Genomic DNA, 56,827 nt, shown 5'->3' with positions numbered 1-56,827 from the left:
GGCCTCTCTCGCTGGAAATCTTCAATGACCAGTTCCGCGGCGGGTCTCCGAAGTCGATCGCGATCGACGGACACCGCTCACTGCTGGCCTTAATGGATCAGGTGCGGCGCAGCGAACCGGACGTGGCGATCGACGTTCCGCCGATGCCGGACCGTATCCGCGTCGAAGGCGTCGAGTTCGTCGAATTCGCTGCATCGGAACGCGAGGCGCAGCAGTTGACGTCGCTGCTGAAGACAATGGGTTTCGACGAGACAGCCCGTCACCGCACCAAGGACGTCACGCTCCACCGGCAGGGCGCGATCAATGTTGTCGTCAACACTGAAAAGGAGGGTCTGGCGCATTCAGCCTATGTGATGCATGGCGCGACCGCCTATGCGATGGGGCTAAGGGTCGAGGACGCCGCCGCCACGGTCGAGCGTGCGCGCGCACTGCGCGCCCAGACCTTCGAGCAGCCTGCCGGTCCCGGCGAGCTCGTCATCCCCGCCATCCGCGGCGTCGGCGGCGGCGTCATTTACTTCCTGGATGAAAAAAGCGACCTCGGGCGTGTCTGGGAAATCGAGTTCGAGTTCGCCGAAGCCGGTACATCATCGGACGCAGGTCTCGTCTCGGTCGACCATGTCGCGCAGACGATGAACTACGAGGAGATGCTGACCTGGCTACTCTTCTACACGTCAATCTTTCGGACCAGGAAGCTACCGATGGTCGACGTGGTCGATCCGGCCGGCCTGGTGCGCAGCCAGGTGATCGAGAGCGACGACGGCACCTTGCGATTGACCCTTAACGGAGCGGAGAACCGTAGAACGCTAGCGGGCCGCTTCATCGCCGAGAGCTTCGGCTCGAGCGTCCAGCACCTGGCGTTCGCGACGCGCGATATCTTCAAGACTGCCGCCGCCCTGAAGGACAGGGGATTCCAGGCCCTGGCGATCTCGCCAAACTACTACGACGATCTCCAGGCCCGCTTCGGGCTTGCGCCGGACCTTACAGAGCGCCTGCGCGCGGCCAATATCCTCTACGACCGCGACGACCGCGGCGAGTATTTCCAGCTCTATAGCCCGAACTACGGCGAAGGCTTCTTCTTCGAAATCGTAGAGCGACGCGACGGCTATAAGGGATACGGGGCCGCAAACGCGCCGTTTAGGATCGCCGCGCAGAAACGGATGCTAGGTACGCCGGGTTTGGTGGCTTAGCACCATTTGAAGAGAACCCATGTTTCAGAGTCCAACGGCCCGCCTAATCTGATATCTGCTCTCGGGGCCCTGTTGCCGTTTCTTCGAACCGCTGCGAATGGCCACTCACCACCCACTCCGGACGTCGATGCTCCACCCGACCGGCGGCTCTAGCCCAGACGCACGCATCGTCGCCGAGGGACGCTGCACCGGCCTGTCAGACTGGCAGAGGATTTGATCGAGGATGAGACCGCCCACCGGCTTATAGTCCGGCGCCCCCCTTCGACCGGAAGCGACGCCTGCTCCTGTCCGTGTTCAGCGCCAACGAGACAATTTCGGCTTAACGGAAATCCGGGCCACAGAAGAATCCATTTCGCTGTTTCAACAGCTCGGTCGAGGACATCCGCCTCGCCGCGATGATGTCTATCAGCTGTCCGCGGGCACTTAGGCGGGTCAAAGACCTCCTGGTCGAGCGCGGGAACGATATCCGGCATGAGACAATGCGGTTCCGGCGGAACCGTTTCCGTCCGATAGCTGCAGCAGAACCGCCCTTGCGCTTTGGCCGAGTGGCGGTAATTCGCTGCCTTACAGCCCCGACGATATGCGCCAATCAGGGCAAATGAGGCTGGCTTGACAATGCCCTCCAACTCACGCGGCTCTCGCATGACGGTGCCACATCCGGCCAAGTGTGCATCCGTTCACACCTGAGAACGCTTCTGAAGCTCCGCAGCGATAGCAGGCCTGCTCATCTATAGAACGTGTCGACAAGAAACATCGGGATGGCAGGAACATAGGTGCAGATCAGCAGAACGACGAGTAGCACCCCAATGAAGGGCAAGTTCACCTTCGAAACGTCCCAGATATTCGCCTTGGCGATCGAACAAGCCGTAATCAGCACGCTCGCAACCGGCGGCGTCTGCTGACCGATTGCAAGATTGAGGGTGACGACGAGGCCGAAGTGAACCGGATCGATACCGGCCTGGGCAATTAGCGGCACGATGATCGGCACCACCAGGATGATCGCGGCGGCCGAATGCAGGAAGAATCCGATGATCAAGAAGAACACGTTCAGGATCAGCAGGATCAGATACTTGTTGCTCGTCAGCCCCAGGATGCCGCTGGCGATCTCCTGGGGGATCTGAGCGCGCGTCAGGTAGCCGCCCATCAGCACCGATGCCGCGACCAGCAGCATGACGACGGCGGTCTGAATGCCGCCCTCGAGCATCGCCTCCTTGAGCTGCCGCCAGTCGACTTCCCGATACCAGATCCCGACCACGACTGCGGCGACCACCGCGAGCCCGGCGCCTTCGGTCGCCGTGACGAGGCCGCCGAAGATGCCGCCTAGAATGATCACCGGCAGCGCGAAGGCAGGAAGCGCCTCGACGAAGGTCTTGCCGAGCTGCGGCAACTGGAACGCCGCTTCGACCGGGAAGTTATAGCGACGCGCGAAATAGTAGGCGACGCCCATCAGGCCGGCCGCGCCGAGCAGCCCGGGCACGATGCCCGCCACGAACATCTGCTCGACACTGGTGCCGGCCGATACCGCATAGAGGATCATCGGGATCGACGGCGGGATGATGATGGCAAGCGACGCCGACGACGACGTGACAGCGGCGGCGAACGGACTGCCGTAGCCGCGCTTCTTCATCTCCGGGATCAGGATCGAGCCGATCGCGGCGACGTCGGCAACCGCCGAGCCGGAAATCTCCGCGAAGAACAGCGACACCCCGATCGTCACCATGGAGAGACCGCCGCGCACGAAGCCGATCAGCGCGGAGACAAACGCGATCAGCCGGCGGGTGATGCCGGTGGCGTTCATGATCGCTCCGGCCAGAACGAACATCGGAATGGCGATTAGGGAGAACTTGTTGGCGCCGTCATACATGTCGAGCGCGACGGTGACGAGGCTCGACGGCCCCTCGGACAGGACCAGGCCGAGGACGGCGGCCAACGCCAGCGCTACCGCGATCGGTATGTTCAGACACACCATCACGACGAGCGCCAAGAAGATGACGAGAAGGATCATGGCCGGTTGCCCTCCCCGCCGCTTTGTGAAGCCCCGTTTTGTGAAGCCCCGTTTCGTGCATCCCCGTTTGGCGTCGCCCCGTGGGCCATGGCCGCATGCTCGGTCGATCGGCCGGCCATCACGTCGCGCCAGTAGTCGGGAAGGCTCAGGAGTTCGGCGAAGATGAACAGCACCGCACCGATCGGAATGACCGACTGGGTCACTCGTACCGGCATCCACGTCAGGCTGATCAGCGACATCCCTCCGAGCACCTGGAGCACCTTCCAGCCGGCCCAGGCGAGCAGGCAGAAAAAGAATATGACCAGTATCTCGGCGATGACGACGGCGACCTTGCGCGCACCGACCGGCAGCAGCCGCAATACGTCGTCAAAGCCGATGTGGCTGCGCTTCAGCGCCGCCAGCGCAGCACCGTAGTAGGTGATCCATGCGAGAAGGATCGAGGCGATCTCGTCGTACCAGGAGAGCGACGCGCCCAGTTTTCGATAGATGACGGCGACGACGACAACAATGGTAAGCCCCACCATCAAGCCGATCACCACCCAGGACAGTATTTCGCCGAGATTCCGTCCTATTGCGCGCACGCTTCGCTCCCCCCGGGTTACCCCCCGGGCGCCCGTTTTGCCTTACCCGATCCACATGAAATGCGAAGGGGCTGCGGCCGTCAGGTCGCAGCCCTTGACGTCACGAGCCCTTGGCGAGCGACTGGATCTTGTCGATCAGGTCCTGGCCGCCTTCGACGCTCGTGGCGAACTCTTCGTAGATCGGCTTGGAAGCATCGATGAAGGCCTGCTTGTCGGCCTCGTTCACCTCCGTGCCCATCTCCTGGATCTTTCCGACGAGATCCTTATCGAGCTGGGCCGCCGTCTCGTAGACGAAGGCCTGAGTTCCGACGGCGCATTCGTCGACCACCGCCTTAACCTCGTCCGACCAGCCATCGTACTGCTGCTGGGACGTGGTGATGTAGCCCGGCGTGTAGACGTGCCCGGTCATCGACAGATATTTCTGTACCTCCGGGAACTTCGCCGACCAGATCTGCGCCAGCGGGTTCTCCTGACCGTCGATGACGCCGGTCTGCAGCGCCGTGAACACTTCGGAGAAGGCCATTGGCGTCGGATTGGCACCATACGCCTGGAACATCTTCAACCGCCATTCGCCCTTCGGCGTACGTAGCTTGATGCCGTCCAGGTCTTCGGGCTTGTTGATCGGGCGGGTATTGTTGGTGATGTTGCGGAACCCGTTTTCCCAGAACCCGAGGATCCGGTAGCCCTCCGCTCCGGCGGCATCCTTGAAGGTATCGCCCATCTCGTCCGTCACCCGCTTCATGTGGGTCCGGTCCTGGATGATGTAGGGCATCTCGAAGACGCCGAAGGTATCGGAGACCGAGCTCATCACCGAGGACGGCAGGGCGAACTGCACCTGGCCGAGCTTCAGTTTCTGGAGCAGTTCAGAGTCCTTGCCCAACTGTGAGGAGCCGAACACCTGCACCTGCGCGACCCCACCGGGGGCCTCGTTCACGCACCGGGCGAATTCGTTCGCCGACATCTCGAAGAGAGATCCCGGCGCGCCAACATGGCCGAATTTCAGGACGGTCTGGGCCTCGGCAGGGACGCCGGACAGGGCCACCACCGCGATTCCGGTCAGAAGTGCTGTAGCCTTCATTGTGTTAGTCCTCCCTGATTGATTTTTATGCGCGTCACTCCGCGGCGCGTGGCTTCTAATCGTCCCCGCTTCGCCTCGAAAGATAGTTCATCGCTTCCTGGACCCCGCCAGGCCGGTAAGGCACGCCGGCGACCTCGAGCCCCATCTCCACGCCTGCCAGCGTGCCGAGGAGCATGAGATCGTTGAAGTCGCCGAGATGACCGATGCGGAACACCCGGCCGGCCAGTTTCGACAGGCCGTTGCCGAGCGACATGTTGAAGTTGTCGAGCACCGTCTTGCGGAACTGGTCGGCGTCATGACCGTCCGGCATCATCACCGCGGTCAGCGACCCGGAACAATGAGCGGGCTCCGCGCAGAGCACTTCCAGCCCCCAGGCCCGCACGGCCCGGCGGGTGGCCTCACCGTGCCGGGCATGCCGGGCAAAGACGTGATCGATGCCTTCCTCGTGCAGCATGCGGATCGCCTCGTCGAGGCCGTACAGCAGGTTGGTGGCCGGCGTGAACGGGAAGAAGCCCTTGCCGTTCATCGCGATCATCTCGTTCCAGTCCCAGTAGGACCGCGACATGTCCGCGTCACGGGACGCGCTCAGCGCCTTGTCGGAGACGGCGTTGAAGGCCAGCCCCGGCGGCAGCATCAGCCCCTTTTGCGACCCGCCGATCGTGACATCGACGCCCCACTCGTCGTGGCGGTAGTCGATGGAGGCAAGCGAGGAAATGGTGTCGACCATCAGCAACGCCGGATGGCCCGCCGCATCGATCGCCTTGCGCACATCGCCGATCGGCGACACCGCGCCGGTCGAGGTCTCGTTGTGGACGACGCAGACCGCCTTGATCCGCCCTTCGCGGTCCTCGCGCAGCCGCGCTTCAATGGCGTCGGGATCGGCGCCGTGCCGCCAGTCGCCCTCGATGAATTCAGGCTTCAGGCCGAGCTTCGTCGCCAGCGACTTCCACAGGGTTGCGAAGTGGCCGGTCTCGTACATCAACACTGTGTCGCCCGGCGACAGCGTGTTGACGAGCGCGGCCTCCCAGGCGCCGGTACCCGAAGCCGGATAGATCACCACGGGATTGTCGGTCTTGAAGATCGTGCGGATGCCGGCCAGCACGCGTTCGGCCATGGCCTGAAACTCGGGGCCACGGTGGTCGATGGTCGGCATGTCCATCGCCCTAAGCACCCGGTCGGGCACATTCGTCGGCCCCGGAATCTGCAGGAAATGACGCCCCGGCATGGTGTTCATCGACCGGCCTCCCAACCGCCGCCGCGGACGGACGTTGCCGTCCCGGCGCATCGGTCCCTGCGGTGGGGACCGCTTTTCATTGAGCTGATATTGAATTATGAATTCATTATTACTGTCAAGGGAACGATCGCTTCCAATTCGCGGTCAAGGCAAAACAAAATCCCGACCGGGACTCGGCTGCTCACAATGCCTGTTGAAAAGCCGTTCGGGCGGCGGGCCCGGCGGTGTGGGAGGAAAACCGATGGCTGAACTGATGCGGCCCGGGCTGACGCGGCGCCTGGCGCGGGGCATCCAGGGCGATGTGCTCACCGACGCGTTTTCACGCGGCCGCTATGCGACAGATGCCTCCATCTATCAGATCATGCCGTCCGCGGTCGTCGTGCCGCGCGGTATCGACGACATTGTCGTTGCGATGGACGCGGCGCGCGACGAAGGCGTTCCGATCACCATGCGCGGCGGCGGCACATCGCAATGCGGCCAGACCGTCAATTCCGGTATCGTCGTCGACACATCCAGGCACCTGAACCAGATCCGCGAACTCGATGTCACGGGCCGGCGCGCCCTGGTCGATCCGGGCATCGTACTCGACGATCTCAACCGGTTGTTGAAGCCGCACGGGCTTTGGTTTCCAGTCGACGTCTCGACCGCTTCACGCGCCACCATCGGCGGGATGGCGGGAAACAATTCCTGCGGCGCCCGGTCGCTGCGGTACGGCACCATGCGCGACAATGTCGTCGCCATAGACGCCGTGCTGGCCGACGGAACCAGGGCGCGCTTCGGCGAGATCGAGCAACGCGGCGCCAACGAACCACCGCGTGATCTGGTTGCCGATCTCCTCTCGCTCGGTCGACGCGAGGCCGACGAAATCGCCGCCGTCTTCCCGAAGGTGCAGCGGCGCGTCGGCGGCTACAACATCGACGCGCTGACCCCGGACGCCGCGCCGCAAAACCTCGCCCACCTGCTGGTAGGATCTGAGGGAACGCTGGCGGTCTCGACGGCGATCGAGATCAAGTTGTCGCCGCTGCCGCCGGCGGAGAAGGCGCTCGGGGTCTGCCACTTCCCGACCTTCCGGCAGGCGATGGAGGCCTCGCAGCATCTGGTCCGCCTCAATCCGACCTCGGTCGAGCTGGTCGATTCGACGATGATCGGGCTGGCCCGCGACATCGCCATGTTCCGGCCGACGCTGGAGGCGTTCGTGCGTGGTGATCCGGCGGCACTGCTGCTCATCGAATTCGCCGACAGTCCCGATGAGAACGAGCAGAGCATGCGGGCGCTTCAGGACACGATGGCCGACCTGGGTTACGGCTTCGGCCGTGGCGGCCGTCAGGAGGGCGGCGTCGTCGAGGTCACTGATCGGAAGCTGCAAGGCGCGATCGCCGCCCTGCGGGCCGCCGGCCTCAACATCATGATGTCGATGCGCGAGGAAGGTAAGCCGGTCTCCTTCGTCGAGGACTGTGCGGTGCCGCTTGAGCATCTCGCCGATTACACCGACCGGCTGACCGCGATCTTCGAGCAGCACGGCACGCGCGGCACCTGGTATGCGCACGCCTCCGTCGGCTGCCTGCACGTTCGCCCGGTGCTGAACGTCAAGTTGGAAAAGGATGCCGTGGCGATGCGGGAAATCGCCGAGCAAGCCTTCAGTCTGGTGCGCGAGTACAAGGGCTCCCATTCCGGCGAACATGGCGACGGTATCTCGCGATCCGAGTTCCACACCGCGATGTTCGGCGAGCGACTGGTCGACGCCTTCGGGGTCGTCAAGACTCGCTTCGATCCGGGTGGACTCCTCAACCCCGGCAAGATCGTCAACGCGCCGCGCATGAACGACCGCACCCTGTTCCGCTATCCCCCCGGATACGCGGTCGAGGACTTCAGCCCCGCGCTGGACTGGTCGGCCTGGCCAGGCGCCGCGGGCGGATTCCAGGGCGCGGTCGAGATCTGCAACAACAACGGCGCCTGCCGGTCTCACGCGGGCAATGTGATGTGCCCGAGCTACCGCGTCACCCGCAACGAACGCGACGTTACGCGCGGCCGCGCCAACACGCTGCGGCTCGCGCTCAGCGGCCAGCTCGGCCCTGGCGCCCTCACCTCCGACGACATGATGGAAACGCTCAAGCTCTGTGTTTCATGCAAGGCGTGCCGCCGCGAATGCCCGACCGGCGTCGACATGGCGCGGATGAAGATCGAGGTACTCGACCGGCGGCGCAAGACGCACGGACTGTCGCTACGGGACCGGCTGATCGCCGACCTGCCGCGATACGCGCCGATGGCCGCGCGGGTCAGCGGTCTGTTGGGGCTACGCGACACGGTGCCGGGAGCCGCCGCGCTTTCCGAGCGCCTGACAGGCTTCTCGCGCCATCGCTCGCTACCGAGATTTCGGCCTGATCATTTCCGCGATGCGGAAGGCGACCGCACCGGAGGGGCGTGCGATGCGCCGCATGTCGTCCTGTTCGCCGATACGTTCGGCCGCTGGTTCGATCCCGAGACGCTGCGGGCGGGCGTGGCGGTGCTGTCTGCCGGCGGCTGCCGGGTCGAGACCGCGCGGCCGGACGGCGGCGGACGTCCGCTGTGCTGCGGGCGCACCTATCTCGCCGCCGGGATGGTCGACGAAGCGCGCAACGAGGCGCGCCGCACCGTCGACGCGCTGTTGCCGCATGTCGAGGCAGGGCGCCCCATCGTCGGGCTCGAACCATCCTGCCTGCTGACCATGCGCGACGAATTTCCCGCGTTGCTGCCGGGCCCGGAAACCGCGACTCTCGCCGAGGCCGCCGTCCTGTTCGAGGAGTTCGTGGCGACAGCGGCGAAGGCCGGCGACATCTCCCTGCCGCTGGCGCCCCGTCCCGGCAAGGCGCTCTTGCATGGACACTGCCACCAGAAGTCGTTCGGCGCGATGGGCGCGGTCGAGAGTGCCCTGCGTCTCGTGCCAGAGCTTGAGGTCGAGACCGTCGACTCGAGCTGCTGCGGCATGGCGGGCGCATTCGGCTACGACGTCGAGACGATTGACGTTTCGCTTGCCATGGGGGAACTCTCGCTGCTTCCCGCCGTCCGCGATGCGGATCCCGATACGCTGATCGTGGCGGACGGAACGTCTTGCCGGCACCAGATCGCCGATGGCGCGCACCGGCGCGCCCGCCACGTCGCCGAGGTGCTGGCCGGGGCCCTGATGGAGACCGCCTAGTGTTTGCCAACGACCAGACCGATCCCCTGATCCGTCCCGCGCTCGCCGTCGAGCTCGTCGACCGGATACGCGCGCTGATCATGGAGGGCGAACTCCGCCCCGGCGACAAGGTGCCCGAAAAGGCACTGACGGTTCGGTTCGGCGTCTCGCGCACGCCGGTTCGCGAAGCCCTCAAGGTCCTGGCGGCGGAGGGATACGTCCGGCTGGTCCCCAACCGCGGCGCGGTCGTCGCTGAAGTTACGCTTGCCGAGATCGAGGAGGTTTTCCCCGTGATCGCGGCGCTCGAGGGCGCCGCAGGCGAACTCGCCGCACGGCATGCGACCGACAAGGAGATCGCTGCGATCCGCCGGCTGAACGACAAGATGCATGCGGCCTTCGAATCCGGCGACCGACCGGCCTATTTCGACCTCAACCAGGAAATCCATAGCGCCATTCTGGCGGCCGCCCGCAACCCGACGCTCAGGCAGCAGCACCAGATGGTCGCCCACCGGGTGCGCCGCGCCCGCTACCAGGCCAACCTGACGCCCGAACGATGGACGGAAGCCGTGCTGGAGCACGACAGCATCGTCGAGGCATTGGAGGCACGCAGCGCCGAACGCCTCGGCCGTCTGATGAAAACCCATCTTGAACACAAACTGAATTCACTTCGCCGGGCAATAACGGCAGACGAGACCTTCTCTGGTGGCAATTGCCGAAGCCAAGGCTCCGCCCAGTGAATGGCCGGTCAACGAAATCTGTTCTGTCGGATGAGCAGCACGCACTTGATCGAAAAAAATTTGCGCGTTGTACATCTGCTCAAAGGGGACACCTAAAAAGGATCGAGTTGTGTCGTTTAGATCCGAAGAGCTATTGTAACCACGGTACGCAATGACGATTTCATTGCCGTTTTTGTAAGCGACGGCATAAAATCCATCTTCCTCAAAAGATTTATTTACTAATGACCACTCTCCTAAATCATTCGGCTCTATTTTAGTCGGATCCGTTGGATCACCATAATCCGCCATTGATATTAGCAAATACTCTTCTGTCGTAACCATTTCGATCTCTCACTATCTGTCGTGCCAGTAAGTTCCAATTGATTCACTCTTTGATAAACTTGGAAACTGAAAGCACAATTGAGCTGGAATTTCGATAGATTTATAATAATATAAAGTTTTTTCACTGGGTATATAAAATAATGATCTCAATATTTTCTTAGAAATACTAATTTTTACTCGATCCATGTCGATTGAAAGCATATCGCTTTTGTTGAAGTGATAGGGATATCTCTCAAACCGTATAAATCCAGGCGTCCGCGATGCCTCTGAATAGACGGCTCCGAACGGATCGAGCGACGGAATCAGACCATATGTGTGCCTAATCCATGATGAGCGGGTTTCAGGAGTTGGATCGTTGAGTACCGCACAGCTTGACCGCTGATTTATGTATCTGTTCCATACACGGCCGCTGTCATTGAGTTCACGAAATTGATCGAAAGTCAGTTCGGTCGGCTCGGAAAATTCAGATAAGGCCTCTTGTAGCGACGGATACGCCGCGAGTATCTCGGGGCCCAATACGGTCGCACGAAAACCGACGAGGACTTTTTCCTGGCTGGCGAAGGGAACGCGAAGCCAGGGGACCGTGTCGAGCACGGTTTCACCGTCGACGACCGACCCCGTGCCGAGAAGAACGCTTATGAACGGCAGCGCAACAGGACTGCGCATATACCAGTCGATGCCGATGAAGTTGACATGGACGCGGGCATTCTTTGCGTCCTGGTAGCTTGGAAGCTCGTAGTACTCGGCAACCTGCGGGTCGTTGAAATCGTCAAGCCACAAGACGAGAGGCGGGTTGTCGATCGTGCGATTCAGGCTACCGGTCCGTATAAAGCGGCCGCAGAAGTAAAGATCGGCGATGAGAATCGCGCCGCCGTCGTCAAGCCGTTTGGCCAATATCCGGGAACTTGCCGGATAAAGGGAATTCCGCAAAACGTTGTCGAATGTCCGCGAACACTTTATCGTTCCCTTGACCGTGACCGGCTTGCCGTCGACCTCCAGTTCCGCGCGCACCTGATACCAGACATAACGGGGCATGCCGTATACCCAGCCTGTGGCTACGTAGAGCGCGAGGAAAACGCCGGCGATAACAGTCCACCAGCGTGCGCGGTTCGACATGCGCGACCACATCAAGCGCGCGTCCCTTTGGCTGCAAACAGGACAGCGCGAACCGCGCGCCGCCGACGTTCGCACCAACCACCGGCATTATCTTCACTAAGAAGACGATCCTGGCCCACCATGCCTCCCCCCGATGAAAGCCGCCACGCCAAACGCCGCTAGGGAAGCCTGCACCACGCGCACTACGTGTGCAACCTATAAGTGCTGTATCAGTGTACTGTTGCAGCGCGATGGCGGACATGGCCGATACGCCTCGGATTTTATCGGCCTAGGCGGTGTCGCCGCCGTCACCGCTGACCTTGCGCGACGAATTTCCCGCGTTGCTGCCGGGCCCGGAAACCGCGACTCTCGCCGAGGCCGCCGTCCTGTTCGAGGAGTTCGTGGCGACAGCGGCGAAGGCCGGCGACATCTCCCTGCCGCTGGCGCCCCGTCCCCATCATCTATAATTTTTATACTATTTCTTTCAGAATAAGAACTGTCTATGCGAATCTCTATTCCATTCCCAGCGCCTGCGTAGTCCGCCGTGTCAATTCCGTCGTCCTTAATCGCAAGGACTTGGCGGTCCCCGTCCGCATAGGGCAGATTCCGCTCCTGCGCCTCGGTGTTTCCACCGTCTATAACATCGACGCCGCCACCGCCGCCGATCAGGAGATCGTCGCCTTCGTCGCCGTAGATCCTGTCGTCGTTTTTGCCACCGTCGATCTGATCGTCACCGGCGCCGCCGTGCTGCACATCGCGCCCACCGTCAGTCTCATCCGAAAGATCATCTCCCAGGATAAGGTCGTTTCCGCCACCGCCTTCTATGTCGTCGTCACCGATGCCCCCGTAGAGGTTCTCCGTCGCGTCCGTCCCGACGATCCGGTCGTCACCTCCGCCGCCGAAGACAGCGCCAAACGCTTGTTCCGGAATTATATTAAGGTCGATATCGTCGTCTCTGTAGAAGCCCCGGTACACGTCACCGACAATCGGTTGGAGTGTAACTTGGCTCGGTACCGGGTCGGGCTGCGGCACAGGTGGAAGAGAGTCGTTCGCGCCTTCGTGGTAAACATCGATCAAAGTAGAGATTATGGTTTGTACGTTGTCGCCCAGATCAGAAATCGGATCACCGGGCACCCCATCGATTACCTGCCCAATCAGGTCGGCCACCGATACTACGGATAGGCCAATTCCCGCGGCCACCGCTAACTCAGGCAAAAGGGCTACTCCCACCACCGCGATGACAAAGCCCGCCCCCCAATATATCGCCTGTGTCTCAAGTTCTTCGAGGAATCCCTCTGTACCCCCTTGCTCCGCGGCTTCCGCTAAATCGTCAAGCGCCTGTACAAACTCCGCAGTCGCGAAAACTAATCCCGCGCTAGTTGCTATTGATTTCGCATCCAAATTACCAAATATTTCGTATGTTTTCAAAGATCCAGATTCGTCGAGTAAAAATTCTTTTATTGTTTTCCCGAGCGATTTTGCGACTGAAATCTCATGTACAGATTGCTGAAGCGCGTCAATACCTTCAGGCGTATTTATCGCGCTTACACTCCCCACGACCGAAACCGTTGATTTAACTTGCGCGTATATTAAGTCATGTATTAGTTTTGAATCCCCTCCATCTGATAGATCTACCCACACCTTCATTTGTATTTTATTTAGGACAAAATCTGAATACTGTTTAAGCGCTGGGATTTCCTTTCTAGTTGCCGCTGATTCGCCCGGACATCCATTGTCTAGGTCGCCAAATACACTATACCCTTCAGAAGCATACGCCCCTGCGGCATGGGCATATCTCTCCGAAGCCACATCCCAAAGATTCGTACTTAAATCTGGATCACTTATTAGATGATTAATTGCCCCTATTAAATCACTCTTTTGCTGACTAGTAAGTACTGTTGATTCGTATATTTCTGTTTCTATAACACTAAGCTCTTGTAAATCTTTTACTAAATTATCCCCCGCTATAGTATCCTCTATCCAGTATCCGCCGACTTCCGTTCTTAGAGCTATTGCACGATCTTTTGTCGAATATCCATCCAAATAGCCATCGTAAAATACCGCTGGACCAGTTCCCGCGTAATCACTCAATGAAAGACCACTTAAGTAACTTACATCCAGCCTTGTTATTAAGCCTTGGACAGCCTGATCAAAGTCTGCATAGGTTGTGTATGTCGACATCACATATCCCGCCAATGCTTCTTCCAGTCGGTGTATTCAAACAACGCGTAAAGAGATATGTCGTGCCCAGTTTGGAAACCGGCTCCAAACGACCAGCAGCCATTTACGTACCCTTGAGAAACGTGGACTTTTGCCGGCGGGAGAAATCCCGTTTCCTCCAATCCAGGCCAGTGTAAAATCGCATCTACGCCGACCGATTCAATCAACTTCACCGTCTCGACATTCATATTTCTTTCGAAGAAAGGCTTATGATATCTTATGTGAGTAAAAGCAGTTTCGGATGGGCTCTTCTCGGCACAAAGATACGCAGAATTTGCAAGAGATAAATTCCAAATAATATCGCTATCTTTAATATAATCCTTTGGTAAGCTTTGGAATTCTGTCCATATAGGGACCGTTTCTTTTTGCGTTTTAAGTAAAAATTTATAAAAGCTCTTTTTTATAGACCCGTCTTTAAGCGGCCTCTCATAGTGATGTTTTCCGTCAAAACAGAGTGTATAATCAGCGCTTTCATGGATAAGTTCTAGTTTTGGGTCACGTTGAATCTTCCAAGCGCTTGATTCTGACTGATACTTACGCACTTTTTTAGTGCGATATCCCTGCCTGAAGAAAAATCCGGAGCGTCCGCCGGACCACCTAAAAAATAACTTTGTCCATTGATCCCCTAGCCAACCGCCCGTTACGATCACGTCGTGCTGCGGCAACGAACAATCGGTTCTAAACTTATCTTCCGGCACCTTTCCAATTTCATCAGGGTGATCCGGCCAAATTCGTAAAATATCCAACAAGTCATCACGAATTATATTAAACTTTACTTGTTCCAACTGATTTATATGAATTTCTCTCCCGTCCGGCATCGATAAAAAGACGGAATCTAGATCCAATTTCCACAAGAGAAGGCGCTCTAATGTATCTTTTCTTTCAAAATAACTGAGAGCAATTTGGCGAAACACATTGAAGTCAAATGAAAACTCTGGCCCGGTATAGCTAAACATCAATGGCTTGAGATCGTCGCCAGGCTCGGAGTGGATGTACTTGTAGTTGGTGAGAAAGACAGGTCCGTTCTCGTCTACTCCGTGGAAGCTCAATTCAGCTCCGGTAGCTAAATTGCGCGCCGATTTTGCGTCCGGCGCTATCTTCCAACGTGCGCAACTATCCGGGAATAACTCATAATAGCTAGCTGTAGGTTCATACGCGGGGGCCATAGCGACTGTCATCCTCAATTCTGTCCCGGTCGAGGTATCAAAGTATCCCCGTCAATACGAGCCTGTACAACCGGACTCCGCTCAAGCGCATGGTCGCTTCTCTGGACCATCGCCCCGCTCATCCTATGAGCCCCTCATTTCCTCGGGCCGGAGCTCCAATCATCCCCTTCAACACCTCCTGATCCACCTGCCTCTCCACGATCGGATGCACTCGCACTTTAGTGCCTCCCCCAATGCGAGCCTCCACACGAAAACGCCGTGACAGAAGCCTGCACCACCCTTTAAACGTGTCCAACCGATAATTGATACTGCTGTGCATTGTTACAGCGCGATGGCGGTAATAGCCGATCCGCCTCGGATCCATCGGGCTAGGCCGCGTCTCCGCCCTCGCCACCGACCTTGCGCAGGACGTCCTTGTCCACCAGCCCGGCGACGATCGGGTGCACCAGCACTTTCTTGTCGGCGAATCGGGCGCGCGAAACCTCGGAAAGGATGCGCGTGGCGATCGGTTTCGTCGGCGCGATCACGTCGAGGAGCCATACGATTTCGCCGCTCGTCCAGTCGCCCGGCTTGAGCCGGACCGGAAACACGCCGGCCTTGATCTGCTCGCGGATAGAGGCGTCGACGGCCTCGGAGACCCTGGCGGTCAGGACCGCGCCGGCTAGCTGTTTCGCCCCGGATTCCCTGGCATTCGCGGTGGCCACGGCGAGCTGGTCGCGCATCAGGGGGCTAAGCACCAACCAGTCGAGATCGTGGATCGCCATGTGCCGGTAGCGCGGGACGGTCATCAGCAGAGCAACGACCTCGCCGAGGCGGGCGGTGAAGGCCGCCAGCGCCTCGCTGCGTTTCTGTGACGCTGCGGCCGCATCATCAGCGGAGCCCTCCGCAACGGTTTCGACGTTGGCCTCGGCCTCGAGGCCGGCGTCGATCGGCGCCTGCTCGCCGGCGCCGTTCGAACCCTTGGCGGACTCATTCGTCCTGTTCGTCGACTCCGACATTCAGCCTCCCGCACCCGCCGGTTCGAGGTTCATCCGCCGTGTGATCGCGATCTGTCTAAACCAAAGATTGCATCCGCTTTTCTGCCTGTCGACACGCTTTAGTTGTATTGCGGCCCGGTCAACCAGAGCTGCTGAATTCTGATCGCAGGACGCTTCCCGCCGGCTCGCAGCCGGTGCCTGCCCGGAAGCCTCCGATGCTCCCCGACCGACGATGTAGATTTAGATCAGACCGGCTGGCTGGGGCGCCAGGATTCGAACCTGGGATCGCGAGACCAAAACCCGCTGCCTTACCACTTGGCCACGCCCCAATACCGGGAGGATTGCGAACCATCGGGACACATGTGACCCTCACATGCGTCGCTTCGACGGCGCGAAGCACCTATATCGCCCCTTGCACCGCGCCCGCAAGCCACCGCAACCGGTGAATCACGCCTTTCAACCTTGTCCCCGCCGCAATGATTGCCTAGGTGGCAGCACTGGATGCCGAAATCACGCCCGAACCGGAGCCTTCATGAGCGACGACCTGCCCTTTGAACGCCATTTCGAGCCGCCGATCGGCGTGCCGGAGGAGGTCGCGCCGGGGGTGAGGCGGATCGTGGCGCCGAATTCGTCTCCGTTCACCTTCCGCGGCACCAATACCTACATCGTCGGCACGGGCAACGTCGCGATCATCGACCCGGGACCGGACGACGCGGCCCACCGCGCCGCCATCGAACAGGCGATCGAAGGCGAGACGGTCGCCGCGGTCGTCGTCACGCATACCCATCGCGACCACTCGCCGCTCGCCCCGATCATGGCCACCGCGCACGGCGCGGGGACCTATGCCTTCGGCCCGCATCGATCGGCGCGGCCGCCGCATCCGGGAGAGGACCAGCGGCTCGACGCGTCGAACGACACCGACTTCACGCCCGACGTCTTGCTGCCGGACGGCGGCCGGGTGGCGACGGACGACTGGTCCCTGGTCGCGGTGCACACGCCCGGCCATACCGCCAATCACATCTGTCTTGAGCTGGAAGGCACCGGCACGCTGTTCTCGGGCGACCACGTCATGGCCTGGTCGACCTCGGTGGTCGCCCCCCCCGACGGCAACATGGCCGCCTTCATGACCTCGCTCGACACACTGGCGAACCGCCAGGACCGGCTCTATCTGCCCGGCCACGGCGGCGCGCTGAGGGAACCGCAACGGTTCGTCCGGCTGCTGTCGCTGCACCGGCGCCAGCGGGAGACCGCCATTCTCAAGCGGCTGCGCGATGGCGTCGACACGATCCCGGAGATCGTGGAGCAACTGTACAAGGGGCTCGACCCGCGGCTGATCACCGCCGCAGGCCTTTCGGTGCTCGCCCATATCGAGGATCTGATCGACCGCGACCTTGTTGCCTGCGACGGGGACCCGACCCTGTCCGCCTCCTTCCGGGCGCGGTGACCGGTTTCAGGACGTCGGCTCCGGTTCGACGGGAATCTCCATCCGGGCGGTCAGCCCGGTGAGGAAATCGTAGATGCGTGCCGCGTTCGCGCCGAAATCGTGGCGGCCGAACCGCGACACCGACCGCATGTCGACGCGCGTCTCCTGCGGCCCGAGACGGGTCACCACGATCACCACGTCATCGCGGAAGCCGAATAGGAGCGTCGGCGCCACCGCCTCGATGCGGCCGGCCTCCTGAAGCCCGGGCGGGATGTCGTAGAGGATATCCCAGCCCCGGTCTTCCGCGAGGGTCCGGGCGGCCATATAGACCTCGTTGGCCGAGTAGCCGAGGAACAGCGGCACGATCTCGGGATAGGCCTGCCGCTGGCGAACGGCGACCTCCTTGCCCGGATACTCGGTCGACAAGGCATCGGGCGGGCGCACCCGCGCCGCCTGCCTGAGCTCGGGTGGGTCGAACCAGTCGGTGGTCACGTCGTTGATGGCCGGCAGGTAGACCAGGTGCGCCGTCAGCCACGCCGGCCAGGCAAGCACCAGCACCGCGCAGGCGACCCCGGAAATCGCCTGTCGCGTGCCATGAAATCCGCGCGTCCAGATGACGGTGAAGGCCCCGATCCCGAGTATCAGCGCGCACAGCGCCAGCGCCAGGGCGACGCCGAGCAGCACCATGCCGGCCTGCGTGTCGAGGTCGGCGAAACGGTGCAGCAGCGTCGTCAGGACGGCGACGGGGACGGCGAAGATGCCCAGCCGGCGGCTCCAGCGCGCCTGCCGCGACCAGCGCTCGGGATATCGTGCCGGCAATCGTCCCGCCTATTCCGCCGCGTCGGCCGTGGGCAGGCGATAGTCCTTGAACTGATCGCGCAGCGTGATCTTCTGGATCTTCCCGGTCGCCGTGTGCGGGATCTCGTCGACGAAGGTCACGTCGTCGGGCATCCACCACTTGGCGACCTTGTCCTGCATGAAGGCGAGGATGTCCTCCTTGCTCGGGTTGGTGCCCGGCTTGCGCACGATGATCAGGAGCGGCCGCTCGTCCCACTTGGGGTGCTGGATGCCGATCACCGCGGCCTCGGCGACATCGGGATGGCCAACCGCCAGGTTTTCGAGGTCGATCGAGGAGATCCACTCGCCGCCGGACTTGATGACGTCCTTCGATCGGTCGGTGATGTTCATGTAGCCGTGCCGATCGATCGCGGCGACGTCGCCGGTGTCGAAAAAGCCGTCCTTGTCCAGGATCTCACCGCCCTCGCCCTTGAAGTACGACCGCGAGACGGCGGGACCGCGGACCTTCAGCCGGCCGAAGGTCTTGCCGTCCCAGGGTAGGTCGTTTTCGTTGTCGTCCGTGATCTTCATCTCGACGGTGAACGGCGCGTATCCCTGCGTCACCTGGATATCCAGTTTGGCGTCGCCCTCCAGATCCCTGTATTCCGGTTTCATGGCACAGGTCGAGCCGATCGGGCTCATTTCCGTCATGCCCCACGCGTGCATCACCTCAACACCGTAATTGTTCTGGAACTTCTCGATCATCGAGCGCGGGCAGGCCGATCCACCGATCGCCACGCGGTTGAGGTGGGGGAGCTTCTTGCCGGATTCCTCCAGATACTGCAGCAGCATCAGCCACACCGTCGGCACCGCGGCGGTGAACGTCACCTTCTCGGTGTCGAGCAGCTCGTAGATCGACTGCCCGTCCATCTTCGGTCCCGGCATGACCATGGTGGCGCCGGCCATCGGGACGGAGAAGGCCAGCGACCAGCTGTTGGCATGGAACAGCGGAACGACCGGCATCACGACATCGCCGGTGCCCAGGGACAGAACGTTGGGCACCGTCACCGCCATCGCATGCAGCACGTTGGAGCGATGGGAATAGACCACGCCCTTCGGATGGCCGGTGGTGCCGGAGGTGTAGCACATGCCGCAGGCGGTGTTCTCGTCGAACGTACGCCAGTCGAAATCGCCGTCCTCCGCCCCGATCCACTCCTCATAGGACACCGCGCCCTGGAGGCGCGTCTCGGGCATGTGCGCCGTGTCGGTGAGGATGACGAAGCGCTCGACCGTCTTCAGATGATCCTGCAGTTCCTCGAGCAGCGGCACGAAGGTCAGATCGGTCAGCATGATCCGATCTTCGGCGTGATTCATGATGTAGGCGATCTGCTCGGGAAAAAGGCGCGGATTGACCGTGTGATAGATCGCACCGAGCCCGGTGATGCCATACCAGGCTTCCAGGTGCCGCCATGTGTTCCAGGCGAGCGTGCCGACCCGGTCACCGAGCTTGATCCCGTCGCGCTCGAGGGCCTGTGCGACCTTCCTGGCGCGCACCCTGAGCTCGGCGTAGGTGATCCGGTGGATCGGCCCCTCGACCGACCGCGAGACGACCTCGCGTCCGCCATGCTGTTCGGCGGCATAATCGATGATCTTGTGGCACAGGAGCGGCCAATCCTGCATCAAACCAAGCATCGAAATCCTCCCCTATTCGTTGTTCCCGTTTGTTGACGCTGTTGTAACCCTACGTAGGCCCCGCGCCAATGGCCGTGTGCGCTCCGGTTCGCGAATGACGGGTCGAAATGGTATCGTAAAATGACATTTTCATCACTGACGCTTGATTCGTAAGGACGCATGATGAGCGAAGATCCCGTTGACGGTATCACCGGCGCCCTGACCGGGCGCGACCCGGCAAAGAGCGCCGTCCTGATCTACATCCTGTATCTGGTCGGCATCGTCATACCCATCGTGCCGATCGTCGCGATCGTGCTCGCCTACATGAACCGCAAAGAGATGACCGGCTGGCTGGAAAGCCACAGCACCTATCAGATCCGGACGTTCTGGATCGGAATCCTCTACTTTCTCATCTCGTCCATTCTCGTTTTCATTTTCATCGGCTTCCTGCTCTACATCGCCATCTTAATCTGGCTGGTGGTGCGCTGCGTCAAAGGCCTGCAGGCGGCGCAGCGGCGCGAGCCGATCCCCGATCCGCAGACCTGGATGGTCTGACGGCCAGGAAAACCAGATCAATCACGATTGCCGGGGCCCTCCCCCGGCAATTCGCTTTCCGGCCTACCTTGCCGAAAAATCGCCGTTTTCGGGCTTCTAAACTCGCGGCATGCAAACGAACCACACGCCAGGGGCCCGGGGGGCGGTGGATCGGATATCGGACAGTATTCGGCAGGCGCTATCCGCCGCCGACAGCTCGTCCGACATTCATGACATCATCGAGAGCGCCCGCGCGGCGCTGCTGGACGCGGAGGCCGTCAGCCTCTTCGGCCTCGAGACCCCGCATCCCGATTTCGGATCGGTACACTGGATCGTCGGACAGACGGATCAGTCCGGCAGCGATTTCCTGGTTCTGGCTATCCCGGAGCGCGCGCCCGGATACGACACGCCCGAAGACGGCGGCTGGCCGTTCTTCTCCGCCGGCGCCGCCGACCTCGACGAGGTCTTCCGGCTGCTGCCCCGCGGCTTCGTCGAGGCGCCGCCGACGATGGACGACCGGCAAGCGGAGCTGGTTCCGGCCTGAAGCGGCGGACGGACGTCCCGCCCTCGGCGCCGGGCCCTCGTCCCGGCGCTTTCCGTCAAGAAATCCGAGCTACACCGCAGGCCGCGGATCGATCGGCACGATCGGCGTCGGCCAGAGGATCGATTCGAGTTGCCTGGCCGCGGCCAGAAGACGGTGCTCGCCGCGCGGCGGCGCGATCATCTGCAGGCCGACCGGCAGATCCTCGCGCGTGAAGCCGGCGGGGATCGAGATCGCGGGGCTCATCCACAACGTCGCCGGATAGGCGACCGCCAGCCACTCGATGTAGTTCGAGAACCTATGGCCGTTGCATTCGGCAACATAGGTCTGCTCGATGGGATAGGGCGCGACGATGGTGGCCGGCGACAGCAACAGATCATAGTCGCCGAAGAAGGCCTGGGCCCGGTTGAACAGGGTCAGGCGCTGATCCTGCGCATGCGCGATCTCGCTGGCGGTGAGCTTCAGGCCAGACTCGATATTCCAGATCACGTCCGGCTTCAGCTTGTCGCGATGGGTGGCATAGAGCGCCTTCATCGCCGCGACGTATCCGGCGGCACGCAGGGTGGCGAAGCACGCATTCGCCTCCGAGAGATCCGGGCACGCCTCCTCGACGATCACGCCGGCTTCGGAAAACCGCCTGGCGGCCGCCTCGCAGATCTCGGCCACCTCCGGATCGACCGGCGTAATTCCGAAATCCTTCGTCCAGGCGACCTTCGTGGGCTTCCAGCCGGAGCGCGCCGACCCCAGGAACGAGCGCCCGTCCCAGGGCAGCGAGATCGGATCGCGGGGATCCTCGCCGACCATCGCGTCGAACAACAGCGCCAGATCCTCGACGTTGCGCGCCATCGGCCCCTCGACGCCCATGGTCTGGTCCAGCGGCAGGCCCGGCGTCGCGGCGCAACGGCCGGGCGAAGGGCGCATGCCGACGATGCCGCAGAAGCTCGCCGGATTGCGCAGCGAGCCGCCAAGATCGGAACCGTGCGCCAGCCAGGCGGTGCCGGTGGCGAGCGCCACCGCCGCCCCGCCGGAGGACCCGGCGGCGGAGCGCGACGTGTTCCAGGGATTGAGCGTGCGGCCGAAGACCTCGTTGAAGGTGTTGGCGCCGGCGCCGAATTCGGGCGTGTTCGACTTGGCGTAGATGATGCCGCCTTGGTCCTCCAGGGTCTCCACCAGCACGTCCGACGCCTCGGGCACGGTATCGGCGAAGATCGGCGAGCCGCGCGTCGAACGCACGCCTTCGACGTCGACAAGATCCTTGATCGGCACCGGCATGCCGCCCAGCAGCCCGCGCTCGGCGATCGGCTTGTCCATCAGCGCACGCGCCCGCGCCCGGGCACGATCGAAACAGAGCGTCGGCAAGGCATTGACCGCCGGGTCGACCTCGGCAATCCGCGCCTCGATCGTATCGAGAAGATCGAGCGGGCTCACCTCGCCCGTCCGCAGCAGATCGCGGACCTGAATGGCGGTCTTGGAAATCAGGGAGGCGTCGGCGGTCATATTCGGTTCCGTTTGTCTAAGGCGTTTCCGTATTGTCTGGCATCGCAGTCTCGCCAGCTCGTCTTGCCCAACCCGTTACCATTACGAGACGGGCATCGCCAGCGATCGGGCAAACCACGCGCAACACCGTAGCGCGAACCAGCCCCACGCGCGGCGGCTGCTTTACATTCGCCCCCGGATCGGCTTGTGATGCCGGTGCTGTACCTTTCCGTCTTCCGGCTATTCGGAGTCAGATCAAATGCCGCCGCTTTCCAACCTCGCCGTCCGCGATATCGAGACGGTGCTTCACCCCTATACCAACCTGGACACGCACCGGACGACCGGTCCGATCGTGTTCGAACGCGGCAAGGGCGTTTTTCTCTACGATTCCAACGGCAAGGAATACATCGAAGGCCTCGCCGGCCTGTGGTGCACGTCGCTGGGCTACGGCAACGAGGAACTGGTCGAGGCCGCCGCCGACCAGATGCGCAGGCTCCCGTTCAGCCACATGTTCGCGGGCAAGAGCCATGACCCGGGCATCGCGCTCGCGGAGAAGCTGAAGGAGATCGCGCCCTGCGAGATCTCCAAGGTGTTCTTCGTCTCCTCGGGCTCCGAAGCCAACGACACCCAGGTCAAGCTCGCCTGGTACTTCAACAACGCGCTCGGCCGTCCGAACAAGAAGAAGATCATCTCGCGCCTGCGTGGCTATCACGGCGTCACCGTGGCCTCGGCGAGCCTCACCGGCCTGCCCTACAACCACATCGATTTCGACCTGCCGATCTCCAACATCCTGCACGCCGACTGCCCGCACCCCTATCGCGGCATGGAAGCGGGCGAGACGGAAGAGGACTTCGCCACGCGGATGGCGGACAGCCTCGACGCGCTGATCCAGAGGGAAGGCCCGGATACGGTCGCCGCCTTCATCGCCGAACCGGTGATGGGCGCCGGCGGCGTCATCATCCCGCCGAAGACCTACTACGAGAAGGTCAAGGCGGTGCTCGACAAGTACGATGTGCTGTTCATCGACGACGAGGTGATCTGCGGCTTCGGCCGGCTCGGCACCATGTTCGGCGCCCAGACCATGGGCATGCAGCCGGATACGGTCTCCGTCGCCAAGGCGCTGTCGTCGGCCTATCAGCCGATCGGTGCGGTGATGGTGCCGGAGCGCATGTATCAGGCGATGATCGACGAGAGCAAGAAACTCGGCACCTTCGGCCACGGCTACACCTATTCGGGCCATCCGGTGGCCGCCGCCGTCGCGCTCAAGACGCTGGAGATCTACGAGCGCGAGAACATCGTCGGCAAGGTCAACGCCATTTCGCCGACCTTCCAGTCGCGGCTGAAGGCGCTGGGCGAGCATCCCCTCGTCGGGGAAGCGCGCGGCCTGGGCCTGATCGGCGCGCTCGAGCTGGTCGCCGACAAGGACACCAGGCGCGCCTTCGACGCGAAGGCCGGCGTCGGCGCCAAGGTCGCCGCATTCGCCGAGGCGGAAGGCCTGATCGTGCGCGCGCTCGGCGGCGACATCATCGCGCTGTGCCCGCCGCTGGTCATCTCCGAGGACGAGATCGGCGAGCTGTTCGACCGGCTCGGCCGCGCGCTCGACAAGGCCGAAGCCTTGGTCAGCGCCCAGAACCTGCGCGCCGCCTGAGTTCTGGGGCCTGAGTTCTGGGGCCTGAGTTCTGGGGCCTGAGTTCTGGGGCCTGAGTTCTGGGGCCTGAGTTCTGGGGCCGGCCGGCGCAATTCGCCGGCCGGCCACACATCCGCCCCACCGCGCGTTAATCCTGTGGCGCTTAGGGTCGATTTTCGAACGGCATTTCGTGGTATAGACCCGCCGACCGGGGGCTGGTCGATGGAGGTTTCTGCATGCGGATAACCCGCAGGCAATTGTTGATCGGCGCCGGCACCACCGCCGCCGCCGGCGTCGGACTATCCAGCTACGCTTTTGCCATCGAGCCCGGTTTCCGACTGGTCGTTGCCCGCCATACCGTGCGCAGCCCGGCCTGGCCGGCGCGGCACCCGCCGATGCGGATCGCGATCCTTTCCGACCTGCACGCCTGCGACCCGTGGATGTCGGTGAACCGCATCGAGCAGATCGTGGCGCGCACCATGAAACATGAACCCGATGCGATCGTCATTCTCGGCGACTTCGCGGCGGGTCTGCGCAACTTCCGCACCCGCGCCATCGAGCCGGAGGAATGGGCGATCCCGCTGTCGCGCCTGCGCGCGCCGCTGGGCGTGCACGCGGTGCTCGGCAACCACGACTGGTGGACCGATGTCGATGCCGTGCGCTTCGGCCTGTCGCGCGCCGGCATCCCGCTCTACGAGAACGACGCGATCCGGCTGAAGCACCGTCGGCGCGAGTTCTGGTTCGCCGGTATCGGCGACCAGATCGCCCACCGCACCGACACCGGGTTCCGCGGCGTCGACGACCTGCCCGGCACGCTGGATATGGTCCATGACGACGCGCCGGTCATCCTGCTCGCCCACGAGCCGGATATCTTCGTCAACGTTCCCGACCGGGTGGCGCTGACGCTTGCGGGGCACACCCATGGCGGCCAGATCCGCCTGCCGGGGATCGGCAGCCCCGTCGTGCCGTCGGCCTACGGCCAGCGCTTCGCCTACGGCCATATCGTCGAAGACGACCGGCACATGGTCGTTTCCGGCGGGCTGGGCTGCTCGATCCTGCCCGTGCGCTTCGGCGTGCCGCCGGAGATCACCCTGGTGACGCTGCGCCCTGCCGCCGAAGCCTGAAATTATTTTTTCGGATGATCCCTGTCCGAACGGCGGATACCGGCACCGTTCGGGCCCTGTGGTTTGCCGCCCCGCCTTCGGCGCGGGACTTCATTCCGGGGGCGCGCGTCAATCCGTCGCGCCCGCAACGCCGCGGTTTATCGGGCGTTAACCTTTTGAGCGCTGCAATTGGCGGATTGAGTGTGGTTTCTGCGTCATCTGCGTCGGGACTCCGTCGTCGAACTGTCGTGATCCCGCAACAGATGTCGCAAACTCGGCATTTCGGTCCGAATATCGGATTGCGATCGCCGCAGATACGCCACAGTCTCTCACGATATGCCGCGCTCATGGATACAGCGGTGCATAGAGAGTGATCATGATGCCCAGGAATTCATCAGAAGACCCGGTCGAAGGACAATCGAAACCGCACGAGGAATCGAGCTGGTGCGGTATCGGCATCAACGCGGTCGCCGCCGCGCAGATGTGCAAGCCCCACGATCACGACCGCCGCGAACGTGAAACGGAGCCTTGCTGCTTCCCGTTCGTGGAGACCGAGTTCGCGACCGACTGAGGTCGCCGTAGTATGCGTTTGCGTTTCGGGCGCCCCGGTGGCGGGACGCCCGCGTAGGCGATGGTCAGTCGCGGAAGGCCGCGAACGAGACCGCGCCGCGCTGGCCGCCGGCCAGGCCGGCGGAGACGCGCTGCCCCGATATCGACACCGTCCCGACGACCGGCGCCGGCATCGCCGCCCGGCCGATGATCCGCGCGCGTCCACCCGAAAGCCCGACGGCCACCAGCGCCGTGCGGCGCGCATCCGGCAGGACCAGATCGGCGACGCCGTCGCCATCGACGTCGCCGACCGCGGCAAGGCCCAGGGTGCGCGACCCGATGACGTGGTTGGAAAAGCCGTCCAGGGCGGCGAGACGGGACAGGCCGCCGCCCCGCAGCCGCCAGAATTCGAGCCGCCCCCCGATATGCGGCGTCCGGACGATGGCGACCTCGAGCCGGCCGTCGCCGGTGAAATCGGCGATCGCCGCCGGATTGAGCCAGCGCCCCGGACGGCCGATCGGCGCCGTCTCGGCGATGTGCACGAACGCGCCCCCGCGCATCCCGAACACCGCCAGCGCCGAGCCGCGGGCGAGATAGCTGCGCACCGCGATCACCTCGGCACCGCCATCGCCGTCGAGATCGGCGAGCCGCGGCGTGATGTCCTCGAAGACGGAGCCCTCGGACAGCATGAGGACATGCCGCCTGCCCGCCGCGTCGCGCACCGCAAGGCCGCCGGCCTCGATCGCATCGCCGAGCACGCCGTGCGAATAGCGGTCCGTCGGCGCCACGTAACGGGCCTCCACGACCCCGGAACCGGTGGCCCGCGCGGTGCCGCCGTCGGGCAGGGGCAGGCGCGCCTGGGCATGGGCCGCCTGGGCATAGACTGTCGCGGCGCCCGCCAGGAGCACCACCAGGGCCGCGGCGGGGGCCAGACGGCGCGTCACGCCGCCCTTCCCAGGATCAAAAGCGCGGCGCCGGCGAAGGCGCAGAGGCCACCGAGCAACCGGTCGGTCTGACAGGCCCACGCTCCGCCCCGCAGGGAGGCCCACAGCGTGAGAAGCATCGGGGCCGCAAGCGCGAGGAGCAGAAGAGAAAAGGTCCCGGACGGCCAACCGGACGTAAAGAGCGACGGCCCGAATGCCAGCCCGAGGACGAAGGCGCTTGCGGCGATGAGGAGTTGGTTCAGCAGGCCGCCGGGCCGCGCACCGGAATAAACGATCACGCCGAGACCGAGCGCAGCGGCCGAGGCGCCCCACCATGGCAGGAAGATCGCCCGGAACGAGGCCACTATGGCGATAACGAGCGGCGCCGGCAGGGTGACCAAAAGCCACCGCGACGCCCGCGGCTTGCCCGCCAGAGCGCCGAGAGCGACAGCCAAGGCGATGACATCGATCGGCAACAGCAACGGCAGCCCTCCTTTTCGGGCCGCTTCCGCGGCTCAGGGCTTTCTGACGGAAAACCGGTGCCGCACGCCAGTCAACGCTTCGTGTAATGCGATTGATCGTGCCTCACACGTGCTGGCCGCCATTGATGTGGATCTCGGCGCCATTCACGTAGGACGAGGTTTCGGTACACAGGACATAGATGATCTTCGCGACCTCCTCGGGCGTGCCGAGACGGCGCATCGGAATCTGCTCGACGATCTTCTCGGTGCCGGGCGAGAGGATCGACGTATCGATCTCGCCGGGCGCGATCGCGTTGACGCGCACGCCGAGCGGACCGAAATCGTTCGCCATCTCGCGCGTCAACGCGGCGAGCGCCGCCTTCGATGTCGAATAGGCGGACCCGGCGAAGGGGTGGACGCGGCTTCCGGCGATGGAGGTCACGTTGAGGACCGCCCCCCGCGCCGCGGTGAGTTCGTCCAGAAGGCCGCGCGCCAGCATGATCGGGGCGAAGAAGTTGACGTTGAAGACCGTCTTCCAGTCGTCGGCGTCGGTGTCGAGCGTGCCCATGCGGCCGCCGCCCGTCCGCTTCGGCGATATGGCCGCGTTGTTGACGAGCGCGTTCAGGCGCGAGCCGTCGGCCTTCAGACGCTCCTTCATCTCGGCGATCGCCTCGCCGGTGTTGTACTGGTCGGCGAGATCAACCTGAATGTGATCCTCGGGTCCGGCCTCCCACGGGCAATCCTCAGGGAAGGGATGGCGCGAACAGGTGATCACCCGCCAGCCGGCGGACGAGAAACGCTTGACCGTCGCGTGGCCGATACCGCGGCTCGCTCCGGTCAGAATCAGCGCCTTGCGCGGTTCGTTGGATAGTGTCATGTCGGTTTCCTTTGGCCCCTTCGCCTACGGATAGAGGCGTTCAACGGACCACGGCCCCTCGGGCGCGGGCCGGCGGTAGACGTGCCGGTCGTGCAGGCGGAACGCGCCGTCACGCCAGAACTCGATCTCGACGGGGCGAATGCGGAAGCCGGACCAGTGGGCCGGACGCGGGATCTCGCCAACGCCGAATTTCGCGGTATAGCGGGCCACCGCCTTCTCCAGCGCCAGCCGGCTTTCCAGCGGACGCGACTGCTGCGACGCCCAGGCACCGATGCGGCTGCCGCGCGGGCGCGAGGTGAAATAGGCGTCGGCCTCCTCGTCGGAAACCGGCTCGACCGGGCCGCGCACGCGCACCTGGCGGCGCAGGCTCTTCCAGTGAAACCCCATCGCCGCCTTGCCGGCCGACAGGATCTCGCGCCCCTTGGAGCTTTCGAAATTAGTGAAAAACACGAACCCGGTCTCGTCATAGCCGCGCATCAGCACCATGCGCACGTTGGGCAGGCCATTCTCGTCGACGGTCGCCAGCGCCACGGCGGTCGGATCGTTGGGCTCGCTCTTCTCGGCGTCCGCCAGCCATTCCCCGAAGCGCTCGAAAGGCTCCCCGACATCGGCAGCGTTACCGGAATTTAACCCTTCCACGGTCGAATCCATAACCAAGTTCGCACTCCCGCCGGCTGTTGCCGGCTGCAAAATGGCGTTTCGGCATCAATGCCTCGTAAATCGATATATCGGACGAACTCCCGCTTGACGAGAACAAGCAGGTCCTGCCGCCCCCGAAAAACGGCCTTGGTGCGTATCGCAGCCGTCGCGCTGGCCGCGAGCCTGTCATCGGCATGCTCCCTTCCCGTGGAGTTGCCCCTACCGTCACTCACGGAGAACAGCGGGCCGGTGGAAATCACCGGATCGGTCCCAACCGAGGTGATCGACGACGGCGTCGCGGAGCGCCTGGGAACCCGGGCCTGGGCCGCGCTGAAGGCGGCGCTGGTCTCGGCCGCCGAGAACGGCGAGGACGGCGAGGCCTTCGCCTGGAAAAGCCCCGCGACCGCGGGGGAACGGCACATGGAGGGCACGGTGACCGCCGTCGACGCTTTCTTCGACGACGACGGTGCCGTCTGTCGCCGGCTCGCCATCACGGCAATCGCCTATGCCCGGGAACAGGCCCTGGCGGCCGAAGCGTGCCAGCGCAATGGCGGCGGCTGGAACGTGAAGCCGATCGTCGACGGGCGCTGACAGACCAACCGACTGGTTTCCCGGGCCATTCGCGGGGGTTGCGTTTCGCCTTTGAATCCCCACATGGGATGGGAATAAATTCTTTTCAAGTCCGAATCCCCGGTAGTGATAGATGGCGCGTGATCCCTACGAGATTCTTGGCGTGTCCCGCTCGGCGAGCGCCGGCGAGATCAAGAAGGCGTATCGCAAGCTCGCCAAGCAATACCACCCCGACACCAATGCCGACGATCCGAAGGCCAAGGAACGCTTTTCCGAGGCGACGACGGCTTATGACCTTCTGAACGACAAGGACAAGCGGGCCCAGTTCGACCGTGGCGAAATCGACGCGGACGGCAATCCGCGCTTCGCCGGTTTCGAGGGGGGGCACCCCGGCGGCGGGGCCCGGCGCGGTCCCGGCGGCTTCAGCTGGAGCTACACGACCGGCGGGCCCGGCGGCACGGGCGCGGGCGGCATCGATCCCGACGACCTGCTCAGCGAGATTTTCGGCATGGGCGGCGGCGCCCGCGGCGGTTTCGGAGCCGGAATGGGGGGCGCCGGAATGGGTGGCGCCGGAACGCGCCAGCGCGCGCGGCGCGGCACCAAGGGCGAGGACGTCACGCTGGCGGTTTCGATCGACCTCGCCGAAGCAGCCGAGGGCGCGACGCGCCGGGTGCGGCTGCCGAGCGGCAAGGAAGTCGACGTCAAGATCCCCGCAGGCATCGAGGACGGCAAGCAGATCCGCCTGCGCGGACAGGGCCATCCCGGCCAGTTCGGGGGACCGGACGGCGACGCGCGCGTCACCGTCAAGATCAAGCCGCATCCCCTGTTCAAGGTCGACGGTCACGACCTCAGGCACGAGTTGCCCGTGTCGCTCTACGAGGCGGTGCTGGGCGGAACCGTGCGCGTGCCGACGCTCGGCGGGGCCGTGGAGCTGAAGATCCCGCCGAACTCGTCGGGCGGCCGGACCCTGCGGCTGAAGGGCAAGGGCCTGCCGAAGCCGGGCCATACCGACGGACACGGCCACGGCGACCTTTACGTGACTTTGCGCATCGTGTTGCCGGAAAAGCCCGACCCGGAACTCGAGGCGCTGATGACGGCGTGGCGCGAAGGCAAGCCGTACGACCCGCGCACGTAAGGGCGCTTTCATACCCCCTGGATGCCCTGCCGGGGATGTTCATGCTTCCGGGCGTCCATCACCCTGCGTCGTCGGTGCCGCGTGCGCCCTCGTAGGCGTCGTAGACCCGGTTGGCGATCGCCTGCAGGCGGTCGCGGTCAGCCGGTCCGTTGACAACCACCGCCACGCCTCTATCGAGCCAGTAGCACGCGCCGATATCTCCGTTCAGGTCGAAACGGAACGCGGTTTCGCCGGCGCGCGCGGCACGGGTCACGTAAACGGTGTAGCGGTCGCCATTGCCGGCCTCGAACATGAACAGGGCCGCGGGGCCGCGCCCGCCCGTGGTCAGCCTGCCTCCCACCAGCTTCAGACCTTCCGATTCCAGATCCGGCAAGGCGAGCCGGGTCTCGAGCCGATTCGACAGCCACTTGACCAGATGTTCGCGTTCGTCCGGGCCGACCTCCACGGGATGGCGCTTCTCGACGGTGTAGACCCGGTAGGCCGTCTCGGCCTGAGCGGCGATCGTGGGTGCCTCGGAGCGGAGGGCCGGCGCGTACGTGCCGATGCCGATACCGGCACCGAGGCCGATGGCTAAGGTCGCGATCGACGCGGCGATCGCCATGCGCCAGCGCGGGCGGCCCGCGGCCGGAACCGGGCCGGTCCCGGCCGCGTCCTGCGGACGGCCGTCGGCGTGCGCGACGCTCTCCCGGGCGCCATCTTCCGGGGCGCGCGCCTCCCGGGCACCCTCGTCCTGGGCAAACACCGCGCGGATCAGCGCGTTCTGACGGCGCCACGCGGCGGCGGCGGCGGCATCCTTGGGATGGCTCGCCAGCCAGGCCTCGACGCGCCCGATGTCCTCGGGCGACAAGGCGCCGTCGACATAGGCGTGCAGCATGTCCTCCGAGACGATCTTGTCGTCCGTCACTTCACTCTCCTCAATTGCGGCCGGGGCCCGCCCTCGATCGCCACCCTGAGCGCCGCACGGGCCCGCGACAGCCGCGACATCACCGTTCCGATCGGAACGTCCTGCACCTGCGCCACCTCCCGGTAGCTCAAACCTTCGAGCGCCACGAGCAGCAGGACCTCGCGCTGCTCCGCCGGCAGCGCGGCGACACCGCGCTCGATGGCGCGCCGGGCCAGCGCATCGCCCGGCGGCGTGCCGAACCGGCGTTCGTCGAACTCGTCGGTCCCGGGCCGCGCCGCCAGCGCCCGGCGCCGGTTGCGATCGAGGTTGGTCAGAATGGTGAACAACCAGGCCCGGAGGGACCCGCCGCGCCACAGGTGCTCGCGCGAAATCGCCCGGGCCACGGTGTCCTGCACGAGGTCGTCGGCGAGGTCGCGGTCGCGGGTCAGCGCCAGGGCGTAGCGCCTGAGCGTCGGCGCTTGCGCCGCCACGTCCGCCTTGAATGCGTCGCTCGACACGCCCAATCCCGCTCCTTTCGCCGGGATTCCCGGTGGTTAGCCGGTCTTCACGCGAATGTGAACACCAACGGGTTCCGGTTTATTCCGCAAAACATTTCACTGCCATCCCTTAAACCGTTTAACTAACATAGCGATCCGTGCGGGAACGACTACGCCCCGCGAACCATAGGGGCTGCGTGCAACGGATTGCCGTCGTCTGCGGGAAATGGGACGGATGAACAGGCTGAAGAAACTACTGCTCGTTTCGGGACTGCTGGTTTCATGGGCCGGCACGGCACAGGCCTCCGACATCGTCATCGGCGTGCCCGACTGGTCGTCGGCGACCGTTACCGCCCATATGCTCGGGGCGCTTCTCGAAGACGAGTTCGATCTGGACGTCGACCTCGAAGAGGGCACCAACGAAGCGATCTTCGCGGCCATGGATACCGGCACCGAGGATATTCATCCCGAGGTCTGGCTGCCCAATCACACCGCCCTCAACGCCGAGTACGTGATCCGGCGGAAATCCGTGGTCATGAGCCCGAAGGGCGTGCCCGCCCGGCAGGGCATCTGCGTCACGCGGGCGACCCGCGAACTCGGCATCCAGTCCGTCACCGACCTCGCCGACCCGGAGAAAGCAGCCCTGTTCGACACCGACGGCAACGGCAAGGGCGAAATCTGGATCGGGGCGCCGGACTGGTCGTCGACGCGGATCGAGAGGATCCGCGCCCAAAGCTACGGCTACGACCAGACCATGGACCTGCTCGAAGCCGATGAAGAGGTGGCGGTGACCGCGATCGACGCGGCGATGGCCGCCGACAAGCCACTCGTCTTCTTCTGCTACGAGCCGCATCACACCTTCGAGCTGCACGACATCGTGTTTCTGGACGAGCCGGCCTACGACCCGCGCAAATGGACCGTCCTGACACCGGATCAGGACCCGGCCTGGCTGGAGAAGTCGAGCGCCGGCGTCGCCTGGCCGCCGTCCTTCTTCCACATCAACTATTCAGCCAAACTCGCGAAGGAGCGGCCCGACGTCGCCGCCTTTCTCGACGCGATCCGCCTCGACGTCGATACGGTGTCGGAAATGACCTACGCGCTGATCGTGGAGCGGCGCGACCCGGACGATTTCGCGGCGGAATGGATCGCACAGAACAAAGATCGGATTTCGGGCTGGCGTAACGCGGCCAAGCAGTAGGGAGTGGCATATGCTGGAAACTGCAAAGCGAATGGGGCTTCTCGCGAGGACCTTCGGGGCACGGATCCTGCGGGCGCGGGCCGGCCGCTACGCGCTGGCCGGACTGGTTTTCGCGGCGGGATCGGCGGCCGCGCTCAACGTCAACACGCAGATCTACAATCCCGATACCCGCAAATGGGAAGACTACGATCCCCGCCGGGCGATCCTGTACTATCAGCGCCATGGCCAGACGCCGGCCGCCTTCCAGCGCAAGATCGTCACCTTCCGCACCGCCGAGAAGCCCGGAACCATCGTCATCGACGGCGACAAGCACTTCCTTTACCTGGTGCTGCCCGACTTCAAGGCCATGCGCTACGGCATCGGCGTCGGCCGCGAGGGCTTCGGCTGGGCGGGCATCGTCAATGTCGGCCGCAAGGCGGAATGGCCGGTGTGGACGCCGCCGGCCGAAATGGTGGCGCGCGACCCCAAGGCGGCGCAGTACGCCAACGGCATGCCAGGCGGCCCTGACAATCCGTTGGGCCCCAGGGCACTCTATCTCTACGAGGGAAGCCGGGATTCGATCTACCGCATCCACGGCACCACGGAGCCCTGGTCGATCGGTCTCAACGTGTCGTCCGGCTGCATCCGCCTCAACAACGACGACATCGTGGACCTCTACGGACGCGTCGAGGTCGGCGCCAAGGTCATCGTCCTGATGCAGGGCGCGGCACTCTACAAGGGCGTCTGAGGCGCCGGAACCGGACAGCGCGGGGGAGAAACCAGCATGAACAAACCCTATTCGAGGGCCGGGGCGTGGATCGCGCTCGCCGGCGTCGCCCTGTTGGGCCTCGGTTGCTCACAGGGACAGCAGGCCGCGGCACCGCAGGCTCACAGCGTGCGGGCCGCGGTGGAGACGGCGCCGGCCGACTTGCAGCTACTGTGCGCGGCGGAGGCGGCGAAGGTCTATTCGACGCCGGCCGAAAAGATACTGCCGGTGTCCTCCGCCCGGTCCGGCCAGAGCAGCTACGACGTCGAGCTCGACGTGGCCGGCAGGCGGGCGCGCTGCACCATCGACGAGAGCGGAACGCTGGTCACGGTGGTCGACGCCTGACGTTCCGGCGGCCCGGATCGCGGCCGTTCGCCACGGGCAAACCCGGTTTCGGACGCTGCGGCCTTGGCACCCTATATAAAGCTGGTGTAACGCTTGGGGTCCTAGCGTAACCTCAACGGACCCATATCAACACCGGACCCCTTCGCCGACATGACGCTTCCGAACACGCCGCTGCTCGACACAGTCCACCTGCCGGAAGACCTGCGCAAGCTTAGCGAGTCGCAGCTTACCCAGTTGGCCGACGAGTTGCGCAAGGAGATGGTCGACGCGGTTTCGGTAACCGGCGGGCATCTGGGCGCGGGGCTCGGCGTCATCGAGCTGACGGTGGCGCTGCACTACGTGTTCAACACGCCCGACGACCGGCTGGTGTGGGACGTCGGTCACCAGGCCTATCCCCACAAGATCCTGACCGGGCGGCGAGACCGTATCCGCACGCTCCGGCAGGGCGGCGGCCTGTCCGGCTTCACCAAGCGCGCGGAAAGCGAATACGATCCCTTCGGCACGGCGCATTCGTCGACCTCTATCTCGGCGGGCCTGGGCATGGCGGTGGCGCGCGATCTCGGCGGGCGCGACAACAACGTCATCGCCGTCATCGGCGACGGGGCAATGTCGGCCGGGATGGCCTACGAGGCCATGAACAACGCCGGCGCCATGGACAAGCGCCTGATCGTCATCCTCAACGACAACGACATGTCGATCGCACCGCCGGTCGGGGCGATGAGCGCCTATCTGGCGCGCTCGATCACCGGCCATACCTACATGACGATCCGGCGGCGGGGCAAAAAACTGACCTCGCACCTGCCCAAGCAGGTCGACCGTTTCATCACCCGCTGGGTCGAGCACATGCGCGGCTTCGTGACCGGCGGGACGCTGTTCGAGGAACTCGGCTTCTACTACGTCGGTCCGATCGACGGGCACAATTTCGACCATCTGCTGCCGGTCCTGAAGAACGTGCGCGACGCCGAGGAAGGACCGATCCTGGTCCACGTCGTCACCAAGAAGGGCAAGGGCTACGAGCCGGCCGAGAAGTCCGACGACAAGTATCACGGCGTCTCCCGGTTCAACGTCGTCACCGGAGAGCAGGCCAAGGGCGCGACCAAGGCACCGAGCTACACCAAGGTCTTTGCCGAGAGCCTCGTCGAGGAGGCGCGCAAGGACGACAAGATCTGCGCCGTCACCGCGGCGATGCCATCCGGCACGGGCCTGGACCTTTTCGGCAGAGAGTTCCCGGACCGCACCTTCGACGTCGGCATCGCCGAACAGCACGGCGTCACTTTCGCGGCAGGGCTTTCGACCGAAGGCTACAAGCCGTTCGCGGCGATCTATTCGACCTTCCTGCAACGCGGCTACGACCAGGTGGTCCACGATGTGGCGATCCAGTCGCTGCCGGTCCGCTTCGCCATCGATCGCGCGGGCCTGGTGGGTGCCGACGGGCCGACCCATGCCGGCGCCTTCGATGTCGCCTATCTCGGCTGCCTGCCCGGCTTCGTCATCATGGCGGCTGCGGACGAGGCGGAATTGAAGCACATGGTGGCGACCGCGGTCACGATCGACGACCGCCCCTCGGCTTTGCGTTACCCGCGGGGCGAAGGTATCGGCGCGGAGATGCCCGCGGCCGGCGTGCCGCTCGAGATCGGCAAGGGCCGGATCCTGCGCGAAGGCGGCAAGGTGGCGATCCTGTCGCTGGGCACGCGCCTCGGCGAGGCGCTGAAGGCGGCGGACGAGCTCGGCTCCTACGGCCTGCCGGCGACCGTGGCGGACGCCCGTTTCGCCAAACCGCTGGATCACGCCCTGATCCGCCAACTGGCCAACCACCACGAAGTGCTGATCACAGTGGAAGAAGGTTCCGTCGGCGGATTCGGCAGTCATGTCCTGCAATTCCTAGCCGAGGACGGACAGCTCGACCGGGGCCTGAAGGTACGGGCGATGGTGCTGCCCGATAGCTTCATTGATCAGGACAGCCCCGCCGCGATGTACGCCAAGGCCGGACTCGATGCCCCCAGCATCGTCGCAAAGGCCCTTGAAGCGCTCGGCCGCGACGTCGCCAGCGAAACGACCCGGCTGGCCTGAACTCCGGTCTTGTCCCGTTCACGATAGTCCGGCGTCTCGAGGCGACCGGAAAGACAAGCATCGCGCGCTCAAACGACAGTTTCGGCACCGCGCATGACGGGCGCGGTAGCGTAAAGACCGATAGGTCAATTTGAAATCAAATCGATAGGATCGATTAGTCCCCCGTTGAGACGGCACGCCTATCTTGCTTCCAAAATCTGGGAGCAGTGAGGCAACAACCGTGTTCACGTCGTTAAGCCGCAGATTTCTGCACGACCGTCGGGGCAACGTTGCGATTATCTTCGCGATGGTGCTTCTCCCAGTCATCGCAATGATTGGCGCTGCGATCGACTACAAACGCACGACCTCGGCCCGCACGAAATTGCTTTCGTCGCTCGACGGGGCACTATTGGCTTTGGGCAGTTCGCCTCCTCGCGGCGATACCGAAGCCCAGCAGTTCCTGAAGTCGTATATCGACGCGCAGCTGGAAAAACTCGGTTTCGAGGGGGCGTGGTCGATCACCGGCTTCCAGCAGTCCGGCAGCCGCATCTCCGCGGACGTCGCCGGCAGCCTGCCGACGACCCTGATGGGTCTGCTCGGCATCGAGCTGGTCAGCTTCGACACGTCGAGCGCGGTGGTTCGGGAACAGAAAAAGGTCGAACTGGCCCTCGTCCTCGACAATACCGGCTCGATGGGCAGCAAGGGCAAGATGGAAGCGTTGCGCGCCGCCGCCTCGTCCCTGGTCGATATCATGTATGAAGGCGAGCGTGCCGCAGAGCGGGTCAAGATCGCCCTCGTTCCCTTCGTTACCGGGGTGAACATCAAGGCGCCGGGCAAGTTCTCCTCGACCTGGATGGATGAGAAGGGCCAGTCGCGTTATCACGGCATCAACTTCGACGAAACGCTCACCAGCAACGGCGACGGGAACGGCTACAGCGGCGGCAACGGCGGCTGGGGCAGCGGCGGATCCGGTGGCGGCGGATCCGGTGGCGGCGGATCCGGTGGTGGATCCGGCGGCGTCGGCTGGTGGGGCGGCGGCTGGGGCGGCGGCGGCGGATCCGGTGGCGGTGACGACGGCGGCGGCACCAGCGGCGGCTCAGGCCCCGAACCCCTCCCGGCCAATCATTTCAAACTGTTCGACGGCATGCCGAACGTCGATTGGAAAGGCTGCGTGGAAGCGCGTCCCGAACCCTATGACACGAACGATACGCCTCCGAGCAGCGCCAACCCGGATACTCTCTGGGTGCCGTGGTTCTGGCCGGACGAACCCGATCTTTCGTCGAACTTCCACAACGACTATCTGGCCGACCAGATCGCCGGCAACGACGAGCGCCAGCTCTTCACCGGCAAGTACAACGGCTTCAATGCCGATATCGACGATACGCCACCGGAGACAACCGGCCCCAACAAGTCCTGCGGCCAGCCGATCCGTCCGCTGACCAACGACACGCAGGCGCTGCAAAGCGATATCGCCGACATGTCGCACTGGAGCGGGTCGGGCACGAATATCGCGCAAGGCCTGGTCTGGGGCTGGCGGGTACTTTCACCGTCCGTGCCCTTCACCGAGGGTGTCGGCTACGATGAGAAGGACACGCTAAAGGCCATCGTGCTCCTGTCGGACGGCGAGAACATCGTCTCAAAACAGTCGAACAACCTGAACTATTCGGACTACAATCCGTACAACTATCTCTCTCGCAACCGGCTCGGCACGACGCATCACCTGCGCGCGGCCGACGAGGTCGACAACAAGGTCGCGGAAATCTGCCGGGCGGTAAAGGACAAGGACATTCGGGTCTACACGATCCTGTTCGACCTGAAATCGCAGAGCCTGCAGACCCTGTTCCGCGATTGCGCGACAAGCCCGAACCTGTACTTCGACAACCCCTCGCCCAGCGAGCTGGAATCCGTCTTCGCCGAGATCGCCTACGACCTCAGCAAACTTCGCCTCGAACGATAGACTATATCCGGTAGCCCCGGCGCCCCGCGCCGTCGAAAGGCGGTGTGGGGCGCTGTCAAAACCGATAGAGGCAGGTCAACCGGCACTTCCGCGGCGGATCGGCCGTGATAGCCGCATCATCTCGGTGATGACCTTGTCGTGAAGGAAGCTCGCCTTGTCCAGGCTGACATGGCCGAGATCCCTTCGATCCTTCAGGTCCATATTGACGAGAGCGGATCGAAAGCCCGGGCCGGGCTTGATGGCGGCCCCGAAGCCGTTGTCCGATTGAAAGAAATTCACGCAACGCCGGATATTGGCCGGTGCCGGCCGCGGATGGACCGGATCGAATGTCACGGCCAGTGCGACGGGAATTTCATGATCCTTCAGCCGCTCGGCGACAAGGATCACCGCGTCGGCGCCGAGCGAGTGTCCGATCAGGAACACCGGCTCGGGCTTGCGGACGTCCTTTCGACGCGCGGCGATCTCTGCGGCCACCGTGCTCCAGCTCGAGTGGTTCAGCACCCTGACCTGAAACCCCTGGTCTCGAAGACGCGCGCCGAGCCTGTCCATTCCCTGCGAAAACACGTTCAGGATTCCGCGGAACAGATAGACCTCCCCGGTGCGGTCGCCGGCCTTGGCCATCCGCGGTTGCGTCTGTGTCGCCCCGGCCGCCGCCGGCTTCGGAAGCGATGCGTTTGCGCCAAACGCGAGACCAATTGCCATCACGGTTGCCGGCAACGGAGATTTCAGGATACCAAGCAACATGTTCAGTCGCTCCGACGTTGGACACCCGGTATAGTCAGCCTCCTACCCGACTCGGCGAGCAGTACCCGGTGCGCATGGGGCCCGTCTATTTTTCTACGAGACCATAAGCGAGTCGATCTCGAATGCGTTTGCCTCAGCACTTTCCATTCGCGGTTCCTGAACGATTGCGCCGGTCCGGTTCGGCATTTATCGATTGTGCCCGGTAATCCACGTTAGTTTGCGAAGCCATGGCAGCGACTTCCGACACCGTCAGTAAACGCTGCGTCATATTCCTTGGCGGATACGAGCACGTTTCGGCGAGTGGACAGTATAATCGGTTCGTCCGCGAAATCGGACGGTTCGATCGCACCTGGAATATCGCGACGACCGTCGGAGAGCCAATTGTCCACTCCGATCCCGCCGTTCAGGTGTGGCCGGTGGTCGCGCAGGGGCCGAACTGGCGCGTCGAAACCGAGCTTCGCTACTATTCCTGGAACGATCTGATCGAAGAGGACTTCGCCCGGCCCGACTGGCGCGCGATCCCCGCCGGCCTCCTCGCCCTCCTCGATTTCATCGTGACCGGAACGGCCCTTCGCTACATCGTCGTCGCCTGGCGATACTGGCTGTTTTCCTTCTACCCGTTCGCGCTCTCGGTGCTGTTTGCCGCCATCGCCGCGTCAATCGTCTACGGCATCGCCGGGCTTGGCGTGCCAATGCCGTGGTTCGCGGGCGTTCCGCTCGGCATCGCCATCTTCTGGGGGCTGGCGCGATGGCCCGGCGACAGGCTGCGCTATCGCTACATGCTGAACGACTGGAGCTTCGCCAGCGCCATCGCCTGGGGGCGGCGGCGCAGCTACCGCGAGCGGCTCAAGCTCTTCGCCGAGGATCTCGACAGAACCGTCCGCGAGACGGATGCCGACGAGGTGCTGATCGTCGGCCACAGTCTCGGCGCGGTGCTGGCTGCGGAGACGCTGTCGGCCACGCTGCGCCGCGATCCCGACCTCGCCAAGGCGGGACCGCCGATCACGCTGATGACCGTCGGCTCGTCGCTTCTGAAGGTCGCGCTGCACCCGGCCGCACGCGGCCTGCGGCGGTCGATCGAGCGCGTGCTGGACACCGTTGATATCGCCTGGATCGACTACACCGCACTGGTCGATCCGCTCAATTTCTACCGGACCGACCCGGGCAGGGTGCTGGGGCTGAAAGCGCCGCGCGCGCCGGTGATCCGCACCGCCAGGATCCGATCGATGCTGGGCGAGGCGTCCTACAAGCTGTTCAAGGGCAATTTCCTGCGACTACACCGCCAGTTCGTCATGGGCAACGGGGCACGCTACCACTATGACTTCTTCATGGCCTGCTGCGGGCCGATGACCCAGGCTGCGCGCATCGACGACATGACCGCCTCGATCGAAAACTTCGCCGAAGACGGCCGCTATATCCCGGACGCGGAGAGCCCCACGGTCGATTCCGGGCCAGCGAGGCCGGCGCCGTGACCCCGGACATCGCCGAGATCATCTGGGTGGTCGGGGCCGTGGGCTGGTACGTGATCCGGTATCCGCACGAACGCCGCTCGCGACGGACCGCCGTCAGCCGCAACAGCGCCGACCGGATCGAGCTTCTGTTGATGACGATCTCGGCGACGGGCCTCGGCGTCCTGCCGTTCGTCTACGTCCTGTTCGGCTTCGGCGGGTTCGCGGACTACGGCTTCAGCCCGGCGCAGGGCTGGATCGGTGCCGCCCTTTTCGCCGGCTCGCTCTATCTGTTCTACCGCACGCATCGCGATCTCGGCCGCAACTGGTCGGTGACGCTCAAGATGCGCGAGGCGCATCGGCTGATCACGCAGGGCGTCTACGCCTATGTCCGCCACCCGATGTACACCGCCTTCTTCCTGTGGGCCCTGGCGCAGGCGTTCCTGCTGCCCAACTGGATCGCGGGGCTGTCGGGGCTCGTCGGATTCGGTACGCTCTACCTGTTCCGCATCAAACGCGAGGAAGCGATGATGCTGGAAACCTTCGGCGACGACTATCGCCGCTACAGCGAGCGGACGAAGCGGCTCGTCCCGTGGATTTACTGATCGGCTGAAAGGATCTCCGCGATGCCTCGCGTTCGGCTGGACGAGGTTCTGGTGCGGCGCGGGCTGGCGCCGAGCCGGGCGCGCGCGCGCGACGCGATCCTGCGCGGGCGGGTCAGCGTCGACGGCCGCCCGGCCGTCAAGCCCGGGTCGGCTGTTCCGGACGACGCGGCCATCCACGTCGACGACCCCGCGCTCGAATGGGTGTCGCGCGCCGCGCTGAAGCTCGTCGCCGGCCTCGACGCCTTCGCCTTCGATGTCGCCGGCAAGACCTGCCTCGACGTCGGCGCGTCGACCGGCGGCTTCACCCAGGTCCTGCTCGATCGTGGCGCCGCGCGCGTCCACGCCGTCGACGTCGGCCATGGCCAGCTCGCCCCCGAGGTCGCCGAGGATCCGCGCGTGGTCAGCCACGAGGGCCTGAACGCGCGGGTGCTGTCGGCCGCCGACATCGCCGATCCGATCGCCGTCGTCGTCTGTGACGTCAGTTTCATCTCGCTGCGGCTGGCCCTGCCCCCCGCCCTGGCGCTCGCCGAACCCGGCGCGATGCTGGTGGCGCTGGTGAAGCCGCAGTTCGAGGTCGGCCGCGAGGCGCTCGGCAAGGGCGGAATCGTCCGCGATCCGGCCGAGGGCGAGCGGGTCGCGCACGCGATCGCCGACTGGCTGGCCGCGCAGGGCTGGACCGTCCTCGGCCTGATCGCCTCTCCGATCGCGGGCGGCGACGGCAACCGGGAGTTCCTGCTCGGCGCGCGGAAGGGGGTCGACCGTGGTTAAACCGACCGTCGAAACCGTCACGATCACCCGGCTCGGCCACCTCGGCGACGGCATCGCCGAGACGGAGACCGGCACGGTCTTCGTGCCGTTCACGCTGCCCGGCGAGCGCGTCGAGATCGAGCGCACCGGCGACCGCGGCAGGCTGCTGAAGCTCCTGGAGACGAGCCCGGCACGCACCGCGCCGACCTGCAAGCATTTCGGCGCCTGCGGCGGCTGCGCCCTGCAGCACATGAAGCCGGAGGCCTATCTCGCCTGGAAGCGGGAACAGCTCCGCGTGCCGCTGGCCCAGCGCGGCGTCGAGGCCTCCGTCGATCCGGTCGTGCCGGTGGCGACCGGATCGCGCCGGCGCGCGGTCTTCGCGGCGCGCCGCGTCGGCAAGCAGGCGGTCTTCGGCTATCACGCACGCCACAGCCACCGCATCGTCGCCATCGAGGAATGCCCGATCCTGCGGCCGGAAATCGCCAATGTGCTGCCGGGGCTCGCCAAGCTCGCCGGCCCGCTGACCCCGTTCAAGGGCGAGGTCCGCATCGGCGTCACCGCGACCGATACCGGCCTGGACGTCGCCTTCGAAGGCCCGCGCCCTCGCCCGCCCGCGCTGGCGCCGCTCGCCGCGCCGTTGCTGCAGCAACTGGGGATCGCGCGGCTCTCCATCGCGGGCGAGCCCGTCATGACCTTCGCCGAACCGACGGTGGCCGTCGACGGCATGCAGATCGCCCTGCCACCGCTCGCCTTCCTGCAGGCGGCCGCCAGCGCCGAGACGGTGATGGGCCGGCTGGTGAGCGACGCCGTCGCCGGCGCGGGCCGCATCGCCGATCTCTATGCCGGCATCGGCACCTTCGCGCTCAGGCTGGCAAGGCAGGCGCGCGTGCTGGCCGTCGAGGGCGACGGCGCGGCGCTGGACGCGCTTGCCGACGCGGCAAGACGCGCCAGGGGCGTGAAGCCGATGGAAACGCTCAAGCGGGATCTCGCCCGCATGCCGATGAGCGCGGGGGAACTGTCGGCGTTCGACGCGGTGGTGTTCGACCCGCCGCGGGCCGGCGCCGACGCGCAGGCGCGCGAGATCGCCGCCGCGAACGTGGCCAAGGTCGTCGCCGTGTCCTGCAATCCGGCGACACTCGCGCGCGACCTGAAAACCCTGGTCGACGGCGGCTATCGGGTCGACCGGATCACACCGGTGGATCAATTCCTGTACTCACCCCATATTGAGGCGGTAGCAGAACTGTCGCGCGATACCTGAAGATCAGGAGCACAGGCATGGCGACCGCGATCGAACGGATTGGGCTGCGGGCCGGATACGGCCTTCGTCAGGGCCCGCGCATCGCCTGGTATCTGGCCCATGGCTATGCCATGGGGCGGCTCAGGCGGATGGCCGAGGAGAAACACCCGGACGCCCGGCGGCACCGCGGCGCGACAAAGCCGACGCCGAACCGGGACCGGCTGTGGCGCGACCTGGCGGCCCTGTTGGTCCGCGATCTCGCCAATGTCGAGGCCGGCATCTATCCGATGCCGAAGGACCATGACGGCGCGCTGCCTGAGCGGTTCGACCGCAGCCGCGCGTTCTTCCTCGACCTGCCTGAGATTTTCACGCGCCGCCGCGAGGAGGCGCATCAGGAAGTGTTCTCGGAGGAATTCCGCGGCCGCTTCCCGCGCTACTACCTGCAGAACTTCCATTACCAGTCGGGCGGCTACCTCTCGGAGGGGTCGGCGAAGATCTACGACCTGCAGGTCGAGGTGCTGTTCAACGGCACGGCCAACGCCATGCGCCGCCAGGCGCTGGTGCCGATCCACGCGGCGCTGAAGGGCCGCGACCAGCGCACCGTCGCCCTGACCGACGTGGCCTGCGGCACCGGACGCTTCCTGCGTGCGCTGACCGACGCCTTTCCCGGCGTGCGGCCGACAGGCTTCGACCTGTCGGAGCCCTATGTCGAGGAGGCCCGCCGCCACTTCAGGCGCCGCGGACGCGCCCGCTTCGCCGTCGCCAACGCCGAGGCGCTGCCGCTGCCCGACGACAGCCAGGACGTGGTCACGACCATTTTCCTGTTCCACGAACTGCCGCCGAAGGTCCGCCGCGTCGTGGCGCACGAATTCGCCCGCGTGCTCAAGCCCGACGGCACGCTGGTCTTCATCGACTCGCTGCAACTCGGCGACGTGCCTGACTATGACGGGCTTCTGGAGATGTTCCCGAGCGGTTTCCACGAGCCGTTCTACGAGAGCTATACGCGGGAAGACCTCACCGCCCTGTTCGGCGAGGCTGGCCTGGAGCCGGTCTCCGCGACCCCGGCCTTCGTCTCGAAGGTGATGGCGTTCAAGAAGCCGTAACAGAACGGCCGTACGGCCTTCACATAGCCAACGCATAGTCCGTTAAGCGCCAACGAAGCCTCCGATATCGCAGGCCCGGACGTGGCGAACGCGGTCACACGATGCTCTACGCGCTCGTCCTCAAGCCATTCGCCATCCTGGCGCTTATCGCCGGCGTCATCACCGTGCCGACGCCGCTGCCGACGGGCGCGCCGCTGATGGCGCTCGGGCTGGCCCTTCTCGTCGCGACCAGCTCGACGGCGCGGCGCTGGCTCAGATCCGTTCGACGGCGATCGGACCACCTCGACAGGCTGATCCGTATCGCCGAGCCGCGGTTCGGGCGGCGGCTCGGGGTCGCGCTCAGGCGGACGCGGCCGATCGTTCCGGCGGCGGCGAGGCGCGACCGGTCCACGGCGTCCGAATAAATTCACCCCGCCCGCCAAGGATTTGCCAAACGCCGTCGTCTAATACTGTCGAGATGGCCGAAACGAGCGACGCGACTCTGGTGGAACAGGCGGCGCAGGGCGACCGCGACGCGTTCGCGGCGCTGCTGGCGCGGCACTATCCGTTCATCTTCCGCGTCGCCTACAAGTGGTGCCGAAATGTCGGCGAGGCCGAGGACCACGCCCAGGACGTCTGCGTCAAGCTCGGCAAGGCGATCCGCTCGTTCGACGGGCGCTCGGCGTTCACGAGCTGGCTCTACCGGGTGACGCTGAACACGGTGCGGGATGCCGCGAAGTCGCGCGCCAGGCGCGAGAAACGGGCGGCGGACTTCGCCGTCATGGCCGAGACCCAGGCGCAAGCCGCCGATTGCAACGCGCCCGCCGATGCCCTCTGGGACGCCGTGGACCGGCTGCCGGACGCGGAGCGCGACGTGGTGCTGCTCGTCTATTCGGAGGGGCTCAGCCACGCGGAGGCCGCCGGCGTGCTGGGCTGCGCGGAAGGCACCATCGCCTGGCGCATCTCGAAAGCGAAGGGGCGCCTGAAAACGTTGCTCGAAGGCGAACTGCAATGACCGACGACCTCGACAAGCTGAAACACGTGACCGTGCCGGAGCCGTCGGCGGACGCCCGTTCGGCAGCGCTTCAGGCCGGTCTTGCCGCATTCGACGCTTCGAGTGCGGACGAAAAATCGCGCGAGCACCAAGGCGCGGGCGACAGGCGTCGTCTCAAGGGTGGGGCTTGGAGCAACCCTTGGAGATGGCTCATGGACCACACCCGCATTTCCGCGCCCGTCGCGGCCTCGCTACTGATCCTGCCGGCAGCGGCGCTGCTCGCCTATCAGGTATTCGAAAATTATCCCTTCACCCCGTCGCAACCGAGCACGATCGTGAGCGGAGACCGCGACGCCGGGGGTAGGGTCTCGGAACGCAAGTCGGAGTCGACCGTCGGGCAGCCGAGCCCGCCGCCGGTGCCGGACAGGACCGACCGGCTCGCCGATGTCGGCGTTCCCGCCCCGGAACCAGGGCAGCTGCGGGCCGTCACCGCGAACGAAGCGGCCCACCCGGCTCTCGCCGGCAAACCGGCTCCCGTCGGCGGATCGGTGCAGGCCGAGAAGCGGACACCCGGCATCCTGCCGCATGCACCGGCGGACCAGGTGATCGCCGCGCCGGACACCGCGCGCGACAGCTTCACGGCCTTCGAGTCCAATCCGGTGAAATCGGTCAAGGCCGAGCCGGTCTCGACCTTCTCCGTCGACGTCGACACGGCAGCCTATTCGTTCGTGCGGCGCATGCTGAACGAGGGACGGATGCCGCCGCGCGACGCGGTGCGGGTCGAGGAAATGATCAACTACTTCCCCTACGACTATCCGCTGCCGGCCGACGCGCAGACGCCGTTTTCGACCAACGTCGCCGTCTATCCCTCGCCCTGGAACGCGAACACCAAGCTCCTGCATATCGGGCTGAAGGCCTATGACGTCGTGCCGACGGCGCGGCCGGCCACCAACCTGGTGTTCCTGATCGACGTATCGGGCTCGATGAACGCGCCGGACAAGCTGCCGCTGCTCAAGACCGCCTTCCGCATGCTGCTCGACCAGCTCGGGGCCAACGACACCGTGTCGATCGTCACCTATGCCGGCGAGGCCGGGACGGTGCTGGAACCGACGCGCGCGAGCGAAAAGACCAAGATCCTCGACGCCATCGACACGCTGCAACCGGGCGGCTCGACGGCCGGCGCGGCCGGTATCGAGGCGGCCTACAGGCTGGCCGAAGTGGCCAGGCGCGAGGGCAGCGTCAATCGCGTGCTTCTGGCCACCGACGGCGATTTCAATGTCGGCCTGTCCGACCCCGAGGCGCTGAAGACCTTCATCGCGCAGAAGCGCAAGAGCGGCATCTTCCTGTCGGTGCTCGGGTTCGGCCAGGGCAACTACCAGGACAGCCTGATGCAGGCGCTGGCGCAGAACGGCAACGGCGTAGCTGCCTATATCGACACGCTCAACGAGGCGCGGAAGGTGCTGGTCGAGGAAGCCGGGGCGGCACTGTTCACCGTCGCCAAGGACGTCAAGGTGCAGATCGAGTTCAATCCGTCGACCGTCAGCGAGTACCGGCTGATCGGCTACGAGACCCGGGCGCTCGCCACCCAGGACTTCAACAACGACCGGATCGACGCCGGCGACATCGGATCGGGTCATACGGTGACGGCGATCTACGAGATCACGCCAACGGGCAGCCCGGCCCAGCTCGTCGACGACCTGCGCTATGGCCCGGCCGGCGAGACCGGCCCGGACGCGGCGACGACCGCCTCGCCCGACACGTCCGGCGACACCTCCGGCGAGTACGCGTTCCTGAAGCTGCGCTACAAGCTGCCGGACGAAGATACCTCCACACGGATCACCGTGCCGGTAACGACGGCGATGGAGCACGACTCGATCGATGCGCTGTCCGACGACTATCGCTTCGCGGCGAGCGTCGCGGCCTTCGGCCAGACGCTACGCCACGACCGGTTCGTCGACGACTACGGCTACGACGCGATCGCCGACCTGGCGGCCGGCGCGCGCGGCGCCGATCCGTTCGGCTATCGCAGCGAATTCGTCGGCCTCGTGCGGCTGGCCAAGACGCTCGACCGGAACTGATCGCACTTAAGAAAAGGGCGGCCCTGTCGGCCGCCCTTCGGATCGCCGCGCTTAAAAAGCCCGTCAGAGCTTCAGCGCGGCTTCCGGCTTCACGTATTCGCGGCCTTGGGCATCGGCGACCGGCTTGCAGGTCACCATGCCCTCGATGACGTTGAGGCCGTCGCGCAGGTACTGATCCTCCGCCAGCGCGACCCGGTAGCCCTTGTCGGCGATGGCGAGCGCGAAGGGCAGCGTCACGTTGTTGAGCGCGAAGGTCGAGGTGCGCGCGAGCGCGCCCGGCATGTTGGTGACGCAATAGTGCACCACGCCGTCGACCACGTAGGTCGGCTCGGAATGCGTGGTCGGCCGGCTGGTCTCGCAGCAGCCGCCCTGGTCTATCGCGACATCGACGATGACCGAGCCGGTCTTCATGCCGGCGACCATCTCGCGGGTCACCAGCTTCGGCGCCTCGGCGCCGGGCACCAGCACCGTGCCGATCACCAGGTCGGCGCCGGTGACCAGCGTCTCGATGGCGTCGCGGGTGGAGAACATGGTGCGGATCGAGGTGCCGAACTCGGCGACCAGACGGCGCAGCACGTCGGCGGAGCGGTCGACCACGGTCACCGTCGCGCCCATGCCGAGCGCGATCAGCGCGGCGTTGGTGCCGGCGACGCCGCCGCCGAGGATCACCACGTCGCCCGCCGGCACGCCGGGCACACCGCCGAGCAGGACGCCGCGGCCGCCGGCCTCCTTCTCCAGACAGCGGGCGCCGACCTGCACCGACATGCGGCCGGCGACCTCCGACATCGGGGTCAGCAGCGGCAGGGTGCGGTTCGGGCTGGTCACGGTCTCGTAGGCGATGCAGATCGCGCCGGACGCGATCAGGTCTTCGGTCTGCTCGACATCGGGCGCCAGATGCAGATAGGTGAACAGGATCTGGCCGGGTCGCAGCTTCTTGCGCTCGACGGCCAGCGGCTCCTTCACCTTCACGATCATGTCGGCCCTGGCGAAGATCTCGTCGGCGGCACCGACGATCGTTCCGCCCGCGGCGACATAGTCCTCGTCGGACTGGCCGGCGCCGACGCCGGCACCGGCCTCGACGATGACGTCGTGACCATGATGAACGAGCTCGCGAACGGACGAGGGAACGAGACCCACGCGATACTCGTGGTTCTTTATCTCCTTCGGCACACCGACCAGCATTGCGGATTCTCCCGGAACAGGTTGTCACGACGCCAGCTCACGGCCCACCGGGCGCGCGGCCTGTCCGTCGCTATTGAGAAAAGCATGCCACGGGCGGTACGCAAGGTGATTGAAATATCACCCGTGGATTGTTTATTTTGCGCAACGTTCCGCCACGCTTACAGAGAAGGCTCGAATAATATGCCAATGATCGAGCTCGATGCCCGCGACCGTGCGATCCTGCGCGTCCTCCAAGAGAACGGCCGGCTGACCAACGCGGAATTGGCCGAGCGGGTCGGCTTGTCGCCGTCCGCCTGCCTGCGACGGGTGCGCCTTCTCGAGGACTCCGGCCTCGTCGCCGGCTATGCGATGATCCTGGACCAGAAGGCCTGCGGCCTGCCCGGGACGGCCTTCGTGTTCATCACGCTGGACCAGCAGGGCCGGCAGGCGCTCGATGCCTTCGAGGCCGCGGTCAGGACCGTACCGGAGATTCCCGAGTGCCACCTGCTCGCCGGCCAGTCGGACTTTCTGGTCCGCGTCGTCTATCGCGACGCCGCCGACCTCGAGCGGATCCACACGGACATCCTCACCCGCCTGCCCGGCGTCGTGCGGGTGAATTCGACGCTGGCGCTGCGCGAGGTCAAGCGCACGACGGCGCTGCCCGTTTAGGGGCGCGACCCTACCCCTCGTAGATCTCGGTGTCCTCGATCTCGATACCGAAGCCGCCGAGGCCGACATAGTGGCGGGCGCGGGTGGTAGTGACCAGGCGAATGGTGGAGATGCCGAGATCGCGCAGGATCTGCGCGCCGAGCCCGACTTCAAGCCACTGCTCCTCGCGGGACTGGGCGGTCGCGTGCGCCTCGTCCTCGTGGCGGGATCGCAGGCTGCGGCCGCGGGCGACGCCGACCGATCCCTCGCGCAGGTAGACGACGACGCCCCTGCCCCCTTCGGCGATGTGCTTGACCATGCCATCGAACTGGGAGTGGGCACCGAACACGTCGTCGAGCACCGTTTCCAGATGCAGGCGCACGGGAACGCTGCGGCCGTCCCGGATATCGCCGAAGACCACGGCCAGATGCTGCATCGGATCCCACGGCGTCGCATAGGTGATCGCCGTTGCCGGGCCCGCGAAGGTGTCGATATGGACCTCCTCGATGCGCTCGACCAGCCGCTCCTGGCGCTGGCGGTAGGAGATCAGGTCGGCGACGGAGACCAGCTTCAGGCCATGCGTCTCGGCGAAGGCGGAGACCTGCTCGCCGCGGGTCACCGAGCCGTCATCGTTGACGAGTTCGCAGATGACGCCGACCGCCGGAAGCCCGGCGAGCCGGCACAGATCGACCGCCGCCTCGGTATGGCCCGAGCGCATCAGCACGCCGCCTTCCTTGGCGATCAGCGGGAAGATGTGGCCGGGCCGAACGAAATCGCCGGCGCCGGCATTCGAGTTGGCCAGCGCCCGGACCGTGGCGCAGCGGTCTTCCGCCGAAATGCCGGTGGTGGTGCCGAAGCGGTAGTCGACCGAGACGGTGAAAGCGGTGCCGTGCGGGGCGTCGTTGTCGGAGACCATCGGATCGAGCCGCAGCCGCCGGGCGTCCTCCCGCGTCATCGGGGTGCAGACGATGCCGGAGGTATGGCGCACGATGAAGGCCATCTTCTCGGCCGTGGCGTGCGAGGCGGCGATGATCAGATCGCCCTCGTTCTCGCGGTCGTTGTCGTCGGTAACGACGACGATCTCGCCATGCTCGATGGCACGGATCGCTTCGGCGACGCGGCGCATGTCTTCTGTCATTGAGGCTCCTCGAAACTCAGGCGCCGACCTGCGCCCTGTGACGCAGATAGTGGTCGGCAATCGTTATGGCCAGCATCGCCTCGCCGACAGGCACGGCGCGGATGCCGACGCACGGGTCATGGCGGCCCTTGGTGGAAATCTCGGCGTTCGCGCCCGAGCGGGTCACGGTCCGGCGCGGGGTCAGGATCGACGAGGTCGGCTTGACCGCGAAGCGGGCGACGACGGGCTGGCCCGTCGCGATGCCACCCAGTATCCCGCCGGCGTTGTTGGACATGAAGCGGACCGATCCGTCGTTGCCCATCCGCATCTCGTCGGCGTTCTCCTCGCCTGACAGCGCGGCGGCGGCGAAGCCCGCGCCGATCTCGACGCCCTTCACCGCGTTGATCGACATCAGCGCGGAGGCGATGTCCTGGTCCAGCTTGGCATAGATCGGCGCGCCTAGGCCGGACGGCAGGCCCTCGGCGACGACCTCGATCACCGCGCCGGTCGAGGACCCCGCCTTGCGGACGGCGTCGAGATAGTCGGCCCAGATCGCGGCGGTCCCAGCGTCGGGGCAGAAGAAATCGTTGTTGTCGACCTCGTCCCAGTCCCAGCGCGCGCGATCGATGGCATGGGGCCCGACCTGCACCAGCGCGCCGCGCACCGTCAGCCCCGGCACGACCTTGCGCGCAACGGCGCCGGCGGCGACCCGCATCGCGGTCTCGCGGGCCGAAGACCGGCCGCCGCCGCGCGGATCGCGGATGCCGTACTTCGCCTCGTAGGTGAAATCGGCGTGGCCGGGCCGGTAGCTCTCGGCGATCGCCGAATAGTCCTTGGAGCGCTGATCGACATTCTCGATCATCAGCGAGATCGGCGTGCCGGTCGTCACCTGCTCGCCGTCGGCATCGGTGAAGACGCCCGACAGGATCTTCACCGCGTCGGGTTCGCGGCGCTGGGTCGTGTATTTCGACTGGCCGGGCCGGCGCTTGTCCAGCCACGGCTGGATATCGGCCTCGCTCAGCGGAATCCGCGGCGGGCAGCCATCGACCACGCAGCCGATCGCCGGCCCGTGGCTTTCGCCCCAGGTGGTAACGCGGAAGAGATGGCCGAACGTATTGTGTGACATTGCCAAAGCGGTCCGAAAGTGGCCGAAACGTTCTAGAAGGCGGCCGCAGCGGCGTCAAACGACCCGGTCACGGCTCAGATCCACTCCGCCCGGCCGCCGCGCCAGACGTAGATCTTGTCCTGCGGGATGAGGGTGACCGGAATCTCTGTGCTCGGGATACCCTCCAGCATGCCCCTTACAACACGCGTGATGCCGCCGTGGGCGACGCAGACGGTGTCGCGGTTCAGGCCGCAGAGCCACGGCCGTATGCGCGCCGACAGCATCTCGTAGCTCTCGCCGCCGGCGGGCACATAGGCCCACTTGTCGGCCTTGCGGGCGGCGTGGCCTTCCGGGTCGCGGACCTTCACTTCCTTCAGGGTCTCGCCCTCCCATTCGCCGAAGGACACCTCGCGCAGGGCCGGATCCGCGCGATAGCCTGCGGGATCGAGGCCCATCTCCCGGCGGAGAATCTCCATGGTGTCGCGGGCGCGCCTGAGCGGGCTCGCCACCCAGTCGACATCGGCCTCCGCAAGCCCGTCGGTCTCCAGCAGCCCGGCGAGCACCGCACCATTGCGGGCTGCCTGGGCGCGACCACGGGCGTTCAGATCGATATCCTTGGTGCCCTGCAGTCGGCCCTCGACGTTCCAGTCCGTCTCGCCGTGGCGGATCAGGTAGAGAGACGCTTTCAGTTCACTCACAGCTTGAGGACCAGCTTTCCGAAATTGCCGCCGGTGTAGAGCAGGTTGAGTACGTCCGGAAAGGCGTCGATACCGCCCTCGCGCACGTCCTCTCGCATCTTCAGCCGCCCTTCGGCGTGCCACTGCCCCAGCTTCTCGTTGGCCTCGGCCATCCTGTCCTGGAAATCGAAGACGATCAGGCCGCGCATCGTCAGGCGGTTGACCAGGATCGAGCGCAGGTTCTTCGGACCGGGCTGCGGTTCGGTGGCGTTATAGGCCGAGATCAGCCCGCAGACCGGGATGCGGCCGAACAGGTTCATCATCGGCAGCACGGTATCGAGGATCTCGCCGCCGACGTTCTCGTAATAGACGTCGACGCCATCCGGGCAGGCCGCCTTCAACTCCTCGGCCAGGTTGCCGCCCTTGTAGTCGGCGCAGGCATCGAAGCCGAGCTCCTCGACCACGTAGCGGCATTTCTCGGGCCCGCCGGCGATCCCGACGGCGCGGCAGCCGACGATCTTGGCGATCTGGCCGACGATCGAACCGACCGCGCCCGATGCCGCGGAAACGACGACGGTCTCGCCGGGCTTCGGCTTGCCGACCTCGAGCAGGCCGAAATAGGCGGTCTGGCCAGGCATGCCCAAGCCGCCGATCCAGCGCTGCAGCGGCGCCTTGGTCGGATCGACCTTGAAGCAGCGCTCGCCCTTCGACACCGCATAATGCTGCACCCCGAGCAGGCCGGCGACGGCATCGCCCACCTTGTAGTCGGGATGGTTGGACTGATCGACGCGGCCGGCGGCGAACCCGCGCATCACCGCGCCGATCTCGACGGGCGGCACGTAGGACTTGCCGGCGGCGATCCAGCCGCGCATGGCCGGATCGAGCGACACGTACTCGATCCTGACGCGGAACTCGCCCTCGCCCGCGTCGCGCGCGGGCTCGTCGACGATCTCGAAATCGTCGCGCCTGACCATCCCGACGGGACGGCTCCGCAGCCGGACGAGGCGGTTCGTTGTCATGGCGTTACTCGTCCTTGACGACCGAGATATCCGGGGCGTCGACCGACTTCATGCCGACGACGTGGTAGCCGGAATCGACGTGATGGACCTCGCCGGTCACCGCGCGGCCCATGTCCGACAACAGATATAGGGCGGACTGGCCGACTTCGTCGATGGTGACGGTGCGCTTCAGCGGCGCATTGTATTCGTTCCACTTGAGAATATAGCGGAAGTCGCCGATGCCCGAGGCGGCGAGCGTCTTGATCGGGCCGGCGGACAGGGCGTTGACACGGATGTTCCTGGCGCCGAGGTCGACGGCGAGATAGCGCACGCTGGCCTCGAGCGCCGCCTTGGCGACGCCCATGACGTTGTAGTGTGGCATCACCTTCTCGGCGCCGTAATAGGTCAAGGTCAGCATCGATCCGCCATCGTCCATCAGCTTCTCGGCGCGCTGGGCGATCGAGGTGAAGGAGTAGCAGGAGATGAACATCGTCCTGTTGAAATTGTCGGCGGTGGTGTCGACGTAGCGGCCGTCGAGCTGCTCCTTGTCGGAGAAGGCGATGGCGTGAACCAGGAAATCGAGGCCGCCCCAGAGCTTGCGGCATTCCTCGAAAACGGCATCGAGACTGGCCTCGTCGGTGACGTCGCAATGGCCGACCACGGTCGCGCCGAGCTCCTGGCTGAGCGGATCGACCCGCTTCTTCAGCGCCTCGCCCTGGTAGGTCAGCGCCAGGCTCGCACCTTCCGACGCGCACGCCTTGGCGATGCCCCAGGCGATCGAACGGTTGTTGGCGATCCCCATGATGAGACCACGCTTGCCCGCCATCAAACCCCGGGATTCGCTCATACTCTGCCCTCTAGTCAAAAATCGTGCCGCCGCGCGGTTCCTATGGCATGGCGGTCGGAATACCGCAAGGCGCCGGCGGACGCAGGCCCATGCGGGTGGAGACAGGATCACGTCTGCCCCATTCCCGCCGGGGCAAGCAAAGACTGCACCGGGTCTCAGCTAACAAACTGAGAAAGTGGGCAGAATCCGGAAGGTGGCACGAGATGCCCGGGGCGGGCCCGGGCATGACGCGTGAGTGGCAGGGGCTCTGAATCGTTCGCGCCTTCGTCCCATGCACGTCATTGCCGGGCACGTTCCGGCAATCTCGGCACATTGGCGAAAGATACCCGCGGCCGACCCGGGCCTGACGGGGAAACGACATGGGCCGCGGCATTGCGATCCGGATTTCTCAGGGCATCCGGCTCGGGAGCGCCCGGGAGGCGCGCGCCTAGTCGACGTCGAGCGGCTCGGTGCCGGCGGCGCCGCCATCCTTGACGACAATCTTCTCGACCTTCGCCTCCGCCGACTTCAGCAGCCCCTCGCAATGCTTCCGCAGCGCGTCGCCGCGCGTGTACATCTCGATGGACTTCTCCAGCGGAACGTTGCCGCCTTCGAGCTGCTCGACGATTTCCTCGAGCTTCTTCAGCGCGTCCTCGAAGGACAATTCGGCGATATCCTGGGGTACCGGGGCTACTCGCGACGTCATTCTTGTCCTCTTCTAACTCTTATCGACCCTTGCCCCGTCACGCCCTCATCAGTGCGCGCACGTGCGCGGCGGCCGAAAGCGCAAGCCCCTGGAGATCGTAGCCGCCTTCGAGCAGCGAGACGACCCTGCCGTTGCAGGAGTTGTCGGCGATTTCCAGCAATCGCTTGGTTATCCACGCGAAATCCTGCTCGACCAGATTGAGGTTGGCGAGCGGATCACGGGCATGGGCATCGAATCCGGCCGACACGATCAGGAGATCGGGCGCGAATCGCTCCAGCGCCGGCAGGATCACGGCCTCCATCGCCTCCCGGAACTCGGGGCCGCCGTCGCCGGGCTGCAGCGGCGCGTTGACGATGTTGCCGACACCGGTCTCCGAAATCGCGCCGGTGCCGGGATACAGCGGCATCTGGTGCGTGGAGCCGTAGAACATGTCCTTGTCGTCCCAGAAAATGTCCTGGGTGCCGTTGCCGTGGTGAACGTCGAAATCGACGACGGCGACGCGCTCGGCGCCGTGCTTCCGCCTGGCGTGGTAGGCGGCGACGGCGGCGTTTCCGAACAGGCAGAACCCCATGGCCTTCACCTTCTCGGCGTGATGGCCGGGCGGGCGCACGCCACAGAAGACGTTGCGGACCTTGCCCTCCATCACCTCGTCGACGGCCGTCGTGGCCGCGCCGACCGCCCTGAGCGCCGCCTGCAGGCTGCCCGGCGACATGGACGTGTCCGCGTCGAGCTGGACGATGCCGTCGGCCGGTGCGGCGGCGGCGATCCTCTCCACATAGGCCCGCGGATGGGCGAGAGCGGCCTGCTCCAGCGTGCCGAGCGGGGCCTGCTCGCGAATCAGGTTGTGGAACGCCTCGTGTTCCAGCGCCCGTTCGATCGCGCGCAACCGATCCGGCCGCTCCGGGTGGCCGAAGCCGTTGTCGTGGTCCAAGCAATCGGGATGGGTCAGATACAGGGTCGACACGGGGCTGCTTGCTTTCTCGGCACCATCAAGAGGTCAAACTAGAATTTCGCAGGACGTAGGTGAAGGGCGTGGAAAGCCGTTCGCGGCCTACGCGCCCACCTTCTTCAGGCTGACGGGCGCGACGCTGTCGTCGGGCACGAAGAAGTCCTGCTGCAGGTCGACGGACGGATCGACGCGGTACTTGTCGAAATCGCGCTCGCCCGCCTCGAAGAGCAGCGTGTCGTCGATGCAGAAATTTCCGGAGAAGTCGCGGGAGGGCCGCGTCAGGATGGCGCGCGCGGCGTCGCCCATGATGTCCGGCGTCCGGCTCGCCTGCATCAGCGCTTCGCCGCCGAGCAGATTCCTGACGGCGGCGGTCGCGATCGTGGTGCGCGGCCACAGCGCGTTGACGGCGATGCCCTTGGCCTTCAGCTCCCCGGCGAGCCCCAGCACCACCATGCTCATGCCGAACTTCGCCATCGAATAGGCGGTGTGCGGGGCGAACCACTTCGTCTTCATGTCGAGCGGCGGCGACAGCATCAGGATATGCGGGTTCTCCGCCTGCTGCAGATGCGGAACGCAGTATTTGGAGACCATGAAGGTGCCGCGCGCGTTGATCTGGTGCATCAGGTCGAAGCGCTTCATGTCGGTCTCGAGGATGCCGGTCAGCGAGATGGCGCTGGCGTTGTTGACGCAGACGTCGATGCCGCCGAAGCGATCGACGGTCTTGGCCACGGCGTCCTTCACCTGGTCCTCGTCGCGAATGTCGCAGACGACCGGCAGGGCCTTGCCGCCGGCCGCCTCGATCTCCTCGGCTGCCGAGTAGATCGTGCCGGGAAGCCTGGGATGCGGCTCGGCCGTCTTGGCCACCACGGCGACGTTGGCCCCGTCCCTCGCCGCGCGCAGGGCGATGGCGAGACCGATGCCGCGGCTCGCGCCGGTGATGAACAGGGTTTTGCCTTGAAGCGTCGTCATTGCGGTCCTCCCGACCCGGTTTTTTTCCTGCCAGGTTCTTCACCTGCTCCGCGAATTCCCGCGCGCGGGAATTGCCTAGGACGCCAGTGCGGCGTCCGTATCGAGCACCGTGTCCGCACCGCCGACGACCGTTTCCGCCAGGCCGTCCGCCGCCGGGCAGACATTCTCGGCGAAGAAGCGGGCGGTGGCGATGCGCGCGGCATTGGCCGGGCTCGCCTCCAGGCCATGGGCGATCAGTGCGCCACGGGCGAGCGCGGCGCCGCCGCCGGCAAGCGCGATCAGCCGCAGATAGGGCGTGGCGCCGGCGAGCGCGTGATCGGGATTGCTCTTCAGCGCCGCGACCATCCACGTCGTCGCCCGCTCCAGCGCGTCGATGGTCGCGTCGAGGCGGTCGCCCATGCGGCCGAAGGCGGGGTGGTTGGCCTCGGCCACCTGACGGGCGACATCGCGCAGGTCGCCGATATAGGCCGCCACCGCCGCGCCGCCCGACATCGACAGTTTGCGCGTGACGAGATCGATCGCCTGGATGCCGTTGGTGCCCTCGTAGATCGGGGCGATGCGGGCATCGCGCAGGTGCTGGGCCGCGCCCGTCTCCTCGATGAAGCCCATGCCGCCGTGAACCTGCACGCCCATGGAGGCCACCTCGACGCCGATATCGGTCGAGAACGCCTTGGCGAGCGGGGTCAGCAGATTGGCGCGCTCCTGCGCGGCCTTGCGCCCGGCCTCGTCGGCGGACCGATGGGCGAGATCGGTCGCGACCGCCGTCTCGTAGCAGATCGCGCGGGCGGCCGCCGTCAGCGCGCGCATGGTCATCAGCGTGCGCTTGATGTCCGGATGGGCAACGATCGGCACCGCCTCGTCCTGGCTCATGCCGGGCACCCGGCCCTGCTTGCGCTCGTGGGCATAGGCCAGCGCCTGCTGATAGGCCGTCTCCGCGATCGCCACGCCCTGGATTCCGACGGAAAGGCGGGCGTTGTTCATCATCGTGAACATGCAATTGA

Annotated in this window: 54 protein-coding genes and 1 tRNA gene (2 of these 55 running past the window's edge); 25 read left to right on the top strand and 30 right to left on the bottom strand. The window is 65.0% G+C overall.

Annotated features, from left to right (window positions below):
• On the top strand, nt 1-1,187 hold the 3' portion of the coding sequence (locus ACSF9G_RS15780) for a bifunctional sugar phosphate isomerase/epimerase/4-hydroxyphenylpyruvate dioxygenase family protein (protein ID WP_436643049.1). 700 nt of this gene lie to the left of the window's left edge; the window shows 1,187 of its 1,887 coding nt (coding positions 701-1,887); the start codon falls outside the window, past its left edge; the stop codon is at nt 1,185-1,187.
• 724 nt (nt 1,188-1,911) lie between these two features.
• On the opposite strand, the gene ACSF9G_RS15775 is transcribed toward ACSF9G_RS15780, so the two are convergent.
• The 4 genes from ACSF9G_RS15775 to ACSF9G_RS15760 form a co-directional block, all read right to left on the bottom strand.
• Nucleotides 1,912-3,192, bottom strand: coding sequence for a TRAP transporter large permease (locus tag ACSF9G_RS15775; RefSeq protein WP_436643048.1), 1,281 nt, complete (start codon nt 3,190-3,192; stop codon nt 1,912-1,914).
• The gene (locus tag ACSF9G_RS15770; RefSeq protein WP_436643047.1) at nt 3,189-3,773 is read right to left on the bottom strand and encodes a TRAP transporter small permease; all 585 of its coding nucleotides are present in this window, start codon (nt 3,771-3,773) and stop codon (nt 3,189-3,191) included. Before ACSF9G_RS15770 ends, ACSF9G_RS15775 begins: the two co-directional genes overlap by 4 nt.
• A gap of 100 nt (nt 3,774-3,873) precedes the next feature.
• Nucleotides 3,874-4,851, bottom strand: coding sequence for a TRAP transporter substrate-binding protein (locus ACSF9G_RS15765; RefSeq protein WP_436643046.1), 978 nt, complete (start codon nt 4,849-4,851; stop codon nt 3,874-3,876).
• Nucleotides 4,852-4,906: 55 nt separating this feature from the next.
• Nucleotides 4,907-6,085: a pyridoxal-phosphate-dependent aminotransferase family protein gene (locus ACSF9G_RS15760; RefSeq protein WP_436643045.1), complete on the bottom strand. Its 1,179-nt coding sequence runs from the start codon at nt 6,083-6,085 to the stop codon at nt 4,907-4,909.
• A gap of 241 nt (nt 6,086-6,326) precedes the next feature.
• Here ACSF9G_RS15760 and ACSF9G_RS15755 point away from each other — a divergent pair, with 241 nt between their 5' ends.
• Together ACSF9G_RS15755 and ACSF9G_RS15750 are read left to right on the top strand one after the other, a co-directional pair.
• On the top strand, nt 6,327-9,260 hold the full coding sequence (locus ACSF9G_RS15755) for an FAD-binding and (Fe-S)-binding domain-containing protein (RefSeq protein WP_436643043.1): 2,934 nt from the start codon (nt 6,327-6,329) through the stop codon (nt 9,258-9,260).
• Nucleotides 9,260-9,976, top strand: coding sequence for a GntR family transcriptional regulator (locus ACSF9G_RS15750; RefSeq protein WP_436643042.1), 717 nt, complete (start codon nt 9,260-9,262; stop codon nt 9,974-9,976). The genes ACSF9G_RS15755 and ACSF9G_RS15750 overlap by 1 nt, the downstream gene beginning before the upstream one ends.
• Here ACSF9G_RS15750 and ACSF9G_RS15745 read toward each other — a convergent pair.
• From ACSF9G_RS15745 to ACSF9G_RS15720, 6 genes are all read right to left on the bottom strand, one after another.
• Entirely contained in the window at nt 9,902-10,297 is a 396-nt protein-coding gene (locus ACSF9G_RS15745; protein WP_436643041.1) for a Tle-like phospholipase domain-containing protein, read from the bottom strand. The genes ACSF9G_RS15750 and ACSF9G_RS15745 overlap by 75 nt on opposite strands.
• 12 nt (nt 10,298-10,309) lie before the next feature.
• A complete protein-coding gene (locus ACSF9G_RS15740) occupies nt 10,310-11,425 on the bottom strand; it encodes a hypothetical protein (RefSeq protein ID WP_436643040.1) in 1,116 nt (371 codons plus the stop codon).
• A 183-nt stretch (nt 11,426-11,608) separates the two neighbouring features.
• On the bottom strand, nt 11,609-13,573 hold the full coding sequence (locus ACSF9G_RS15735; RefSeq protein WP_436643039.1) for a hypothetical protein: 1,965 nt from the start codon (nt 13,571-13,573) through the stop codon (nt 11,609-11,611).
• Nucleotides 13,573-14,790 (bottom strand): hypothetical protein, encoded by a 1,218-nt coding sequence (locus ACSF9G_RS15730; RefSeq protein ID WP_436643038.1) that lies wholly within the window; start codon nt 14,788-14,790, stop codon nt 13,573-13,575. Before ACSF9G_RS15730 ends, ACSF9G_RS15735 begins: the two co-directional genes overlap by 1 nt.
• Nucleotides 14,791-15,146: 356 nt before the next feature.
• Entirely contained in the window at nt 15,147-15,776 is a 630-nt protein-coding gene (locus ACSF9G_RS15725) for a toxin-activating lysine-acyltransferase (RefSeq protein WP_436643037.1), read from the bottom strand.
• Nucleotides 15,777-16,010: 234 nt separating this feature from the next.
• Nucleotides 16,011-16,084 (bottom strand) — tRNA-Gln (locus ACSF9G_RS15720).
• A 203-nt stretch (nt 16,085-16,287) separates the two neighbouring features.
• Here ACSF9G_RS15720 and ACSF9G_RS15715 point away from each other — a divergent pair.
• Entirely contained in the window at nt 16,288-17,199 is a 912-nt protein-coding gene (locus ACSF9G_RS15715; RefSeq protein ID WP_436643036.1) for an MBL fold metallo-hydrolase, read from the top strand.
• Between the two features lie 6 nt (nt 17,200-17,205).
• Here ACSF9G_RS15715 and ACSF9G_RS15710 read toward each other — a convergent pair whose 3' ends face one another.
• Together ACSF9G_RS15710 and ACSF9G_RS15705 are read right to left on the bottom strand one after the other, a co-directional pair.
• A complete protein-coding gene (locus ACSF9G_RS15710) occupies nt 17,206-17,997 on the bottom strand; it encodes a DUF1499 domain-containing protein (RefSeq protein WP_436643035.1) in 792 nt (263 codons plus the stop codon).
• A 9-nt stretch (nt 17,998-18,006) separates the two neighbouring features.
• Entirely contained in the window at nt 18,007-19,647 is a 1,641-nt protein-coding gene (locus tag ACSF9G_RS15705; RefSeq protein WP_436643034.1) for a 3-(methylthio)propionyl-CoA ligase, read from the bottom strand.
• A gap of 162 nt (nt 19,648-19,809) precedes the next feature.
• Between ACSF9G_RS15705 and ACSF9G_RS15700 the strand changes: the two genes are divergently transcribed.
• The gene (locus ACSF9G_RS15700; protein ID WP_436643033.1) at nt 19,810-20,181 is read left to right on the top strand and encodes a DUF4870 family protein; all 372 of its coding nucleotides are present in this window, start codon (nt 19,810-19,812) and stop codon (nt 20,179-20,181) included.
• A 145-nt stretch (nt 20,182-20,326) separates the two neighbouring features.
• Nucleotides 20,327-20,704: a hypothetical protein gene (locus ACSF9G_RS15695; RefSeq protein ID WP_436643032.1), complete on the top strand. Its 378-nt coding sequence runs from the start codon at nt 20,327-20,329 to the stop codon at nt 20,702-20,704.
• Between the two features lie 69 nt (nt 20,705-20,773).
• Here the strand turns inward: ACSF9G_RS15695 and ACSF9G_RS15690 are convergent, their stop codons facing one another.
• On the bottom strand, nt 20,774-22,198 hold the full coding sequence (locus tag ACSF9G_RS15690; RefSeq protein ID WP_436643031.1) for an amidase: 1,425 nt from the start codon (nt 22,196-22,198) through the stop codon (nt 20,774-20,776).
• 238 nt (nt 22,199-22,436) lie between these two features.
• Here ACSF9G_RS15690 and ACSF9G_RS15685 point away from each other — a divergent pair, with 238 nt between their 5' ends.
• The 3 genes from ACSF9G_RS15685 (at nt 22,437) to ACSF9G_RS15675 (ending at nt 25,478) form a co-directional block, all read left to right on the top strand.
• Nucleotides 22,437-23,825: an aspartate aminotransferase family protein gene (locus tag ACSF9G_RS15685; protein ID WP_436643030.1), complete on the top strand. Its 1,389-nt coding sequence runs from the start codon at nt 22,437-22,439 to the stop codon at nt 23,823-23,825.
• A 215-nt stretch (nt 23,826-24,040) separates the two neighbouring features.
• A complete protein-coding gene (locus tag ACSF9G_RS15680; protein WP_436643029.1) occupies nt 24,041-24,928 on the top strand; it encodes a metallophosphoesterase in 888 nt (295 codons plus the stop codon).
• Between the two features lie 355 nt (nt 24,929-25,283).
• On the top strand, nt 25,284-25,478 hold the full coding sequence (locus ACSF9G_RS15675; protein WP_436643027.1) for a hypothetical protein: 195 nt from the start codon (nt 25,284-25,286) through the stop codon (nt 25,476-25,478).
• A gap of 64 nt (nt 25,479-25,542) precedes the next feature.
• On the opposite strand, the gene ACSF9G_RS15670 is transcribed toward ACSF9G_RS15675, so the two are convergent.
• The 4 genes from ACSF9G_RS15670 to pdxH form a co-directional block, all read right to left on the bottom strand.
• Entirely contained in the window at nt 25,543-26,400 is an 858-nt protein-coding gene (locus ACSF9G_RS15670; RefSeq protein WP_436643026.1) for an FG-GAP repeat domain-containing protein, read from the bottom strand.
• Complete coding sequence (locus ACSF9G_RS15665; protein ID WP_436643025.1) at nt 26,397-26,861, bottom strand: hypothetical protein; 465 nt, start codon at nt 26,859-26,861, stop codon at nt 26,397-26,399. Before ACSF9G_RS15665 ends, ACSF9G_RS15670 begins: the two co-directional genes overlap by 4 nt.
• Nucleotides 26,862-26,964: 103 nt before the next feature.
• Complete coding sequence (locus tag ACSF9G_RS15660) at nt 26,965-27,717, bottom strand: SDR family NAD(P)-dependent oxidoreductase (RefSeq protein WP_436643024.1); 753 nt, start codon at nt 27,715-27,717, stop codon at nt 26,965-26,967.
• 24 nt (nt 27,718-27,741) lie between these two features.
• Complete coding sequence (pdxH, locus tag ACSF9G_RS15655) at nt 27,742-28,368, bottom strand: pyridoxamine 5'-phosphate oxidase (RefSeq protein WP_436643023.1); 627 nt, start codon at nt 28,366-28,368, stop codon at nt 27,742-27,744.
• A 138-nt stretch (nt 28,369-28,506) separates the two neighbouring features.
• On the opposite strand from pdxH, the gene ACSF9G_RS15650 reads away from it, so the two are divergent.
• Both ACSF9G_RS15650 and ACSF9G_RS15645 read left to right on the top strand, forming a co-directional pair.
• Nucleotides 28,507-28,947, top strand: coding sequence for an RT0821/Lpp0805 family surface protein (locus tag ACSF9G_RS15650; protein WP_436643022.1), 441 nt, complete (start codon nt 28,507-28,509; stop codon nt 28,945-28,947).
• 112 nt (nt 28,948-29,059) lie between these two features.
• The gene (locus ACSF9G_RS15645; RefSeq protein WP_436643021.1) at nt 29,060-30,061 is read left to right on the top strand and encodes a DnaJ C-terminal domain-containing protein; all 1,002 of its coding nucleotides are present in this window, start codon (nt 29,060-29,062) and stop codon (nt 30,059-30,061) included.
• Nucleotides 30,062-30,119: 58 nt separating this feature from the next.
• Here ACSF9G_RS15645 and ACSF9G_RS15640 read toward each other — a convergent pair whose 3' ends face one another.
• Nucleotides 30,120-30,965, bottom strand: coding sequence for an anti-sigma factor family protein (locus tag ACSF9G_RS15640; protein WP_436643020.1), 846 nt, complete (start codon nt 30,963-30,965; stop codon nt 30,120-30,122).
• Nucleotides 30,962-31,462 (bottom strand): sigma-70 family RNA polymerase sigma factor, encoded by a 501-nt coding sequence (locus tag ACSF9G_RS15635; RefSeq protein ID WP_436643019.1) that lies wholly within the window; start codon nt 31,460-31,462, stop codon nt 30,962-30,964. The genes ACSF9G_RS15640 and ACSF9G_RS15635 overlap by 4 nt, the downstream gene beginning before the upstream one ends.
• A 214-nt stretch (nt 31,463-31,676) precedes the next feature.
• Between ACSF9G_RS15635 and ACSF9G_RS15630 the strand changes: the two genes are divergently transcribed.
• The 5 genes from ACSF9G_RS15630 to ACSF9G_RS15610 all read left to right on the top strand — a co-directional run bounded on the left by ACSF9G_RS15630 (nt 31,677) and on the right by ACSF9G_RS15610 (nt 37,735).
• On the top strand, nt 31,677-32,639 hold the full coding sequence (locus tag ACSF9G_RS15630; RefSeq protein ID WP_436643017.1) for an ABC transporter substrate-binding protein: 963 nt from the start codon (nt 31,677-31,679) through the stop codon (nt 32,637-32,639).
• A 31-nt stretch (nt 32,640-32,670) separates the two neighbouring features.
• Nucleotides 32,671-33,366: a L,D-transpeptidase gene (locus ACSF9G_RS15625; protein WP_436643268.1), complete on the top strand. Its 696-nt coding sequence runs from the start codon at nt 32,671-32,673 to the stop codon at nt 33,364-33,366.
• A 36-nt stretch (nt 33,367-33,402) separates the two neighbouring features.
• Complete coding sequence (locus ACSF9G_RS15620; protein ID WP_436643016.1) at nt 33,403-33,729, top strand: hypothetical protein; 327 nt, start codon at nt 33,403-33,405, stop codon at nt 33,727-33,729.
• Between the two features lie 150 nt (nt 33,730-33,879).
• Nucleotides 33,880-35,799 carry a 1-deoxy-D-xylulose-5-phosphate synthase gene (dxs, locus tag ACSF9G_RS15615; RefSeq protein WP_436643015.1) on the top strand — a complete coding sequence of 640 codons (1,920 nt, stop codon included), beginning with the start codon at nt 33,880-33,882 and terminating at the stop codon, nt 35,797-35,799.
• Between the two features lie 220 nt (nt 35,800-36,019).
• Nucleotides 36,020-37,735: a TadE/TadG family type IV pilus assembly protein gene (locus tag ACSF9G_RS15610; protein WP_436643014.1), complete on the top strand. Its 1,716-nt coding sequence runs from the start codon at nt 36,020-36,022 to the stop codon at nt 37,733-37,735.
• A gap of 75 nt (nt 37,736-37,810) precedes the next feature.
• On the opposite strand, the gene ACSF9G_RS15605 is transcribed toward ACSF9G_RS15610, so the two are convergent.
• A complete protein-coding gene (locus tag ACSF9G_RS15605; protein WP_436643013.1) occupies nt 37,811-38,479 on the bottom strand; it encodes a lipase family protein in 669 nt (222 codons plus the stop codon).
• A 227-nt stretch (nt 38,480-38,706) separates the two neighbouring features.
• Between ACSF9G_RS15605 and ACSF9G_RS15600 the strand changes: the two genes are divergently transcribed.
• From ACSF9G_RS15600 to ACSF9G_RS15565, 8 genes are all read left to right on the top strand, one after another.
• Nucleotides 38,707-39,951, top strand: a complete 1,245-nt coding sequence (locus ACSF9G_RS15600) for a lipase family protein (RefSeq protein ID WP_436643012.1) — start codon at nt 38,707-38,709, stop codon at nt 39,949-39,951.
• Nucleotides 39,948-40,532 carry a protein-S-isoprenylcysteine O-methyltransferase gene (locus tag ACSF9G_RS15595; protein WP_436643011.1) on the top strand — a complete coding sequence of 195 codons (585 nt, stop codon included), beginning with the start codon at nt 39,948-39,950 and terminating at the stop codon, nt 40,530-40,532. The genes ACSF9G_RS15600 and ACSF9G_RS15595 overlap by 4 nt, the downstream gene beginning before the upstream one ends.
• Before the next feature lie 21 nt (nt 40,533-40,553).
• Complete coding sequence (locus tag ACSF9G_RS15590; RefSeq protein ID WP_436643010.1) at nt 40,554-41,300, top strand: TlyA family RNA methyltransferase; 747 nt, start codon at nt 40,554-40,556, stop codon at nt 41,298-41,300.
• Nucleotides 41,293-42,537, top strand: a complete 1,245-nt coding sequence (locus ACSF9G_RS15585) for a class I SAM-dependent RNA methyltransferase (protein WP_436643009.1) — start codon at nt 41,293-41,295, stop codon at nt 42,535-42,537. The genes ACSF9G_RS15590 and ACSF9G_RS15585 overlap by 8 nt, the downstream gene beginning before the upstream one ends.
• A 17-nt stretch (nt 42,538-42,554) precedes the next feature.
• Nucleotides 42,555-43,619: a class I SAM-dependent methyltransferase gene (locus ACSF9G_RS15580; RefSeq protein WP_436643008.1), complete on the top strand. Its 1,065-nt coding sequence runs from the start codon at nt 42,555-42,557 to the stop codon at nt 43,617-43,619.
• 101 nt (nt 43,620-43,720) lie between these two features.
• The gene (locus tag ACSF9G_RS15575) at nt 43,721-44,023 is read left to right on the top strand and encodes a hypothetical protein (protein ID WP_436643007.1); all 303 of its coding nucleotides are present in this window, start codon (nt 43,721-43,723) and stop codon (nt 44,021-44,023) included.
• 53 nt (nt 44,024-44,076) lie between these two features.
• Nucleotides 44,077-44,613, top strand: a complete 537-nt coding sequence (locus ACSF9G_RS15570; protein ID WP_436643006.1) for an RNA polymerase sigma factor — start codon at nt 44,077-44,079, stop codon at nt 44,611-44,613.
• The gene (locus ACSF9G_RS15565) at nt 44,610-46,670 is read left to right on the top strand and encodes a vWA domain-containing protein (RefSeq protein ID WP_436643005.1); all 2,061 of its coding nucleotides are present in this window, start codon (nt 44,610-44,612) and stop codon (nt 46,668-46,670) included. Before ACSF9G_RS15570 ends, ACSF9G_RS15565 begins: the two co-directional genes overlap by 4 nt.
• A gap of 63 nt (nt 46,671-46,733) precedes the next feature.
• Here the strand turns inward: ACSF9G_RS15565 and ald are convergent, their stop codons facing one another.
• Nucleotides 46,734-47,852: an alanine dehydrogenase gene (gene ald, locus ACSF9G_RS15560; RefSeq protein ID WP_436643004.1), complete on the bottom strand. Its 1,119-nt coding sequence runs from the start codon at nt 47,850-47,852 to the stop codon at nt 46,734-46,736.
• A 186-nt stretch (nt 47,853-48,038) separates the two neighbouring features.
• On the opposite strand from ald, the gene ACSF9G_RS15555 reads away from it, so the two are divergent.
• A complete protein-coding gene (locus ACSF9G_RS15555; RefSeq protein ID WP_436643003.1) occupies nt 48,039-48,500 on the top strand; it encodes an Lrp/AsnC family transcriptional regulator in 462 nt (153 codons plus the stop codon).
• 10 nt (nt 48,501-48,510) lie between these two features.
• Here ACSF9G_RS15555 and ribB read toward each other — a convergent pair whose 3' ends face one another.
• From ribB to ACSF9G_RS15510, 9 genes are all read right to left on the bottom strand, one after another.
• Nucleotides 48,511-49,617 carry a 3,4-dihydroxy-2-butanone-4-phosphate synthase gene (gene ribB / locus ACSF9G_RS15550; protein ID WP_436643001.1) on the bottom strand — a complete coding sequence of 369 codons (1,107 nt, stop codon included), beginning with the start codon at nt 49,615-49,617 and terminating at the stop codon, nt 48,511-48,513.
• Between the two features lie 16 nt (nt 49,618-49,633).
• Complete coding sequence (gene aroC, locus ACSF9G_RS15545; protein WP_436643000.1) at nt 49,634-50,722, bottom strand: chorismate synthase; 1,089 nt, start codon at nt 50,720-50,722, stop codon at nt 49,634-49,636.
• 74 nt (nt 50,723-50,796) lie between these two features.
• Entirely contained in the window at nt 50,797-51,399 is a 603-nt protein-coding gene (locus ACSF9G_RS15540) for a histidine phosphatase family protein (protein WP_436642999.1), read from the bottom strand.
• On the bottom strand, nt 51,396-52,397 hold the full coding sequence (locus ACSF9G_RS15535; RefSeq protein WP_436642998.1) for an NADP-dependent oxidoreductase: 1,002 nt from the start codon (nt 52,395-52,397) through the stop codon (nt 51,396-51,398). Before ACSF9G_RS15535 ends, ACSF9G_RS15540 begins: the two co-directional genes overlap by 4 nt.
• 4 nt (nt 52,398-52,401) lie before the next feature.
• Nucleotides 52,402-53,223, bottom strand: coding sequence for an enoyl-ACP reductase FabI (gene fabI / locus ACSF9G_RS15530; RefSeq protein ID WP_436642996.1), 822 nt, complete (start codon nt 53,221-53,223; stop codon nt 52,402-52,404).
• A 427-nt stretch (nt 53,224-53,650) separates the two neighbouring features.
• Nucleotides 53,651-53,908: an exodeoxyribonuclease VII small subunit gene (locus ACSF9G_RS15525; RefSeq protein ID WP_436642995.1), complete on the bottom strand. Its 258-nt coding sequence runs from the start codon at nt 53,906-53,908 to the stop codon at nt 53,651-53,653.
• A 37-nt stretch (nt 53,909-53,945) separates the two neighbouring features.
• Complete coding sequence (locus tag ACSF9G_RS15520) at nt 53,946-54,872, bottom strand: histone deacetylase family protein (RefSeq protein WP_436642994.1); 927 nt, start codon at nt 54,870-54,872, stop codon at nt 53,946-53,948.
• A gap of 87 nt (nt 54,873-54,959) precedes the next feature.
• A complete protein-coding gene (locus ACSF9G_RS15515; RefSeq protein ID WP_436642993.1) occupies nt 54,960-55,826 on the bottom strand; it encodes an SDR family oxidoreductase in 867 nt (288 codons plus the stop codon).
• Between the two features lie 75 nt (nt 55,827-55,901).
• A protein-coding gene (locus ACSF9G_RS15510) for an acyl-CoA dehydrogenase (protein WP_436642992.1) crosses the window boundary here: on the bottom strand, nt 55,902-56,827 show its 3' portion. The gene runs 856 nt beyond the window's last position; 926 of the gene's 1,782 nt are visible here — the last part of the coding sequence; the start codon falls outside the window, past its right edge; its stop codon occupies nt 55,902-55,904.

It is taken from the genome of Microbaculum mangrovi (genome assembly GCF_051390635.1).
Classification (GTDB): domain Bacteria; phylum Pseudomonadota; class Alphaproteobacteria; order Rhizobiales; family Tepidamorphaceae; genus Microbaculum.
Note: the sequence above shows the minus strand (reverse complement) of the source record. Positions and strands in the feature narration are given on the sequence as shown.

Bases quoted from the DNA above. Each gene is read 5' to 3' on its own strand.
- ribB (WP_436643001.1), bottom strand. From the start codon at position 49,617: ATGACAGAAGACATGCGCCGCGTCGCCGAAGCGATCCGTGCCATCGAG.
- ACSF9G_RS15525 (WP_436642995.1), bottom strand. From the start codon at position 53,908: ATGACGTCGCGAGTAGCCCCGGTACCCCAGGATATCGCCGAATTGTCC.
- ACSF9G_RS15740 (WP_436643040.1), bottom strand. From the start codon at position 11,425: ATGTGGTCGCGCATGTCGAACCGCGCACGCTGGTGGACTGTTATCGCC.
- ACSF9G_RS15575 (WP_436643007.1), top strand. From the start codon at position 43,721: ATGCTCTACGCGCTCGTCCTCAAGCCATTCGCCATCCTGGCGCTTATC.
- fabI (WP_436642996.1), bottom strand. From the start codon at position 53,223: ATGAGCGAATCCCGGGGTTTGATGGCGGGCAAGCGTGGTCTCATCATG.
- ACSF9G_RS15725 (WP_436643037.1), bottom strand. From the start codon at position 15,776: ATGTCGGAGTCGACGAACAGGACGAATGAGTCCGCCAAGGGTTCGAAC.
- ACSF9G_RS15580 (WP_436643008.1), top strand. From the start codon at position 42,555: ATGGCGACCGCGATCGAACGGATTGGGCTGCGGGCCGGATACGGCCTT.
- ACSF9G_RS15715 (WP_436643036.1), top strand. From the start codon at position 16,288: ATGAGCGACGACCTGCCCTTTGAACGCCATTTCGAGCCGCCGATCGGC.
- ACSF9G_RS15605 (WP_436643013.1), bottom strand. From the start codon at position 38,479: ATGTTGCTTGGTATCCTGAAATCTCCGTTGCCGGCAACCGTGATGGCA.
- pdxH (WP_436643023.1), bottom strand. From the start codon at position 28,368: ATGGATTCGACCGTGGAAGGGTTAAATTCCGGTAACGCTGCCGATGTC.
- ACSF9G_RS15535 (WP_436642998.1), bottom strand. From the start codon at position 52,397: ATGACAACGAACCGCCTCGTCCGGCTGCGGAGCCGTCCCGTCGGGATG.
- dxs (WP_436643015.1), top strand. From the start codon at position 33,880: ATGACGCTTCCGAACACGCCGCTGCTCGACACAGTCCACCTGCCGGAA.
- ACSF9G_RS15660 (WP_436643024.1), bottom strand. From the start codon at position 27,717: ATGACACTATCCAACGAACCGCGCAAGGCGCTGATTCTGACCGGAGCG.
- ACSF9G_RS15760 (WP_436643045.1), bottom strand. From the start codon at position 6,085: ATGAACACCATGCCGGGGCGTCATTTCCTGCAGATTCCGGGGCCGACG.
- ACSF9G_RS15620 (WP_436643016.1), top strand. From the start codon at position 33,403: ATGAACAAACCCTATTCGAGGGCCGGGGCGTGGATCGCGCTCGCCGGC.
- ACSF9G_RS15730 (WP_436643038.1), bottom strand. From the start codon at position 14,790: ATGACAGTCGCTATGGCCCCCGCGTATGAACCTACAGCTAGCTATTAT.
- ACSF9G_RS15735 (WP_436643039.1), bottom strand. From the start codon at position 13,573: ATGTCGACATACACAACCTATGCAGACTTTGATCAGGCTGTCCAAGGC.
- aroC (WP_436643000.1), bottom strand. From the start codon at position 50,722: ATGTCACACAATACGTTCGGCCATCTCTTCCGCGTTACCACCTGGGGC.
- ACSF9G_RS15700 (WP_436643033.1), top strand. From the start codon at position 19,810: ATGAGCGAAGATCCCGTTGACGGTATCACCGGCGCCCTGACCGGGCGC.
- ACSF9G_RS15685 (WP_436643030.1), top strand. From the start codon at position 22,437: ATGCCGCCGCTTTCCAACCTCGCCGTCCGCGATATCGAGACGGTGCTT.
- ald (WP_436643004.1), bottom strand. From the start codon at position 47,852: ATGCTGGTCGGTGTGCCGAAGGAGATAAAGAACCACGAGTATCGCGTG.
- ACSF9G_RS15675 (WP_436643027.1), top strand. From the start codon at position 25,284: ATGATGCCCAGGAATTCATCAGAAGACCCGGTCGAAGGACAATCGAAA.
- ACSF9G_RS15570 (WP_436643006.1), top strand. From the start codon at position 44,077: ATGGCCGAAACGAGCGACGCGACTCTGGTGGAACAGGCGGCGCAGGGC.
- ACSF9G_RS15600 (WP_436643012.1), top strand. From the start codon at position 38,707: ATGGCAGCGACTTCCGACACCGTCAGTAAACGCTGCGTCATATTCCTT.
- ACSF9G_RS15515 (WP_436642993.1), bottom strand. From the start codon at position 55,826: ATGACGACGCTTCAAGGCAAAACCCTGTTCATCACCGGCGCGAGCCGC.
- ACSF9G_RS15645 (WP_436643021.1), top strand. From the start codon at position 29,060: ATGGCGCGTGATCCCTACGAGATTCTTGGCGTGTCCCGCTCGGCGAGC.
- ACSF9G_RS15680 (WP_436643029.1), top strand. From the start codon at position 24,041: ATGCGGATAACCCGCAGGCAATTGTTGATCGGCGCCGGCACCACCGCC.
- ACSF9G_RS15775 (WP_436643048.1), bottom strand. From the start codon at position 3,192: ATGATCCTTCTCGTCATCTTCTTGGCGCTCGTCGTGATGGTGTGTCTG.
- ACSF9G_RS15765 (WP_436643046.1), bottom strand. From the start codon at position 4,851: ATGAAGGCTACAGCACTTCTGACCGGAATCGCGGTGGTGGCCCTGTCC.
- ACSF9G_RS15630 (WP_436643017.1), top strand. From the start codon at position 31,677: ATGAACAGGCTGAAGAAACTACTGCTCGTTTCGGGACTGCTGGTTTCA.
- ACSF9G_RS15690 (WP_436643031.1), bottom strand. From the start codon at position 22,198: ATGACCGCCGACGCCTCCCTGATTTCCAAGACCGCCATTCAGGTCCGC.
- ACSF9G_RS15755 (WP_436643043.1), top strand. From the start codon at position 6,327: ATGGCTGAACTGATGCGGCCCGGGCTGACGCGGCGCCTGGCGCGGGGC.
- ACSF9G_RS15625 (WP_436643268.1), top strand. From the start codon at position 32,671: ATGGGGCTTCTCGCGAGGACCTTCGGGGCACGGATCCTGCGGGCGCGG.
- ACSF9G_RS15555 (WP_436643003.1), top strand. From the start codon at position 48,039: ATGATCGAGCTCGATGCCCGCGACCGTGCGATCCTGCGCGTCCTCCAA.
- ACSF9G_RS15565 (WP_436643005.1), top strand. From the start codon at position 44,610: ATGACCGACGACCTCGACAAGCTGAAACACGTGACCGTGCCGGAGCCG.
- ACSF9G_RS15745 (WP_436643041.1), bottom strand. From the start codon at position 10,297: ATGGTTACGACAGAAGAGTATTTGCTAATATCAATGGCGGATTATGGT.
- ACSF9G_RS15590 (WP_436643010.1), top strand. From the start codon at position 40,554: ATGCCTCGCGTTCGGCTGGACGAGGTTCTGGTGCGGCGCGGGCTGGCG.
- ACSF9G_RS15705 (WP_436643034.1), bottom strand. From the start codon at position 19,647: ATGCTTGGTTTGATGCAGGATTGGCCGCTCCTGTGCCACAAGATCATC.